This window comes from Streptomyces sp. NPDC055749, from assembly GCF_053617235.1.
In genome coordinates this window covers 57,672-109,410 of sequence record NZ_JBSHFH010000025.1, presented here as the reverse complement: position 1 = coordinate 109,410, position 51,739 = coordinate 57,672, and the positions used below count along the sequence as shown (strand labels likewise).

The window sequence follows — 51,739 nt, the reverse complement described above, 5'->3', positions numbered from 1 at the left end:
CCCAAAACCACTAACCGGCTGCCCAATATCATCTTTCAACCTCCCCCACGGGGGGGCATTATGCGTACCCCCCGGTTACACAACCCGCGGGGGGGCCGCGGCCGCCGTTGGGGGGGGCGCCCGCGGCCGTTGTGCGGCCCGGTCAGGGTCAGCTGACGACGAACGGGCCCGGCGCCTGCGAGGTGACCGCGTCGCACGAGACGGTCGTACCGAAGATCAGGAGCGTGAGCGCCGTACCGCCGAAGTACGAGTCGAGCGTGTCACCTGGAGCGAAAGCGGTGGCGCTGGTCAGCGGCCCGCTGCGGTAGACGCTGAACGCCGCCATGGCGGGGTTGCTGCTGCCCGTGAAGGTGACCGTCGCCGGACCACCGTTACGGGTCAGCTTGAGCGTGGTGGTCGCGGCGCCCGCACCGACGGGGATGGGCGTGACGACCGAGGTGCTGACGGAGATGGTGATGCTGCTGCCCGACTGCACGGCACGGAGGTTGGCGTCGCCACCGCCGAAGCTCCCGCAGTCGTAGTCCGCCGTGGCGTCCGCCGGCGTCACCGCCGCGGCGGCCGGCGCGAGCGCCAGTCCGCTCACGGCGAGGGCGCCCGCGGCAAGCGCCGCACCGATGCCGATTCTGCTGCGTCTCATTCGGTTCCCCTTCCCTGTTCAGGGAGTTGTCGTCTGCCGCACGAGGGCGCACGGTTCCGCGCAGCGGGGTCCCACCGGGCCCGCGGTCCGGTCCTAGGACATGCGGGCACGGCTCTGCAGGGGCTGCGTGGAGGGTGCGCGGACCGTCCGCGGGCGGGGGGCGCGCCGCACGGAAGGCTGGACGGCCGAAGCGGTACGGGGCTGCGGCTCGCGCCCCGGACCCGGCCGTCCGTGAAATCTGACGGTCCGTCGGATGAGCTGCTGTTCATTGATGCGCAGCGGGGCAGCGATTACAAGGGGAAGTCCCTTGATTCTTCAGGGACTTGAGAAGGTTTGACTACTGTCCGGGTGCTCCTGCACGCTCACGGCGGCACGCAGGAGCGCCCGGCGGGGGTCAGCCGGCCGGGGTGGTGAGCCGCAGCGCGCCGTCGGGACCCGCGAGCAGGACGGGAGTCTCCGGCCCGCCCAGGTCGCTCACCGCCGCGCGGTCGGCCTCCGAAGGGGTCTCGGACTCGGTGACCACCGCGGCGGCCTCCAGCGACTTCGCACCGCTCGCCACCGCCATCGCGACAGCGGTCTGCAGGGCGCTGAGCTTCAGCGAGCTGAGGTCGACGGTGCCCGCGACGTACGTACGTCCCGTCTCGTCGCGGACGGCGGCACCCTCAGGCACTCCGTTGCGCGCCCTCGTGGAGCGGGCCAGCGTGATGATCTTGCGGTCCTCGGCGGCGAGTCCGGTGCTCTGGGGGTCGGTGCTCTCGGTCATGGCCCGAGCATAGGCCAGGGCCTGACGACAGGCCCTGGGGGCCATGACCGCGGACCGGCCGGTCAGGGGCGGTCGAGTCGGAGCCGCTCCGCCTTCGGCAGGCCCGCCACCACCAGGTCGCAGGAGTCCTCGATCAGCTCGCGGACCATCCGGTCCGGGAGCCCGGAGACCGTCACGGTGTTCCAGTGGCGCTTGTTCATGTGCCAGCCCGGGACGATCGCGGCGTGGTCCTCACGGAGCCGGATCGCGTCGTCCGGATCGCACTTCAGATTCACCGTCAGCGGGCGCGCGTCCAGCACACTGAGCGCGAACATCTTGCCGAGCACCTTGAAGACCGATGCCTCGGGCCCGAACGGGAACTCCTCCACGCTCGCGTTGAATTCCAGGCAGAACGCCCTGAGCTCCTGCGGTGTCATCCGGACTCCGTCCCCTCCGGTTCCGCGAGCACCGTGACGATCTTGTTCCGGCGGCCCGCCGGGGACTCGGCGGTCAGCCGGAGCCTGCGGCCGTCGGGAAGGTCCACCACCGAGGAGGCGCCCGCGATCGGGACCCGGCCGAGCGCCTTGGCGAGCAGACCGCCGACCGTCTCGACGTCCTCGTCGTCGTACTCGTCGAGGCCGAACAGCTCCCCGAGGTCGCCGATGTCGAGCCTGGCCGTCACCCGGAAGCTGCCGTTCTCCAGCGGCTGGACCGGCGGCAGTTCGCGGTCGTACTCGTCGGTGATCTCGCCGACGATCTCCTCCAGGATGTCCTCGATGGTGACGATGCCCGCCGTGCCGCCGTACTCGTCGATGACGACCGCGACGTGGCTGCGGTCCTGCTGCATCTCGCGCAGCAGATCACCCGCGTTCTTCGTGTCCGGCACGAAGGCGGCCGGCCGCATCGCCGTGGAGACCGGATCGGCCTCCGACTCCCGGTTGATATGCGTCTTGCGGACCAGGTCCTTCAGATACACGATGCCGACGACGTCGTCCTCGTTCTCCCCGGTCACCGGGATGCGCGAGAAGCCCGAGCGCAGGGCCAGCGTCAGCGCCTGGCGGATCGTCTTGTAGCGCTCGATGGCGACCAGGTCCGTGCGCGGCACCATCACCTCGCGTACGAGCGTGTCGCCGAGCTCGAAGACCGAGTGCACCATGCGGCGTTCGTCGTCCTCGATCAGCGACTCCTGCTCGGCCAGGTCGACCATGGCGCGCAGTTCCGCCTCGCTGGCGAACGGCCCCTTGCGGAAGCCCTTGCCGGGCGTCAGCGCGTTGCCGAGGAGGATCAGCAGCTGCGGGATCGGCCCCATGATCCTGGCCAGCGGCAGCAGGACGTACGCCGCGGCGGTCGCCGTGTTCAGCGGGTGCTGGCGTCCGATGGTGCGCGGGGAGACCCCGATGGCGACGTACGAGACGAGGACCATGACGCCCATCGCGACGGCCAGCGCCTCCCAGGTCTCCGGGAACTCCTGCAGGCAGGCGTACGTGACGAGCACCCCGGCCGACATCTCGCAGGCGACCCGCACCAGCAGGGCGACATTCAGATAGCGGGTCGGGTCGGCCGCGACCTGCTCCAGCTTGGCGCTGCCGCGCCGCCCCGCCCGGACCGCCTCGGCGGCCCGGAAGCTGGACGTACGGGCGATGCCCGCCTCGGCGCAGGCCGCGAGCCAGCCGCCGACGACGAGCAGGACGACTCCGGAGAGGAGAGGAACGCTCACGAGACGGTGGGGGCCGGGGAGGGGCCCGTCAGCCCGCGCTCACCGCGCCAGCCGTCGACGATCGCCGCCTGGAGGCCGAACATCTCGGCCTTCTCGTTCGGCTCCTCGTGGTCGTAGCCCAGGAGATGCAGCACACCGTGGACGGTGAGGAGCTGAAGCTCCTCGTCCATGGAGTGCCCGGTCTCCGCCTCCTCGCCCTGCCGCTTCGCGACCTCCGGGCAGAGCACGATGTCACCGAGGAGCCCCTGCGGGGGCTCCTCGTCGTCCTTGACCGGCGGACGCAGTTCGTCCATCGGGAAGGACATGACATCCGTCGGACCCGGGAGGTCCATCCACTGGATGTGGAGCTGCTCCATGGCGTCGCTGTCCACCACGATCACCGAGAGCTCGGAGAGCGCGTGGATCCGCATCCGTGCCAGTGCGTAGCGGGCGATGTCGAGGATCGCCTGCTCGTCGACCTCGGTTCCGGACTCGTTGTTGACGTCGATCGACATGGTGCGCTGTGACTACTTCCCGTTGGGGCTTTCTCGGCTGTCGTACTTCTCGTACGCGTCGACGATACGGCCGACCAGCTTGTGCCGGACCACATCCTCGGAGGTGAGCCGGGAGAAGTGGACATCCTTGACGCCGTCCAGGATGTCCTGGACCTGACGCAGACCGCTCTTGGTGCCGCTCGGCAGGTCGACCTGGGTGACGTCACCGGTGACGACGATCTTCGAGTCGAAGCCGAGCCGGGTCAGGAACATCTTCATCTGCTCGGCGCTGGTGTTCTGCGCCTCGTCGAGAATGATGAACGCGTCATTCAGAGTTCTTCCACGCATGTATGCCAGCGGCGCCACCTCGATCGTCCCCGCCGCCATCAGCCGCGGGATCGAGTCGGGGTCGAGCATGTCGTGCAGTGCGTCGTAGAGCGGGCGCAGATACGGGTCGATCTTGTCGAAGAGCGTGCCGGGCAGGAAGCCGAGCCGCTCTCCCGCCTCGACGGCGGGCCGGGTCAGGATGATCCGGCTGACCTGCTTGGACTGGAGCGCCTGGACCGCCTTCGCCATGGCGAGATAGGTCTTGCCGGTGCCCGCGGGACCGATGCCGAAAACGATCGTGTGCTTGTCGATCGCGTCGACGTACCGCTTCTGGTTGAGGGTCTTGGGGCGGATGGTGCGGCCGCGGCTGGAAAGGATGTTCTGGGTGAGTACGTCGGCGGGGGTCTCGGAGCCGTCCCCGTCGCCGTTACCGCTCGCCCTGAGCATGGCGATCGAGCGTTCCACTGCGTCCTCCGTCATCGGCAGACCGGTGCGGAGCACCAGCACCATCTCGTCGAACAGGCGCTGGATCAGGGCGACTTCCGTCGCGTCCCCGGTAGCGCTGATTTCGTTGCCCCGGACGTGGATGTCGACTGCCGGGAATGCCGTTTCGATCACGCGCAGCAGCGAGTCACCCGATCCCAGGAGCATCACCATGGGGTGTGCGGCCGGAATCCTGATCTGGGCACGCGCCTGCGGCTGTGTGGGTGTCTGAGTCATGGGCCGGCCCTCGGGCCTGCACATACCTCCCGTTGCAGGGTTCTCGCTGCTCGACAACCTCTGGATCACCAAGCCTACGACTCCGCACCGACAACGCAGAAGGATTTTCGAAGCCCGTGCTATTGCCCGTCTACTGGCGGAAGCCGATCGTGGGCACGGCCCGGCGCAGCGGCCATGCGCGGGTCGCGGCGGGCAGCAGGGCCTCCAGGAACGCGTACCGCTCCAGGGCCGCCGGATCCTGGTCGGCGAAGGTGCGCACCCGCTGCCACCAGGCGGCGACCTCCGCCCAGCCGGGGGCGGACAGGGAGCCGCCGAACTCCTGCACGGAGAGGGCGGCGGTCAGCCCGGCGAAGGCCAGGCGGTCGTCGAGCGGCCAGCCCGCGAGGGTGCCGGTGACGAAGCCGGCGACGAAGACGTCGCCCGCGCCGGTCGGGTCGAGGGCCTCGACCTCGATGGCGGGCACCTCGGCGGTGGTTCCGGTCGTCCCGTCGACGGCGTAGGCGCCTTCCGCACCGAGGGTGACGACGGCGAGCGGTACGCGTTCGGCCAGGGCGTGGGCCGCCGCGCGCGGGCAGTCGGTCCCGGTGTAGCGCATCGCCTCCTCCGCGTTGGGCAGGAAGGCCGCGCAGTGTTCGAGGTCGGGCAGGGCGTCCAGGTCCCAGCGGCCGGTCTCGTCCCAGCCGACGTCGGCGAAGATCAGGGCCCCGTTGCGTGCGGCGGTGGCCACCCAGGGCTCACTGCGGCCGGGGACCAGGGAGGCGACGGCGGCGCGGGCGCGCGGCGGGCAGTGCGGGAACGTCCGGCCCGGGACCGTGTCCGTCGCGGGGGCAGGCGCCTCGTGGCCGTGCGAGACCATGGTCCGCTCGCCCTCGTACGCCATGGAGACGGTGACGGGCGAGTGCCAGCCGGGCACGGTGTACGACATGGAGAGGTCGATGCCCTCGCCCTGTTCGAGCGCGTCCCGGCAGTACTCCCCGTAGTGGTCGTCGCCGAAGGCCGCGGCCATCGAGGTACGCAGGCCGAGCCGGGCGAGCGCGGTGGCCATGTTGGCGACGCCGCCGGGGCTGGAGCCCATGCCGCGCGCCCAGGACTCCGTACCGCGCACGGGGGCGCTGTCCAGGCCGGTGAAGACGATGTCGAGGAAGACCGTGCCCGTCAGGAAGACGTCGCACGCCGGGTCCTGCGGGACGCGCAGCCCCACGAGCGGGTCGATGCCTGTGTTGCCTGTGCTCACCGTGCGCTCCCGGTCGTGCCAGATCTGAACAGTGCGAGATCCGGCCAGTGTGCCCGATGCAACTCCGCATCCGGGTAGTGCGCGCCGCACTTCCTTGCCCTGACCTGCGCAAACATGCGCAGCTACCCGCCCCTCACGACAGTAAACGCAAGTGTGACCCAGATCACACCTTCGCGACTTTCGGTCGGGTCTGCGCACTTGATACAAATTGGCCCGCGAGCACCGTTGGGGACAGTTACCGACGAGTGCCCAGATTCCCGCTTTTTCTGCCACACCCTCCCCTGCCTTCTTCTGCCTCTTCTGGCATGTCTTCAGGAACGCCCATGTCCCCGCGCCCGCGCGCCGCGTGGCCCTTGGTTGCCGTGTTCACCGCCGGTTACCTCGCCGCCTATCTGCTCCCCACCATCGTCGGCCGGCTCAGCACCTATCTGGGCCTCGGTTCGGCCCAGGCCGGTCTGGTCGGAAGTGCCCTCCTGCTGAGCTCGGCCTCCGCCGGCTTCACACTGGCGGGCCGCGTCGAGCGGTACGGGGCACAGAGACCGGCGCGTATCGGACTGGTGCTGGCCATCGTGGGGTACGGCTGCGCCGCGTCGGCGGCCTCCGTACCGCTGGTGGTCCTGGGCGCGGTCATCGGCGGCCTCGGCTCCGGTACGGCGACCGCCGTGGCCGCTTCGGGCATCGCGGCGCAGAGCGACCCGCACCGGACCTCGTCCCTGGGCCTGCTCAGCGTGTCCGCGACCGCGGGCGCCCTCTATCTGACGATCCCGCACCTCGGCGGCGGTCACCGGCTGCCATTCGCCGCGATCGCGCTGGTCGCGCTGCTCGTCTGGCCTGCCACCTCGCGGCTCGGCGCCCCCGGGCCCGCGGATTCCGCCGTCCCGGCGTCCGGGCGGCTTCCGCACCGGCGTTCCGGTCTGGTGCTGGCGGGCGGCATGCTCGTCTGGTCCATGGCGCAGAACGCTCTGTGGGGTGTCAGCAGCCGGATCGGTGTCGTACAGGTGGGCCTCTCCGAGGTCACCATCGGTGCGGTGTTCGCCGCCGCGCTGGGCGCGGGGCTGCTCGGTGTGATGGGCGCGGGGCTGCTCGGGGCCCGGCTCGGCCGGGCCGTGCCGATCGGTCTCGGCACGATGATCATCGCCGCCAGCATCGTGCTCAGCTCCTCGGCGGAGAGCCTCGGTTCGTTCGCGACCGGGGAGATCATGTGGAACGCCTTCTACCCGGTGGTCCTGTCGTATCTGATCGGCCTGGCCGCGTCCCTCGACGTACGGGGCCGCTGGGCGGTCCTGGCGGGCTCCGCCTCGTCCGTCGGCGTGGCCTGCGGCCCCGTGCTCGGCAGCGTGCTGTCCGAGGCGGCCGGCTACGCGGTGATGGGCCTGATCCTGGGGGCCGTCACGCTGCTGGTCGCGGCGCCCGTGACCGCGGTCGCCCTGCACACCGGTGGCCGCCCGCTGGTGCCGGGATCGGTACGCCGCAGGGGTGGCGCACCGGCCGCCCTGCTCGCCGCAACCACCGGTTCCCTCCAGGGCGCCGTGCCCAAGCTGGGCTCCCCGGAGCAGGCCGTCACGGAACTCGCCGTTCCCGCGCTGCGCCGCAGGCGCCTGGGCAGGAACGCGTTCCGGACGGCCGGTCCGGCGGGCGGGTCCGGTCAGTCGAACGCGTACGCCTCGACCTCGGAGAGGTAGCGCGCCCTGCGCTCCTCGTCGTGGTCGAGGAAGGCCGCCTCGAAGGAGTTGCGGGCGAGCGTGCGCAGCTGTTCGTTGTCCAGGCCGAGCGCCTCGTGGACGGCGTGGAAGGTGTCTCCGACGTAGCCGCCGAAGTAGGCCGGGTCGTCGGAGTTCACCGTGCAGAGCAGCCCGGCGTCCATCATGGCCCGCAGGGGGTGCTCCTCCAGGATGTCGATGGCGCGCAGCCGTACGTTGGACAGCGGGCAGAGCGTGAGCGGTACGCGGTCCGCGACCAGCCTCTTCACCAGTTCCGCGTCCTCCATGCAGCGCAGTCCGTGGTCGATGCGCTCGACGCCGAGGACGTCCAGGGCCTCCAGGATGTACGCGGGAGGGCCCTCCTCGCCGGCGTGTGCGACCTTGCGCAGCCCGAGCGCGCCGGCCGCCTCGTACACCTCGCGGAACTTCGACGGCGGGTGGCCGACCTCGGCGGAGTCGAGTCCGACGGCGCTGATCCGGTGCAGGTACGGCTTCGCCGCCTCCAGGGTCTCCAGCGCCGAATCGGCCGACTGGTCGCGCAGGAAGCACATGATCAGCTGGGTGGAGATGCCGTGCTTCTCCTCGCTGCGGTCCAGGGCCCTGCCGAGTCCTTCGACGACGGTGCCGATCGGGACTCCGCGTGCGGTGTGCGCCTGCGGGTCGAAGAAGATCTCCGCGTGGCGGACGCCCTGGGCGGCGGCGCGGGTGAGGTAGGCGTCGGCGAGGTCCTCGAAGTCCTGCTCGGTACGCAGCACGGCCATCAGCGCGTAGTAGAGGTCGAGGAAGGTCTGCAGATCGTCGAAGAGATAGGCGGTGCGCAGCTCTTCGGTGTCGGCGAAGGGGAGCTTCACCCCGTTGCGTCCGGCGAGCGCGAAGGCCAGCTCGGGTTCGAGGGTGCCTTCGATGTGGAGGTGGAGTTCTGCCTTGGGGAGGTGCACGTTGTCTCGCTCACGAAGCTCACGAAGCTCACGAATGGGGGTGTTGATGTGTTTCAGGGTGTTTCAGGGGTGCCTGGTGGGCAGGGGGACCCGCATCAGGTCCTGGGCGACGGTCAGTTCGCCCTCGAAGCCCGCAGCGCGGGCCTGGGTCTCGAAGAGGCCCGGGTCGTTGTACCGCTGTGAGAAGTGGGTCAGCACCAGGTGCCGTACGCCGGCTTCCGCGGCGACCCGGGCGGCCTGTCCGGCGGTCAGATGGCCGTGGTCGGTGGCGAGCCGTTCGTCCTCGTCGAGGAAGGTCGACTCGATGACCAGCATGTCGCAGCCCTCGGCGAGCGCGTACACGCCGTCGCACAGTCTCGTGTCCATGACGAACGCGAACCGCTGCCCCCGTCTGCGTTCGGAGACGGCGTCGAGCGGGATCCCGCCGAGGGAGCCCTCGCGCTGGATGCGGCCGACGTCCGGTCCCTTGATGCCGTGCTCGGCGAGTTTCGCGGGCAGCATGCGGCGCCCGTCGGGCTCGGTCAGCCGGTAGCCGTAGGACTCGACGGGGTGTGAGAGCCGGTGGCTGTCCAGGGTGTACGCGTCCGTGGTGGCGAGGACTCCGTCGGCTGCGACCGGCGCCTCGGTCAGCCGCACGGACTCGCGGTAGGCCGTCGCGTACCGCAGCCGCTCGAAGAAGTGCTGTCCGCTCGCGGGGTAGTGCGCGGTGACCGGGTGCGGGACCTGGTCGAGGTTGATGCGCTGGATCACCCCGGCGAGTCCCAGCGAGTGGTCGCCGTGGAAGTGGGTCACGCAGATCCGGTTGATGTCGTGCGCGGCGACACCGGCCCGCAGCATCTGGCGCTGCGTGCCCTCCCCCGGGTCGAAGAGGATGCCCTCGCCGTCCCAGCGCAGCAGGTAACCGTTGTGGTTACGGTGCCGGGTGGGAACCTGACTCGCGGTGCCGAGGACGACCAGTTCGCGTACGGACATCGGTGGGTCCGCCCGTTATCCGGGGGGCCACTGGAGTCCGCGTCCGCCCAGGACGTGGGCGTGCGCGTGGAACACGGTCTGCCCAGCGCCCGATCCGGTGTTGAGGACGATGCGGTATCCGCTGTCGGTGACCTTCTCGTCGGCGGCGACGAGACCGGCCTCGCGCAGCACGTCGGCGGCGATCTGCGGCTCGGCGGCGGCGAGCGAGGCGGCGTCCCTGTAGTGCACCTTCGGGATGACCAGGACGTGCGTCGGGGCATGCGGGTTGATGTCGCGGAAGGCGACGGTGGTGTCGCTCTCGCGGACGATGGTCGCCGGGATGTCTCCCGTGACGATCTTGCAGAACAGGCAGTCGGGCTGCGGCTCTCCCGCCATGGCACGGCCTCCTCGGTCGCTGGTGATCAGTACGGGGGCATGCTATCCGGGACGGTGGGCTTCAAGCCGTGGCCCCGGCCATGATCCGCCGGGCAGGCCCTAGCCCCAGCGCCCCGTGCGGCCGAGCAGGAGTGCCGTCGCCGCCGTGCCCGCCGTGGAGGTGCGGAGCACGCTCGACCCGAGCCGGTAGGCCGGGGCGCCGGCCTGTGCGAAGGCCGCGAGTTCGTCCGGGGAGACGCCGCCCTCCGGGCCTACGACCAGCACGATCCCGCCCTCGCCGGGCAGTACGGCGGTGGCGAGCGCCGCACTGTCGTGCGCGCGGTCCTCGTGCAGGACACCCGCGAAGTCGGCGGCGGCCAGCAGCGCGGCCACCTGCTTGGTCGACATCACGTCGGTGACCTCGGGGAAGCGCACCCGGCGGGACTGCTTCCCCGCCTCCCGGGCCGTACTGCGCCACTTGGCCAGCGACTTGAGACCGCGGTCGCCCTTCCACTGCGTGATGCAGCGCGAGGCCTGCCACGGCACGATCATGTCGACGCCCGTCTCCGTCATCGTCTCGACGGCCACCTCGCCCCGGTCGCCCTTGGGCAGCGCCTGGACGACGGTGATACGGGGGCTGGGCACCGGTTCCTCGTACACCGGTTCCAGGTCCGTCACGAGGAGCCGGTCCTTGCCCTCGGCGGCCCGTACGACGCCTTCCGCCCAGCGGCCACGCCCGTCGGTGAGGACGACCTCCTCGCCCGCGTGCAGCCGCTTCACGGAGACGGCGTGCCGCCCCTCGGGACCGTCGAGGACGAACTCGGGCCCGCCGGGGAGCTGTTCGACGACGAAGACCGGTGCCGTCACTGGGCACTCCTCACACTCAGGGCCGCACGCGCGGCTTCCAGTTCGGCGGCGAGCAGTTCGATGAGTTCCCCGGCGGGCAGCTCGCGTGCCATCCGGTGCCCCTGGCCCGCCCACAGCGCCATGCCCTGTGCGTCCCCGGCCTTTGCGGCTGCCTTGCGCAGGCCGCTCGTCAGATGGTGCACCTGCGGGTAGGCGGCCGGGGCGTACGGGCCGTGCTCGGTCACGAAGCGGTTGACCAGGCCGCGCGCGGGGCGCCCGGAGAACGCCCGGGTCAGGGCGGTCCGTACGAACAGCGGGTTGGTCAGTGCCTGTTTGTGCAGCAGATGCGCCCCGGACTCGGGGGTGGCCAGGAAGGCGGTGCCGAGCTGAGCGGCGTCGGCGCCCGCCGCGAGCACGGCGGCGATCTGGGAGCCGCGCATCAGCCCGCCGGTCGCGATGAGCGGCACCTGCACGCTCTCGCGGACCTGGGCGACGAGGGACAGCAGCCCGATGCCGGTGTTGTCGGCCTGCGGGTCGTCGCGGTGCGTGGACTGGTGGCCGCCGGCCTCCACGCCCTGGACGCAGACGGCGTCGGCGCCCGCCCACTGCGCGGCCTGGGCCTCCTCGACGGATGTGACCGTCACGACGGTGTACGTACCCGCCTGGGCGAACGCGTCGAGTGCCTCGCGGGAGGGGCAGCCGAAGGTGAAGGAGACGACCGGTACCGGGTCCTCCAGGAGTATCGCGATCTTGGCCTCGTAGCCGTCGTCCGCGCAGGAGTCCACCTCGCCGAGCGGGGTCTCGTACCAGACGGCCTCACCCGCGAGCTGGTGCCGGTACACCTCGACCTCGCTCGGGTCGGCGTGTCCCGTCTGCGGCATGAAGAGGTTCACGCCGAAGGGCTGGCCGGTCAGTCCGCGTACCCGCTTGATCTCGTTGTACATGCCGTCCGCCGTCTTGTACCCGGCGGCGAGGAAACCGAGCCCGCCGGCCTCGGCGACAGCGCCGACGAGCTGGGGGCCGGACACTCCGCCCGCCATCGGGGCCTGCACGATCGGATACCGGCAGAGATCGGTCAACGCGGATGACATGACCGCATCGTGCCACGTCCGGTGCACCGGGCCGAATCAGCCATGAGACGGGGCGAACGGTATACCGCCGCACGCCGCACCGCCCGCCGGTACGAGACCGACGGGCGGTGCGGTGAAGGAGAGAACCGGCGTTCAGCGACCGTTGAAGGCGTCCTTCAACCGGGAGAAGAGCCCCTGCTGTCCTGGCTGGAACTGCCCGAGGGGCCGCTCCTCGCCACGCAGCTGCGCGAGCTCGCGCAGGACACGCTCCTGCTCCGCGTCCAGCTTCGACGGGGTCATGACCTCGACGTGCACGATCAGGTCGCCGCGCCCGCCGCCCCGCAGATGCGTGACACCGCGGCCGTGCAGCGGAACCGACTGACCGGACTGCGTGCCCGGCCTGATGTCGATCTCCTCCAGACCGTCCAGCGTCTCCAGCGGCACCTGGGTGCCGAGGGCCGCCGCCGTCATCGGGATGGTGACCGTGCAGTGCAGGTCGTCCCCGCGCCGCTGGAACACCGCGTGCGGCAGCTCGTGGATCTCGACGTACAGATCGCCGGCCGGGCCGCCGCCGGGGCCGACCTCGCCCTCGCCCGCGAGCTGGATACGGGTGCCGTTGTCGACACCCGCCGGGATCTTCACCGTGAGCGTGCGCCGCGAGCGGATGCGGCCGTCGCCCGCGCACTCCGGGCAGGGGGTCGGCACGACCGTGCCGAAGCCCTGGCACTGCGGGCAGGGCCGCGAGGTCATGACCTGGCCGAGGAACGACCGGGTGACCTGGGAGACCTCGCCACGGCCGCGGCACATATCGCAGGTCTGGGCGGAGGTGCCGGGTGCGGCGCCCTCACCGCTGCAGGTCGTACAGACGACCGCCGTGTCGACCTGGATGTCCTTGGTCGTACCGAAGGCCGCCTCGGAGAGGTCGATCTCCAGCCGGATCATGGCGTCCTGGCCGCGACGGGTCCGCGAACGGGGTCCGCGCTGGGACGCCGTACCGAAGAACGCGTCCATGATGTCGGAGAAGTTGCCGAAGCCGCCCTGTCCGAATCCGCCCGCGCCACCGCCTCCGGAGGCGGACAGCGGGTCGCCGCCGAGGTCGTAGACCTGCTTCTTCTGCGGGTCCGACAACACCTCGTAAGCGGCGTTGATCTCCTTGAACCGCTCCTGGGTCTTCGGGTCAGGGTTGACATCCGGGTGCAGCTCGCGTGCGAGCCTGCGGAATGCCTTCTTGATCTCGTCCTGAGATGCGTCGCGGCGCACGCCGAGTACGGCGTAGTAGTCCGTGGCCACTTACGACTCCGCCAGGATCTGTCCGACGTAACGTGCCACTGCGCGTACCGCTCCCATCGTTCCGGGGTAGTCCATGCGGGTCGGTCCGACCACGCCGAGTTTGGCGACTGCCTCGTCGCCCGAACCGTAGCCGACCGCGACCACGGACGTGGAGTTGAGGCCCTCGTGGGCGTTCTCGTGACCGATACGTACGGTCATGCCCGAGTCCTTGGCCTCACCGAGCAGCTTCAGCAGCACGACCTGCTCCTCCAATGCCTCCAGCACCGGCCGGATCATCACAGGGAAGTCGTGCCCGAAGCGGGTGAGGTTGGAGGTGCCGCCGATCATCAGCCGCTCCTCCGTCTCCTCCACCAGAGTTTCGAGAAGGATCGAGAGCACCGTGGAAACGGTTCCCCTGTCCTCGCCCTCGAAGGATTCCGGCAAGTCCTGCACCAGTTGCGGGACATCCGCGAAACGGCGTCCTACGACACGGCTGTTGAGCCGCGCCCGAAGATCCGCCAGAGATGTCTCACCGAACGGCGCAGGACAGTCGATCATACGCTGTTCGACGCGGCCGGTATCCGTGATCAGTACGAGCATCAGCCGGGCGGGAGCCAGGAGGAGCAGCTCCACGTGCCGCACCGTCGAACGGGTCAGCGAGGGGTACTGCACGACGGCGACCTGCCGGGTCAGCTGCGCGAGCAGCCGCACCGTCCGGCCCACGACGTCGTCGAGGTCGACCGCGCCGTCGAGGAAGTTCTGAATGGCCCTGCGCTCCGGCGACGACAGCGGCTTGACGCCCGCGAGCCGGTCGACGAAGAGCCGGTAGCCCTTGTCCGTCGGGATACGCCCCGCGCTGGTGTGGGGCTGGGCGATGAAGCCCTCGTCCTCCAGCACCGCCATGTCGTTGCGGACCGTGGCCGGGGAGACCCCGAGGTTGTGCCGCTCGGTCAGCGCCTTGGAGCCGACGGGCTCCTCGGTGCCGACATAGTCCTGGACGATGGCGCGCAGCACTTCGAGTCTGCGTTCGCTGAGCATCGCGCACACCTCCAGCTGTGGTTCTCGGTCTCCGCCTGGCACTCTGTGCGTTCGAGTGCCAGCATTCCCCCCGGTCAGTGTACGGGGGTGGGGTGGGCCCCGGGCAAGGGCGACCGGCCACGCTACCGCGAGACTGCGCAGGTCGTTGCCGATAGCGTCGTTGTATGGACGTCTCTTGGGAAGAGCTGGGCTGGGAGCGGTTGGGCAACGGTGTGGGCCGGCGACGGCTTCCCGTGTGGGATGCGACGGTCGCACTGGTGGCGGGAGCGGACCGTGTCCTGCTCTACGACACCGGGTCGTCGCTCCGTGAGGGCGCCGAATTGCGTTCCCAGGCGGAGCGTCTGCTGGGCCGGAGGGTGACGCATATCGCACTGAGTCACCCGCACTTCGATCATGTTCTGGGCACCGCGGCGTTCGCCGGGGCAGAGGTGTACGGGGCGGTCGGCATCGCCGATCTGCTCCGGAACGGGGCGGACGAGCTGCACAGCTCGGCCGCGCACCACGGGGTGCCCGAGCACGACGCCGCCGAGTCGGTGGACGTCCTGGTCGCCCCGCACCACGAGGTGTGCGGGGAGTGGACGCTCGATCTGGGCGGCGGGCTCCAGGTGCTCCTGGCCAATGTCGGGCCGGGGCACAGCGGCCACGACCTGGCCGTACTGGTGCCCGGCTCGCCCGCCGTGGTGCTCTGCGGCGATCTGGTCGAGCAGTCCGGCGAGCCGCAGGCCGGCAGCGACGCGATCCCGTCCCGCTGGCCGGCCGCGCTGGACCGGCTGCTGGCGCTGGGCGGCGAGGACGCGGTGTACGTGCCGGGGCACGGGGCGGTGGTGGACGCGGCGTTCGTACGGATGCAACGTGATCAACTGGCGGCGCACTTCGGCGTGTCGTGACCGTCCGCCGCCGTATCGTCGTCCGATGCGCAGCTACCAGCCGGACCTGACCCCGCCGTGGAAGAAGTCCGTACCGGCCCCCGAGGTCCCCGCCGAGCCCGATCTGGTCGTCGAGGAGGCCGCCACCGGCTTCTGCGGGGCGGTGATCCGCTGCGAGAAGACGGCCCAGGGCCCGACGGTGACCCTGGAGGACCGCTTCGGCAAGCACCGGGTGTTCCCGATGGAACCGCGCGGCTTCCTGCTGGAGGGCCGCGTGGTCACTCTGGTACGCCCCACGGGCTCCGCCCCCGCCCGCCCCGCCCGCACGGCCTCCGGTTCGCTGGCGGTCCCCGGGGCGCGTGCGCGGGTGGCGCGGGCGGGCCGGATCTATGTGGAGGGCCGCCACGACGCGGAACTGGTGGAGCGGGTCTGGGGCGACGACCTCCGTATCGAGGGAGTGGTCGTCGAGTACCTGGAGGGCATCGACGACCTCCCGGCGATCGTCCGCGACTTCTCCCCCGGCCCGGACGCGAGACTGGGCGTCCTGGTCGACCACCTGGTCCCCGGCTCGAAGGAGTCCCGTATCGCCGCCCAGGTCTCCGACAGCAACGTGCTGGTGGTGGGCCACCCCTACATCGACGTCTGGGAGGCGGTGAAACCGTCCTCGGTGGGCATCACGTCCTGGCCGAGGATCCCGCACGGCCAGGACTGGAAGACGGGCGTGTGCCGGGCCCTGTCGTGGCCGGAGAACACGGGCGCGGCGTGGCAGCGCATCCTCGCCACGGTGACGTCGTACCGGGATCTGGAACCGGAGCTGCTGGGCCGGGTCGAAGAACTGATCGACTTCGTCACGGCCCCCTCCGACTCCTCCGGCGTTTGAGGAGCGGCGCTCAGTCCACCAGGTCCCGGACCACCGCATCGGCCAGCAGCCGCCCCCGCAAGGTCAGGACCGCCCGCCCCTCCGCAAACGCCCCGGCCTCCAGCAACCCGTCCTCCACCGCACGCCCCGCCGCCGCCAGCCCCGCCGGGGCCAGCAACGACAGCGGGCAGCCCTCCACCAGCCGCAGCTCCAGCAGGATCCGCTCCACCCGCCGGTCCTCCGCCGAGAGGATCTCCCGCCCGGCCCCGGGCGAGCGCCCCTCCGCGAGCGCCTGTGCGTACGCCCCCGGATGCTTGACGTTCCACCACCGCACACCGCCCACATGGCTGTGCGCACCGGGCCCGGCACCCCACCAGTCGGCCCCGCGCCAGTACAGCTCGTTGTGCAGGCAGCGCCCCTCCGGCGTACGGGACCAGTTCGACACCTCGTACCAGGAGAAGCCCGCCGCGGCCATCGCCTCGTCCGCGATCAGATAGCGGTCCGCGTGCGCGTCGTCGTCGGTCATCGGGATCTCCCCGCGCCGGATGCGCCGGGCCAGCTGGGTGCCCTCCTCGACGATCAGCGCGTACGCGGACACATGGTCGGGCCCGGCACCGATCGCCGCGTCCAGGGAGGCCCGCCAGTCGTCGTCCGACTCTCCCGGCGTGCCGTAGATCAGGTCGAGGTTGACGTGCTCGAAGCCCGCTTCCCGCGCCTCGGCGACGCACGCCTCGGGTCTGCCGGGCGTATGCGTACGGTCGAGGATCTTCAGCACGTGCTGCCGTGCGCTCTGCATCCCGAAGGAGACCCGGTTGAAGCCGCCTTCCCGCAGCGCCGCCAGATACGCCGGATCGACGGACTCCGGATTGGCCTCCGTCGTGACCTCGGCGTCGTCCGCGAGCCCGAACTCGTCACGGATCGCCCCCAGCATCCGTACGAGATCGGCGGCGGGCAGCAGGGTCGGCGTGCCGCCCCCGACGAAGACGGTGCGCACCGGCCGCGGATCGTCGCCGAGCACCTTGCGGGCCTGGCGGACCTCTTCGATCAGGTGGGCCGCGTAGTTGTCCCGGGAGGCCAGCGCACCGCCGGAGCCACGCAGCTCGGTGGCGGTGTAGGTGTTGAAGTCGCAGTACCCGCAGCGCGTCGCGCAGTACGGGACGTGCAGGTAGAAGCCGAGCGGTCGGTCGGCGGAGCCGTCCAGGGCGTGGCTGGGCAGCGCCCCGTCGTCGGGCACGGGCTCACCATCGGGCAGTACGGAAGGCATACCGTCCATTGTCACTCGCCGCCGGAGCTGCCCCGCCCACCCGCGTCTCAGTCGGCCCGGAGCACCAGCAGGGCGAGATCGTCGTCGGGCGGACGCTCGGCGAAGTCGTGGACGGCCCGCTTGATGCGGTCCGCGATCCCCGCGGCGGGCAGCCCCGCGCAGCCGGCCAGGGCACGGGCAAGGCCGTCCCCGTCGTCGAACATGGCCGGTCCGGAACGCCGCTCCGTCACCCCGTCGGTGACACAGAGCAGGCTCTCGCCCGGCGCCAGGACGAAGCTCTGGCTCTCGTACGCGACGTCCTCGACGACTCCGAGCAGGACCTGCGGCTCGGCGGCGGGACGTACGGAACCGTCCGGGCTCAGCAGCAGGGGCAGCGGGTGTCCGGCGCTGGCGACCGTGCAGCGCGCCCCGCCGCCGGGGAGCGGCACCATCTCCCCGTACAGGAGGGAGAGGAAGCGGGACTGCGAGCCGTCCAGGATCTGCTGGCCGCCCGCCGCGGCGACCATCAGCGCGGCGGCCTCGGCCGCTTCCATCGCGTCGTCGAGGAGGAGCCGGTTGAGCCGGTCCAGGACCTTGCCGACGCCGAAGCCCTCCCGGGACAGGAGCCGCAGCCAGGGGCGGGCGAGACCGGTGACGACGGCGGCTTCGGGGCCGCTGCCCTGGACGTCGCCGAGTACGAAGCACCAGCGGTCGCCGGGGCACGCGAAGATGTCGTAGAAGTCACCGCCGACGACTCCGTCGTCCCCCGGTTCGTATACCAGGGCGCTGGTGACGCCGGGGATCGCGGCGACCTTGCTGGGCAGCAGGCCGCGCTGGAGGATCCGGCTGATGGTGGCCTGCCGGGTGTAGGCGCGGGCGGCTCCGACGGCGAGACCGACGCGGCGTACGAAGTCCTCGATCAGCGAGGCCACGTCGTCGGGCACCCGGGGGACGCCCTCACGGCCGACGAGCACGGTGCCGAGCGTGCGTCCGCCGGCGGTGATGCGGTACGCGAGCGCGGCCCCGTCACGGCCTCCGGGCAGCGGGTCGGCACCGTCCCCGGGGCCGTCCCCCTCACCGTCGCCGGGCCACGGCACGGGTACCGGCCCCGTACCGATGCTGCCGGGCAGCCGGAGCGGTTCCTTCTCCAGGACCGTGCGCAGCTGCTCGGTCCCGGTCTCGTCGCTGTGCCAGACGCGGGCCAGCCGTGGGTCCGCCCCGGGCCCCGCGCCCTCGCTCTCCAGCCAGATCGCGCACCAGTCGGCGAGCCTCGGTACGAGCAGTTGTCCCGCTATGGCGGCCACCAGGTCCTCGTCGAGCTGGCCGGCCAGCAGATCGGACGCTTCGGCGAGGAAGGAGAGCGCGGCCCGGCTGTCCCAGTCCGCGTCGTCGCGTTCACCGCGCTCGACGCGCCGCGACGCGGGGGCGAGGATCTCGGCCGCGCGCAGCCCGTGCTGCACCGCGGCCTCCTCGGACGGGCCGGACGCCCCGCTCCAGTCGTCGACGGCGAGGCGGGCCCAGACGGTCTTGAGGCCGGTGCGGTAGGTGATGCCCCAGGACTCGGCGAGGGTGGCGACGAGCTGTAACCCGCGGCCGTACTCCGCGGGGTCCGGGCGGGGCTCGGGGCCCGCCCCGGACGCGGTCCCCTCGCCGCGCACCGCTCGGGCGGGATGGTGGTCGGTGACTTCCAGCACCAGGGCCGCTGTCTCGCTCTCGGAGGCGTCTTCGAGGCGGAGGAGCAGTTCGACCGTCGTCCCGGCGTGCACGACCGCGTTGGTGACCAGTTCGTTCGCGACGGTGACCGCGTCGTCGGCGAGCCGGTCGCTGAAGCCCACGGCCGCCGGCACTCCGAGGCCGGTCCAGTCGGCGAGCGCGGCACGGACGAATCCGCGGGCCGCGGAGGGTGTGAGCGGGATTCCGGGCAGGCTCGTACGGGCCACCGGACGCGGATCGTTCTGGTGCCCGGCGACGAAGGGACGGTGAACGCTGTCCCGCTGCAAGGGAATTGGCCCCACGGTGCGGCTCCTGCCAAGTCTCACGAGATGCGGCCGACGACACACGACAGAGTGACAGACCGACCGCGCACATAAGCACCGAGTTACCGAAGTGGGAGGGAAGCGGGCGGAGAAGAACGGACGATGAGCTCGCGGAAACGCGGAGGGGGCCGGTGGGTGATCAGCCCCCACCGGCCCCTCCCCGCGTGCGTCTCGCTCACACGCGGCCCTGCCCGGCCGTCAGGCCGTCGGTCGCGACGTCACGACCTCACGACGTCACGCCTCGCGGGATCCCGCGTACATCTCCTCGATGAGGTGCTTGTACTCGCGCTCGACGACCGGCCTCTTCAGCTTCAGGCTCGGGGTCAGCTCGCCGTGCTCGATGTCGAGGTCACGCGGCAGCAGCCGGAACTGCTTGATGGTCTGCCAGCGCTGCAGGCCCTCGTTGAGGCTCTTCACATAGCCCTCGATGAGCTCCACCGTCTGCGGGGACGCCACGACCTCGGCGTACGACTTGCCGCCCAGGCCGTTCTCGGCCGCCCAGGCGAGGAGGGTCGGCTCGTCGAGGGCGATCAGGGCGGTGCAGAAGTTACGGTCCGCGCCGTGCACCAGGATGTTGGAGACGAACGGGCACACCGCCTTGAACTGGCCCTCGACCTCCGCCGGGGCGATGTACTTGCCGCCCGACGTCTTGATCAGGTCCTTCTTGCGGTCGGTGATCCGCAGGTAACCGTCCACGGAGAGCTCGCCGATGTCGCCCGTGTGGAACCAGCCGTCGGACTCCAGCACCTCGGCGGTCTTCTCGGGCAGCCGGTGGTAGCCCTCCATCAGGCCGGGGCCGCGCAGCATGATCTCGCCGTCGTCCGCGATCCGGACCTCGGTGCCGGGGAGCGGCTTGCCGACCGTGCCGGTGCGGTAGGCCTCGGCCGGGTTGACGAAGGAGGCGGCGCTGCTCTCGGTGAGGCCGTAGCCCTCCAGGATGTGGATGCCCGCGCCCGCGAAGAAGAAGCCGATGTCGGGGGCGAGCGCCGCGGAGCCGGAGACGCAGGCGCGGAGCCGGCCGCCGAAGGCCTCGCGGATCTTGGAGTAGACGAGGGCGTCGGCGACCTTGTGCTTGGCGCCGAGCGCGAACGGTACGGAGGCCGTGCCGGTGCGGCGGAAGTTGTCCTGCGACACCTTCGCGTACTCCCGGGCGACCCCGGCGGCCCACAGGAAGATCTTGTACTTGGCGCCGCCACCGGCCCGCGCCTTGGAGGCGACCCCGTTGTAGACCTTCTCGAAGATCCGGGGGACGGCTGCCATGTACGTCGGCTGGACCACCGGAAGGTTCTCGATGATCTTCTCGACCCGGCCGTCGAGGGCGGTGACGTGGCCGACCTCGATCTGGCCGGAGGTGAGGACCTTGCCGAAGACGTGCGCGAGGGGCAGCCAGAGGTACTGGACGTCGTCCGTGGTGAGCTCGACGGCGGTGACGGTGGCCTTGGCCATGTACGACCAGTTGTCGTGCGGCAGGCGCACACCCTTGGGGCGGCCGGTGGTACCCGAGGTGTAGATCAGGGTCGCCAGCTGGTCGGCGGTGATCGCCGAGACCCGGTCCGTGACCGCGCCCGGGTTCTTCTCCAGGTACTCGGCGCCCTTGGCCTCCAGATCGGCCAGCGAGAGGATCCAGCCCTCGGGGTCGCCCTCGGCGGGCTCGACACCTGCCGGGTCGATGACGACGACATGGGCCAGGTCCGTCAGCTCGGAACGGCGCTCCCGTGCCTTCGCCAGCTGAGCGGCGTCCTCGGCGATGAGGAAGCGGCTCTCGGAGTCGGTCAGGATGAAAGCGGACTCTTCGGCGTTCGTGGACGGGTAGATCGTGGTGGTGGCGGCGCCCGCACACATGACCCCGAGGTCGGCGAGGACCCACTCGACCCGGGTGGAGGAGGCGAGCGCGACCCGCTCCTCCGGCTGGACGCCCAGCGCGATCAGGCCCGCCGCGATGGCGTAGACCCGTTCGGCGGCCTGCGCCCAGGTCAGCGACTTCCAGTCGTCGGGGCCCTGGCCGGAGGCGGGGGCCACCGGATAGCGGTAGGCCTCTCCGTCCGGCGTGGCGGCCACGCGCTCGATGAAGAGATTCGCCACGGAGGGCGGTCGGTTATCGATCAAGGTCTTTGTGTCGCTCACGACGTCCTCCGGGCCTGCGGCATTGCTACGACCGGCTACTTGATGCTGCTGCTTCGGATACCTGCTTCTGCCCTGCTCTGTTACTGCTGCGTTCCTGCCCGGTCTCGCTTGTTTAACTGGCGAGTAACCAACGAGCTGGTGATCAGGGTAGAGCGCACACGTCCCCCGCGTAAGAGGCAACAGGCCGTGGCTTTCATAACGAACGGGCCCCTGTCTCGCAGGGTGCTGCGAGACAGGGGCCCGTTCGGCTACTCATCGGTACGCGAGGGTTACTTCTTGGCCTTGCTCTCGCCGGCCGACTCGTCCGTCGACAGCACGGAGATGAAGGCGTCCTGCGGAACCTCCACGTTGCCGACCATCTTCATCCGCTTCTTGCCTTCCTTCTGCTTCTCCAGCAGCTTCCGCTTACGGGAGATGTCACCGCCGTAACACTTGGCGAGAACGTCCTTGCGGATGGCGCGGACGGTCTCACGGGCGATGACCCGGGAGCCGATGGCCGCCTGGATCGGCACCTCGAAGTTCTGCCGCGGGATGAGCTTCTGCAGCTTGGCGACGAGCCGGACGCCGTACGCGTACGCCTTGTCCTTGTGCGTGACCGCGGAGAACGCGTCGACCTTGTCGCCGTGCAGCAGGATGTCGACCTTGACGAGCTGGGCGGACTGCTCACCGGTGGGCTCGTAGTCGAGGGAGGCGTAACCCCGGGTCTTGGACTTCAGCTGGTCGAAGAAGTCGAAGACGATCTCGGCGAGCGGCAGGGTGTAGCGGATCTCGACCCGGTCCTCGGAGAGGTAGTCCATGCCGAGCAGGGTTCCGCGGCGCTGCTGGCAGAGCTCCATGATCGCGCCGATGAACTCGCTGGGCGCCAGGACCGTGGCGCGTACGACGGGCTCGTGCACCGCGTCGATCTTGCCCTCGGGGAACTCGCTCGGGTTGGTGACGATGTGCTCGGTGCCGTCCTCCATCTCGACGCGGTAGACCACGTTCGGGGCGGTGGCGATGAGTTCGAGACCGAATTCGCGCTCCAGGCGCTCACGGACCACGTCGAGGTGGAGCAGCCCGAGGAAGCCGACACGGAAGCCGAAGCCGAGTGCGGCGGAGGTCTCCGGCTCGTACACCAGGGCGGCGTCGTTGAGCTGGAGCTTGTCGAGGGCCTCGCGCAGGTCGGGGTAGTCCGAGCCGTCCAGCGGATAGAGACCGGAGAACACCATCGGCTTGGGGTCCTTGTAGCCGCCCAGCGCCTCGGTCGCCCCGTTGTGCAGGGAGGTGATGGTGTCACCGACCTTGGACTGCCGGACGTCCTTCACACCGGTGATGATGTAGCCGACCTCACCCACACCGATGCCGTCGCTCGGGGTCATCTCCGGGGAGGAGACACCGATCTCCAGCAGCTCGTGGGTGGCGCCCGTGGACATCATCCGGATGCGCTCGCGCTTGTTGAGCTGGCCGTCGATGACACGTACGTAGGTGACGACACCGCGGTAGGGGTCGTAGACCGAGTCGAAGATCATCGCGCGGGCCGCTTCGTCCGCCTGGCCGACAGGGGCAGGGACATCCCTGACCACCCGGTTGAGCAGAGCGTCCACACCGACACCGGTCTTGGCGGAGACCTTGAGTACGTCCTCCGGCTGACAGCCGATGAGATTGGCCAGCTCCTCGGAGAACTTCTCGGGCTGCGCGGCCGGCAGGTCGATCTTGTTGAGCACCGGGACGATGGTGAGGTCGTTCTCCATCGCGAGGTAGAGGTTGGCGAGCGTCTGGGCCTCGATGCCCTGCGCCGCGTCGACCAGCAGAACCGTGCCCTCGCAGGCGGCGAGCGAACGGGAGACCTCGTACGTGAAGTCCACGTGGCCCGGGGTGTCGATCATGTTGAGGATGTGGGTGGCGCCCTGGTCCTCACCCACGGTCGGCGCCCACGGCAGACGTACTGCCTGGGACTTGATGGTGATGCCGCGCTCGCGCTCGATATCCATCCGGTCGAGGTACTGAGCACGCATCTGCCGCACGTCGACCACGCCGGTCAGCTGAAGCATCCGGTCGGCAAGCGTCGACTTGCCGTGGTCGATGTGGGCGATGATGCAGAAATTGCGGATCAGCGCCGGGTCGGTACGGCTCGGCTCGGGCACGTTGGTAGGAGTCGCGGGCACGCAGGGTCCTGATTCTTGAGACGCCGAACGCCGTGTCTCGGGTCGATGTCGGGTCGGTCGGATCGATACGTAAGCTCTATCGTCCCACGCCTGCGGGGCAGGGACCGGTTTGGGCCGGTCGGAGGGTCACTGGTACCGTGGGCAGCTGTGCCTCGTGGCCCTCAGAAGCGGCGTGGCGCACACAGAAGATCCAACGAACCTGAAAAGGCTCTATCTCGTGGCGAACATCAAGTCCCAGATCAAGCGGAACAAGACGAACGAGAAGGCGCGCCTGCGCAACAAGGCCGTCAAGTCCTCGCTCAAGACCTCGATCCGCAAGGCCCGTGAGGCTGCCGCTTCCGGCGACGTCGAGAAGGCCACTGTGGCCGTCCGTGAGGCCTCGCGTCAGCTCGACAAGGCTGTCTCGAAGAACGTCATCCACAAGAACGCTGCCGCCAACAAGAAGTCGGCGCTCGCGCTCAAGGTTGCCGCCCTTCAGGGCTGAACTACTGATGTGATCGCCGGAACGGACTCAGCGGGCCCTCTCTCCCGCTCCTGACCGGCACCCCGCGCCGCACACCGAACCTGCGTTCGCCACGCGGGTGCGGCGCACAAAAGCGTGAAACCGAAGCCCCGGCAAACGCCCTCCCCAGGGCGAGACCCGGGGCTTTCGGTATGTCACGCCCGGTGCCTCTCCCCCGCTCGTGCTCTACCGCCCCGCTCGCGCCGCGCGGGCAACGGCGACCACGGCCTTCTCCAGGGCGTACTCCGGGTCGTCCCCGCCGCCCTTCACCCCCGCGTCCGCCGCAGCCACCGCACGCAGCGCGGCCGACACCCCGTCCGGCGTCCAGCCACGCATCTGCTGACGCACCCGGTCGATCTTCCACGGCGGCATACCGAGCTCACGGGCGAGGTCCGCGGGCCGCCCGCCCCGGGCCGATGAGAGCTTCCCGATCGCCCGGACCCCCTGCGCGAGCGCGCTGGTGATCAGGACGGGAGCGACCCCGGTCGACAGCGACCAGCGCAGTGCTTCCAGCGCCTCCGCCGCCCGGCCCTCGACCGCGCGGTCGGCGACGGCGAACGAGGAGGCTTCGGCGCGCCCCGTGTAGTACCGCCCGACGACCGCCTCGTCGATGGTGCCCTCGACGTCGGCCACCAGCTGCGAGACCGCGCTCGCCAGCTCCCGCAGATCGCTGCCGATGGAGTCCACGAGGGCCTGGCACGCCTCGGGTGTCGCCGAGCGCCCCAGCGCCCGGAACTCCGACCGTACGAAGGAGAGCCGCTCGGCCGGCTTGGTGGTCTTGGGGCAGGCGACCTCGCGCGCACCTGCCTTCCGGACCGCGTCCAGCAGGCCCTTGCCCTTGGCCCCGCCCGCGTGCAGCAGGACGAGGGTGATCTCCTCGGCCGGAGCGGTCGCGTACGCCTTGACGTCCTTGACCGTGTCGGCGGAGAGATCGTGTGCGTTGCGCACGATCACCACCTTGCGCTCGGCGAAGAGCGAGGGGCTGGTCAGCTCGGCGAGGGTGCCCGGCTGCAGCTGGTCGGAGGTGAGATCGCGGACGTCCGTGTCGGCGTCGGAAGCACGGGCAGCCGCCACCACCTGCTGCACGGCACGGTCGAGGAGGAGGTCCTCCTGGCCCACGGCGAGCGTGATGGGAGCGAGCAGGTCGTCGGTGGAATTACTTCTGGTGGCCATCGCGCTCCAGCATCCCACGGCCCACCGACAACGGGCCCTGCGGTCGGATCCGGCCCCGCATGTACCCGAGAATGGGCCATGTGAGCGACGTGAGACATGTACTGGTGCTGCCCGACCGCGATACGGCGGAGGAGGTGGCAGGGGAGCTCGCCGACCGTTTCGGCGTCACCGAGGAGCCCCAGCTCGTACGCGACGCCCTGGCCGGCGAGGACGATGCCGAGGACGCCCAGTGGCTGGTCGTCGTGGAGGACTCCGCCGGGCGCCTCGATTCCGCGGCACTGGACGCGTTCGCCGCGGAGTACGAGGGATGGCTGGAGCGGCCGTAGCGCGTGTCCGGTCTGTGTGTCCGGGGCAGCGCGTCCGGGTCTGTGTGTCCGGGTCAGCCCTTGGGGACGATCTGGATGTCCATGTCGATGGAGATGCTGGGGCCCACGACAGCGATCCCGCGGGCCAGCATCGTCTGCCAGGTGAGGGTGAAGTCCTCGCGGTGCAGTTCGGTGCCGGCACGGCAGGCGGCGCGTGTCTCGCCCTCGATGCCGCTGCCCTGGCCCAGGTACTGGGTGTCCAGCGTCACCGAACGGCTCACGCCGTGCAGGGTGAGCGCACCGTGCACACTCCAGCGGCTGCCACCGCGGTGCACGAAGCGGTCGCTGTAGAACTCCAGCGTGGGATAGCGCCCCACGTCGAGGAAGTCGGCGGAGCGCAGGTGGTCGTCGCGCATCTTGACGTTGGTGTCGATCGACGCGGCGTCGATGATCACGTGCATGGCGGAGTCCTCCATGCGATCGGCGATCCGGACGGCCCCCGCGAAGGTGTTGAACCTGCCGTGGATGCGGGCCATCCCGATGTGCCGTGCGGTGAAGCCGATCTGTGTGTGGCTCGGCTCGATCTCCCAGTCGCCCGGATCGGGCAGCTGCGGCGGAGTCGCGACCTGGAGGATCACGTCGCCGATGCCCGCGTGGCCGCTTTCGGACACCACGGCCGCCCCGTGGAAGGGCGTGAAGCCCTCGGCGGTGACCCCGAGCCGGTAGTCGCCGGCCGGGACGGTGGCGAGGACGTGCCCGTACGGGTCGGTCTCACCGCCGAAGACCTTGCGGCCCGAGCTGTCGGTGACGACGAACTCCGCCTGCCGTACCGGTTCGTTGACAGGGTCCAGGACCCGGCAACTCAGCACGCCCGCGTGGGGAGGCACCGCAAGCCCGGCGAAAGCTCCGCCTCGCGCGGTGCCGGACGTTCCCTTGTTGCCTGTGCTGCCTATGTTGCCTAGCCAACGGCCGAACATTCGCGCGTACTCCCATGGGCATGACTCACCTCGGGCCCGCTGCCGGCTGAACTTCGTTGTCTGAGCAGCATCCCGCCGACGAGCATGCATTCGATCACTGATGCGGCGTTCGAGGCAAACAGGGGCGCTCGGAAGGGGTTGCGTGGAGGTGCTACCGAAGGTCCGAATTAGCCGTTCCGCTTGTTTAGCCGTTCCGCTTGTGAGGCAGCCGTTCGAGGATCAGCCCGAAGTGCTCGCGGTAGGCGGCGAGCACCTCCGCATCGGTGGCGAGGGGCGTCTCGTGCCGTACGCCCCGCACAGTGGTGATCAGCTTCCGGCCGCTGAGCGTGACCCGGCCGTCGTCCGTGAGCCGTGAGCAGACGAGGGACCGGCTGAAGTGGGAGTCGGGCGAGGTGCGGTGGTACCAGGCTCCCACCCGGAATTCGGCGAGCGACCTGGGCCGCGGATCGAGCCGGAACTGCCGCGAGCCGTCCTGCAGCAGATCCACATCGCCCTGCGGGGCCTCCCTGAACCGGAACACACCGCGCGGGTCCTCCTGCTCGGTCCGGTCGTCGAGCGCGAGTGGATGGTGGGCGTGGTCACCGAAACCGACATCGGCCAGCCACGGGCCCGTGCCGTCGTCGGTCTCGACGCGCAGGGCCATGTGGTCGTACGGGATACCGAGCCGTCCACCGTCTCCGAAGACCCGCGCCTGGAGCATCGTGACGCGGAAGCCGAGGGCGCGCAGCAGAAAGGCGAAGGCACCGTTCAGCTCGTAACAGAAGCCTCCGCGGCGGGCGGCCACCACCTTGTCGAGGAGCGCGCCCTCCTCCAGGACGATGTCCTCGCCGAGGTGGATCGAGAGGTTCTCGAAGGGCACCGATTTCAGGTGCCGGAGCTGCAACTCGCGCAGCGCCTCCGCATCGGCACGCGCCGGGCGGGCGGCGCCGATGCGCTCCAGGTAGGCCCCGACCCGGGCGTCCGCGGGGGTGGCGGAGTGCGAGGAAGTGCTGATCATCTGCGGGGCGTCCGGATTCATGACACGAGTCTGTCCCGCCTGCCCACCCCCGCGCCAGTGCCAGTGCCAGCAACGGTCCCACGCCCGCCGGTCGCCGCCCGCTCATGAACTGCCCACCGCGGTCAGTGCCGCGCCCGCCCCCGTGACGGCGATCGCACCGTCCTCGTCCGTACGCAGCACTCTCGCTCCCCCGCGGGTCAGCGCCTCGACCGTACGGGCCGACGGATGCCCGTACGGGTTGTCCGTACCGCAGGAGATAAGGGCGAACCTCGGCCGCGCGCCACGCAGCAAAGCGGCGTCCTGGTAGGCGGAACCGTGGTGCGCCACCTTGAGTACGTCCACCTGCGGCAGCACCGGGTGGCTGCGCAACAGCCCTCTCTGGGCCGGAGGTTCGAGATCGCCGAGAAGCAGCAGCGTCAGTTCTCCCGACCTGACTAGGAGGGTGACGCTGGAGTCGTTCGGCTCCTCGCCCGTCCCCTCTCCCTGCGGCCACAGGATCCGCCAGTCGAGCGGGCCGATCCTGCGGCGCTCCCCCGGCGCCGTCCGCACCAAGGGCACCCGGGCCGCGGACGCCGTCCTCCGTACGAACTCCGCCTGTTCGCGCGGCTCGTCGAGGCTCGTCGTCTGGATCGCCCCCACCGCTCGGCCGCGCAACACCCCGGGAAGGCCCCTGACATGGTCCGCGTGGAAGTGGGTGAGGAGCAGCAACGGCACGCGGGTGACGCCGAGATCGCGCAGGCACCGGTCGACGAGCCGGGGTTCGGGCCCCGTGTCGACGACCACCCCCGTACCGTCGCCCGCCGCGAGAACCATGGCGTCTCCCTGCCCCACATCGCACAGGGCGAAGGCCCAGTGGGGCGGCGGCCATCCGGTCATGATCCGGGTGAGCGGCACCGGCCGCAGCACCGCGAGGACCAGGAGCAGGGCGGCGGCCGAACAGACCCAGGGCCGCTGGGTCAGCCGCCGGGCGAGGAGCACGAGCAGAACGGTGAGGGCGGCCAGCAGAGCCGCGCCCCGCCAGCCACCGGGCCAGTCGGTCTCCGCCCCGGGAAGCGCCGCCCCGGTCCTTGCCACGGAGGCGATCCACCCGACCGGCCATCCGGCGACCCGGGCCAGCAGTTCGGCCACGGGCAGGGCGACCGGGGCGACGGCGAGCGCCGCGAACCCGAGCACCGTCGCGGGCGCCACCGCGAACTCGGCGAGCAGATTGCACGGAATCGCCACCAGACTCACCCGCGAGGCGAGGACGACCACGACAGGCGCGCACACCGCCTGGGCGGCAGCCGCCGCTGCGAGCACTTCGGCGATCCGGGGCGGAACCCGGCGCCTGCGCAGAGCGGCGCTCCATCGGGGCGCGAGAGTGAGGAGCGCCCCGGTGGCCAGGACGGAGAGCAGGAATCCATAACTGCGGGCCAGCCACGGGTCGTACAGCACCAGCAGCAGAACGGCGGCGGCCAGCGCCGGAATCAGCGATCTGCGACGGCCCGTTCCGATGGCGAGCAGGGTGATCAGTCCGCAGGCCGCCGCGCGGAGAACACTCGGTTCGGGACGGCAGACCACGATGAAGGCGAGCGTCAGCCCACCGCCGATGAGCGCGGTCGTCCGGAGCGAGATCCCCAACCGGGGTGCCAGTCCACGGCGTTCGGTTCGCGTGGCCGTGCCGGGTGGTCCGATGAGCAGGAAGAGAAGGATCGAGAGGTTCGCACCGGACACGGAGAGCAGGTGTGTGAGGTCGGTGGCCAGGAAAGCGTCCTGCAACTCGGGGGTGACCCGCGAGGTGTCGCCGACCACGAGCCCCGGCAGCAGCGCCCGCGTGTCAGCGTCCAGTCCGTCGCTCGCCTCCCGCAGACCGGCCCGCAGCTCCCCCGCCGTGCGTTGGAGGAGGGTGGGCCGGCCGGTGATCCGCGGTGGGTCGTCCGCGTCGGTGCGCAGGACGGCGGCGATGCGCTCCGTGTCGCGTTGCGGGGGCGCGAGGCTGCCGGCCAGGCGGATGCGGGTGGAGGGCAGCAGCCGTTGCCAGTGCGCCGCCGCCTCACCGGGCGCGACCATGACGAGCACCGGCGTACGGAGCCGGGTCACGGCTCCGTCGGCCGCGGTCAGCCGCTCGACGTCGGCCTCCAGGAGCAGGGAGACCGGTGTGCTGTGATCACCCCGGACGCGTGGCCGCGTCTGCCGGGGGTCCGAGGTGACCGTGGCCTCCACCACGACCCGCGTGTAGGTGTCCGCCAGACCGGGGAGCGGCCCCTGCCTGGCGTCGGCGCCGTGCAGCCCGCCCGCCGCAGCGCCTGCCGCCGCCGACAGCAGCACGGCAGCGGCGGCGGTGGCCCGCACCCGCCGGCCCGGCGGTCCGGACCGCCGCCCGTGAGCCCCGGCCGCCGCTGCCCGCGCCGAGGCCAGGAACCCCGCGGCCACGCAGACACAGGCCGCCACTCCCACAGCCACCCACCGTCCCGGTGCCCCGAGCGCGAGTGCCGCGGCGGCCCACACCGCCAGCGCGGGAGGGACCAGTCGTAGATCGGCAGGTCCTTCCTGCCGTGGGTCGGACGCGCCCAGCCTCCCGCCCGATGCCGTATGGACGTCGGGGGCGCTCATGGCCGGACCAGCGGCTGGAGGTCCTCGAACCGGCGGTCGCCGATCCCGTTGACCTCGCGGAGTTCGTCGACGGACCGGTAACCACCGTGCTCGGCGCGGTAGTCGACGATGTGCTGGGCGAGCACCGGTCCGACACCGGGCAGGGTCTCAAGCTGTTCGACCGTCGCCGTGCTGAGGCTCAACGGCGTCACAGGGCCCGCCGCACCGGCCACCCCTGTTCCCGGCCCACCACCTCCCGCGCCACCGGTGGACCAGGGACCGGCGGGCGCACCCACCACTACCTGCTCCCCGTCCGTCAGGACCCTCGCCCGGTTGAGACCCGTGACATCCGTACCGTCACGCACCCCACCGGCGGCCCGCAGCGCGTCCGCGACCCTCGACCCGGGCGGCAGATGCTGAATGCCCGGCCGCCGCACCTTGCCGCTCACATCGACGACGATCCGCCCGCCCGGCGCGACGGCGGGCGAACCGGGTGACGGCTGCGGCTGCGGCCCGGAGTCCTCGGGGCGCGGGATCCCCGGAATCCCCTGGGCGGAGGCACCGTCCTTCACCGGTTCGGGAGCGCTGACGGCCTGCGGACGGCCCGACCAGAAGTGCACCGCCGCCAGAACCGCGGCTGCGACCATCACCACAGCGAGCGCCGCGAGGGTCCTCGGCTCCAGCCCACAGCGCAGTTGCAGCCACAACGGCAGCCGCTCCCGCAACGCGGGAACCACCCGGTCCCGCCAGCCAGGCCGCTGCAAGCCAGCAGGGGGCGCGGAGACGGAGGCAGGCGCAGAAAGGGAGGGCCCCTCGGCAGCGCCTCCGTACGCCCCCGCCATCAGCTCGTCCGCCCGGCGCCGGGAGGCCGCCGCGACAGCCGCCGCACGCCCACGGGCCGACCTCCGCCGCCCGTGACGAGCGCTGTGGCGCGCACCAGGTCCGACGCCCGCGCCGGCCCCACCGCGACCGGGCCCACGCCCCGCACGGCCACGCGAGCCAGGACGTACATCCACACGCGTGTCAGAAAGCGGGGACGAGCCCGGAGTCGGATCCTGAAGAAGATCGGGAGCCGGGTCGGGAGACAGAGAATCGGGAGACAGAGAACCGGAACGGTCTGCGTGGAGCGATCGGAGGGCCATGCCTCACGACGTTAGGCATATCCGGCCGAACCTGCCGAGCACCCTCAATTCCGGTGGAAAACCAAGCAGTTGTGGATAACTCCCTCACCCTCCCGAGTGAGTTCAGCGCGGCGAGATCACCGCTCCGAGCAGCCCGGGCCCGGTGTGCGCCCCGATCACCGCACCCACCTCGCTGACATGCAGATCCACCAGGCCCGGCACCCGCTCCCGCAGCCGCTCGGCCAGGCGCTCGGCCCGGTCGGGAGCGGTCAGATGGTGCACGGCGATGTCCACGGCCCCCGCACCGGCCCGCTCCACGACAAGCTCTTCCAGCCGGGCGATCGCCTTCGAAGCCGTCCGCACCTTCTCCAGCAGCTCGATCCGGCCGCCGTCCAGCTGAAGCAGCGGCTTCACCGCGAGCGCGGAACCCAGCAGCGCCTGCGCGGCGCCGATTCGACCGCCACGCCGCAGATAATCCAGTGTGTCGACATAGAAATAAGCGGATGTGGCCGCTGCCCGCTTCTCGGCGGCGACCACCGCCTCGTCCAGGCTGCCGCCCGCCTCGGCGGTCTCCGCCGCCGCCAGCGCGCAGAACCCCAGGGCCATGGCGACCATGCCGGTGTCCACCACACGTACCGGCACCGGCGCGTCCTTGGACGCGAGCAGCGCGGAGTCGTACGTCCCCGAGATCTCGGCGGACAGATGCAGGGAGACGATGGCCGTCGCCCCGGCCTCTGCCGCCGCCCGGTACGCGGCGGCGAAAACCTCGGGGCTGGGCCGGGACGTCGTCACGGAACGGCGCTTCTGCAGGGCGGCGGCCAGCGAGCGGGCCGAGATCTCCGTGCCCTCCTCCAGAGCCTGATCACCCAGGACGACGGTCAACGGCACCGTGGTGATGCCGTGCCGTTCCATCGTCTCGGGCGGCAGGTAGGCCGTTGAATCGGTGACGATCGCGACATGGCGGGACATGAGCCGGAGGTTACCTTCCGGGCCGGGGGTACAGCAGCCCGACCCCGATCGACTGATCGATTCCGATCGTTTCAGATCGGATACTGCCACGCCCGACCACGGAGCCTCGCAGCGCCCGGCGGCCCCGGGCGGCACGGCTGAGCTGGGCCGACCCGTTCAGTTGGTCGTTTCCGGCCTTGCCGACTTCTGCCACGGGTAGCCGGCCGCGCGCCTCGGGTCGGCGGCCGTGATCGCCTGCGGTGAGTCCGTGTCGCCCGGTCCCGACGGATCGGGACGGGCCCCCTCACCGTCCTGCGCGGCCCCCTGCGCCCGCGTCGAGGTCTGCGGCTCCTCCACCGTCCAGTGGCGCAGCGCCCCGGCCTCCATATCGATCTGTGCGTTCAGCGCGTCCAGGTCGTCATCGGCGAACTGACGGGCCCGGTCCCGAGCCGCCCAGCGCAGCGACTCCGCCGAGTGCGTGATCCGCTGGGTGCGTTCCTTCAGGCCGGGCAGCAGCGAAGCCACCGTCGCCCGGTCCGGTTCGCGCTCCAGCCGCTTCAGTTCGTCGTCGAGCTCACGGCCGTGCACACTCAGTCGCTCGAACAGCCCCAGCGACTCCGAGAGGGACGCGTCCTCCGCCACTCCGGCGTGCAGCGCGTCCTGGGTGGCCCTCATCGACGTACGCAGCGCGAGCCGCAGTTGTGCCAGCTCGCCCGGCACGCCCGTCTGCCCGTAGCTCTTCGCCCGGAGCGTGGTCTCCTCCACGGTGCGGCGCGCCTGCGTGATCGTGCGGTCCACGCCGCGCCGCGCCGCGCCGACGACCTTGACGCCCGCGTACACGCCCAACGCCACGAACGTGGCGAAGAGCAACGCCAGAATCGTGATCACGACGTCCATGAGCGCCCCTCGGTATCCGGTTCGGCTGCCGGTGTGCCGGTCGCCGCTTCTACCGTAAACGGAACAGGCAGGCCAGGGGTTCCAACGGAACCCCCAACCTGCCCGTAGGGGAAAGCCCCGACCGTCACGCAGGGACGATGTTGACCAGCTTCGGTGCGCGCACGATCACCTTGCGGATGCCGGCCCCGCCCAGCGCGGCGACGACGCCTTCGTCGGCCAGCGCCAGCGCTTCCAGCTCCTCGTCCGTGATCGACGGCGAGATCTCCAGGCGCGCCCTGACCTTGCCCTTGATCTGCACCACACAGGTCACGGTCTCGTCCACGACGTACGCCGGGTCGGCGACCGGGAAGTCCTGGTGGACGACGGACCGCGTGTGGCCCAGACGGCGCCACAGCTCCTCCGCCACGTGCGGCGCCAGCGGCGCCACCAGCAGCACCAGCGACTCGGCGACGGAACGCGACAGCGGACCGCCGGCCTTGGTCAGGTGGTTGTTCAGCTCGGTGACCTTGGCGATGGCGGTGTTGAACCGCATGCCCGCCATGTCCTGGCCGACCCCGTCGATGGCCTTGTGCAGGGCCCGCAGCGTGTCCTCGCCGGGCTCCGTGTCCACGACGGTGACCTCGCCGGTCTCCTCGTCCACGATGTTGCGCCACAGCCGCTGCAGCAGGCGGTACTGGCCGACCACGGCACGCGTGTCCCACGGTCGCGAGACGTCCAGGGGACCCATCGCCATCTCGTACAGACGCAGCGTGTCCGCCCCGTACTCGCCGCAGATCTCGTCGGGCGTCACGGCGTTCTTCAGGGACTTGCCCATCTTGCCCAGGACGCGGCTGACCTTCTCGCCCTCGTAGTAGAACGCCCCGTCACGCTCCTCGACCTCGGCGGCCGGGATCGCGATCCCGCGGCTGTCGCGGTAGACGAACGCCTGGATCATGCCCTGGTTGTACAGCTTGTGGAACGGCTCGGCGGACGAGATGTGCCCCAGGTCGTGCAGCACCTTGGACCAGAAACGGGCGTACAGCAGGTGCAGCACGGCGTGCTCGGCACCGCCGACGTACAGGTCGACGCCACCGGTCGGCTGGCCCTCGCGCGGGCCCATCCAGTACTGCTCGATCGCCGGGTCGACCAGCTTCTGGCCGTTGTTCGGGTCCAGGTAGCGCAGCTCGTACCAGCAGGAGCCCGCCCAGTTGGGCATGGTGTTGGTCTCGCGGCGGTACTTCCGCGGGCCGTTGCCGTCGCCCAGGTCCAGGGTGACGTTGACCCAGTCGGCGTTGCGGGACAGCGGGGTCTCGGGCTGGGTGTCGGCGTCCTCCGGGTCGAAGGTGCGCGGCGAGTAGTCCTCGACCTCCGGCAGCTCCAGGGGCAGCATCGACTCGGGCAGCGGGTGGGCGATGCCCTCCTCGTCGTACACGATCGGGAAGGGCTCGCCCCAGTAGCGCTGGCGGCTGAACAGCCAGTCGCGCAGCCGGAAGTTAACGGTGCCCTCGCCGACGCCGTGCTCCTTCAGCCACTCGGTGATCTTCGCCTTGGCGTCGACCACACCCAGGCCGTCCAGCGAGATCTCGTCGTTCGCCGAGTTGACCAGCTTCGCCTCGTACGAACCGAAGGCGTCGTCCCAGGTGGAGGCGTCCGTGCCGCGGTCGTCCGAGGGCTCGACGACACAGCGCATCGGCAGCTCGAAGGCGCGCGCGAAGGCGAAGTCGCGCGCGTCGTGCGCCGGGACGGCCATGATCGCGCCGGTGCCGTAGCCCATCAGGACGTAGTCGGCGATGAAGACGGGCACCTTTTCGCCGCTGACCGGGTTGGTCGCGTACGCGCCGGTGAAGACACCGGTCTTGTCCTTGGCCTCGGCCTGGCGCTCCACGTCCGACTTGGCGGCGGCCTGCTTGCGGTACGCGGTGACGGCCTGGGCCGGGCTCGCGTGGCCGCCGGTCCACACTGGGTGCGTGCCCTCGGGCCACGCGGCCGGGATGATCCGCTCGATCAGCTCGTGCTCGGGCGCCAGCACCATGTAGGTCGCGCCGAACAGGGTGTCCTGGCGGGTGGTGAACACGGTGACGGCACCGGCGCCGTCGACCGGGAAGTCGACGCGCGCACCCTCGGAGCGGCCGATCCAGTTGCGCTGCTGCAGCTTGATGGCCTCGGGCCAGTCCAGCCCGTCCAGGTCGTCCAGCAGCCGGTCCGCGTAGGCGGTGATGCGCATGTTCCACTGGCGCAGCTTGGCCTTGAAGACCGGGAAGTTGCCGCGCTCGGAGCGGCCGTCGGCCGTCACCTCTTCGTTGGCCAGCACGGTGCCCAGGCCCGGGGACCAGTTGACGGGCGCGTCCGATGCGTACGCCAGGCGGTAGTCGCCCAGGACGTCGGCACGCTCGGCGGCGCTCAGCGCACTCCAGTCACGGCCGTCCGGGGTGGCGCGCGAACCGCTCTCGAACTGCTCGACCAGCTCGGCGATCGGGCGGGCCCTGCCGGCCCCGGTGTCGTACCAGGAGTTGAAGATCTGCAGGAAGATCCACTGCGTCCACTTGTAGTACTCCGCCTCGATCGTCGCGAACGAACGGCGGTTGTCGTGCCCCAGGCCCAGTCGTCGCAGCTGGACCTTCATGTTCTCCATGTTGGCCTCGGTGGAGGCGCGCGGGTGCGTACCGGTCTGCACGGCGTACTGCTCCGCGGGCAGGCCGAAGGCGTCGAAGCCCAGGGTGTGCAGGACGTTGTGCCCGGTCATGCGCTGGTGGCGGGCGTACACATCGGTGGCGATGTAACCCAGCGGGTGGCCGACGTGCAGACCCGCACCCGAGGGGTACGGGAACATGTCCATGATGAACTTCTTCGGCTTGGCGACCAGTGCCGGATCGCCCGCCAGATCACCGGTGGGGTTCGGTGCCTCGTACGTCCCCTCGGCGTCCCAGAAGTCCTGCCAGCGTGCCTCGATGTCGGCGGCCATCGCCGCCGTGTAGCGGTGCGGCGCAGCCGTCTCGGCTGCGGTATTCGTCTCGCTCATGATCCTCAAAGCTCCATCGATCGTCATCTGCCGGCGCCCACGTCTACGGACACACGTCTACGGAAACGAAAAATCCCCTCGCACAGGAGGGGACGCCGCGCCGAGTCCGACCAGGCATTCTCACCGGTCGGGAGTGATCAGCGCGGCTCGCTAAGCAGAAGGCGTACGGCACGCATGGCGTCAGGGTACCGCACGGGGCCGGAGCCCGGCCGGGGACCGCCGGTCCTTGGACGGCCGGCCCGGACGGAACGTCCGGGAAGCGGGGGTTACTCCGCGTACCGACCTCTATCAGGGCAACCGCGCAAACCCCGTACTGGCCGGTATGGAGCGACTTAGCATGCCGCAACGGGACCGCATTGCCGAACCATTCGGAGTCGCCCCAATGAACCCTCATCGCAAGAACCGCTCATCCCCCACAATGAGCCCCGGAATGAGCCGTCCCATGCAAGGCGGAATGACCGTCGCCCTGCTCGTCCTCATCCCGCTGCTCGCCGTCGCAGGGAGCGACGACTTGCGCGCCGCGCTCGACTTCACCAGCGGCGTCCTTTCCCTGGTGTCGCTCACCGCGACTGTCGCCTGGGGACTGCTGGCCACCGACCGGCTGTTCCTCTCCACCCGTCAGCGGCTGGTCGCCCAGGGCATCCACCGGGCCACCGCCGTGGCCTCGCTCGGCTTTCTCCTGCTCCACGTCACCGTGAAGGTCGCCCTCGGGCATGTGGCGCTCATCGGCGCCCTCATACCCTTCGGTCTCGGTGTACGCGGCACGGCCGGCCTCATCGGATTCGGTTCGCTCGCCGGACTGCTGATGATCGTCACCGCCGCGACGGGCGCCCTGCGCAGCGCCTTCGCCCATCCGTCCCCCTCCACCACCCTGCTGGGGAGCTCGCTTCGCTCCCCCCTGAAGGCCGGCCGGTTCGCGGGCCGCTGGCGCGCCCTGCACGGGCTCGCCTACCCCGCCTGGTGCTCGGCACTGATCCATGGCCTGTACGCGGGCCGGGCCGCCGCGGCCTGGGTCGTCGTGATGTACGGGCTGTGCCTGCTCGCGGTGGCGGCCGCGCTCTGCCTGCGGCTCCTCCCGCAGCCCAAGAAGCGCCGGATCGCCGCCCTGATCACTGCGCTGATCAGCCCCGATACGCTGCCGGCCGAGCCGGACCCGGACCTGCGCGAAGCCCCGCTGCCCGGCACGGGGCGCGCACCGGACCACGACGTTCCCGGACGGTTCGAGGCTCCGGGACGGTTCGAGCCGGGGTGGCACGATCCCGACCGGGAGGTACGGGGCACTCCCGTCCGCCCCCGGACCCTCGCTCCCCCCTCCCCTCCCCTGTACGAGGCCCCGCCCCTGTACGAGTCACCTCCCTTGTACGAGGCCCCGCCGCTGTACGAGGCCCCGCCGCGCAGCTCCGAGCGGCTCGGCGGCCCGGCTCCCGGCACGCCGCCAAGGGGGCCCGGGATCGACGCCGCGTACCGGGCCGTCTCCCTCTCCCCCGACCCGCCCCCGGCCCAGCCGGACAGCCGCTGGCCCACACCGTCACCCGCGCCCCCCGCGCAGGCGGTCCGGCCCCCGCAGGCCCCCGAGCACTCCTATGCCACCCCGCAGGACCCCGGGCACACCTACGCGGCCCCGCAGGAAGGCCCGTACAACACCGGGCCCCTGCCCGGGCCGCTCTATCCGCCACCCGCCGGAGAACCCTGGCACGCACCCGCTGGAGACCGAACGTGAACGTCCCCCTCCCCGATGTTCCCGAGGTACGCGTCGTCGGCCTGCCCCAGCTGACCAGCGGCTTCGACCTGGTGGAGCGACTCGACCTCAGCATGCATCTGAAGGTGCACGGACCGCTCGAACCGATGACGGGCGAGCGCCTCGCCGAGCTGGCCGAAGCCATCTCCCTGTGTGGAAGGGGCGGTGCCGGCTTCCCGTTCGGGAGGAAGCTGCGCGCGGTCGCCAAGGCGTCCATCCGGCGCGGGGTCCGGCCGGTCGTCGTGATCAACGGAAGCGAGGGCGAGCCCGCGTGCCGCAAGGACACCGTGCTGCTCAACCGCGCCCCGCACCTCATCCTGGACGGCGCTCTGCTGGCCGCCGAGGCCCTCGGCGCGCGCACCCTGGTCGTCGCGGTCACACGTAACTCCACGGAGATATCCGTCCGGGCGGCCCTGGCCGAGCGCGGCCTGTCCGACAAGCGCGGCCAGCAGTTGCGGGCCCGGGTGGTGCGCACCCCGGAACGGATGGTCTCGGGCGAGGCATCGGCGGTCATCCGGGCGGCGAGCGGCGGCCCCGCCCTGCCGCCGGGCCGCCGGGAGCGGGCCGCGGAGTCGGGCGTCGGCGGCGCCCCGACGCTGCTGTCGAACGCGGAGACCTACGCCCAGCTCGCCGTCGCCGCCCGGATAGGCTCCCGCCGCTACGGGCACACCGGGCTGCCCGACGAGCCCGGCACGGTCCTGCTCACCGTCTCCGGCTCCGTATCGCGCCCGATGGTCATCGAGGTGCCGACGGGTGTGCCCCTGCGTTACGTGCTCCAGCTGGCCGGTGCGCCTCCGCTGCCCCAGGGCGTGCTGACCGGCGGATATCACGGGAACTGGATCGACTCGACAGCCGCGCACGACGCCGTCGTCTCCGTCAGGTCCCTGGCCGCGGTGGGCGGCGCACTCGGGGCGGGTGCAATCCTGCCGATCGCGCCCGGGACCTGTCCGCTCGGGGAGTCGCTGCGCATCGCGAACTGGCTGGCCGCCGAGACCGCGGGCCAGTGCGGGCCGTGCAAGCTCGGGCTCCCCGCCGCCGCCGGCGGCCTCTCCGATGTGCTGAACGGCGGCGGACCCGCGGCGCTGGAGGCTCTGCGCGAGGTGACCCAGGCGGTGAAGGGCCGGGGTGCGTGCAAACACCCGGACGGCTCGGCACGCTTCCTGTCCTCGACGCTGTCCGCGTTCACCGACGACCTCGCCGCGCACGTCCTGGACGGCGGCTGCGGCCGGGACACCCTCGGGGTGCTGCCGCTGCCCGCAACCGGCTACCAGGATCTGGAGGAGTCCATTCCGAGCGGCGGGAAGCTGGCGGTCGACTGGACGCTCTGTCAGGGCCACGGCCTGTGCGCCGACATCGTTCCCGAACTGATCAGACTGGGCCCCGACGGATATCCGGCCCTCGCGGACGCCTCCGTTCCGATGCATCTGCAAGGGCGCGCCCAGCGGGCCGTCCGGCGCTGCCCGGCACTGGCGCTCCGTATCGAGCAGGCATCGGTGGAGCGCCCCGCCCTGCCGAGCGCCGGCCGCAAGGCCCTGGGCAGCGGACGCGGTTGAACGACAAAGAGCGGGTCATCCGATCCGAATGACCCGCTCTTTCACTGTGGAGCTAAGGAGAATTGAACTCCTGACCTCCTGCATGCCATGCAGGCGCTCTACCAACTGAGCTATAGCCCCTCGCTGTTTGCCGCCCGGTTCCCCCTGGCGACATCGAGAACATTACACGGTCCCCCCGGTCCTCCACCAAATCGTTTCCCGTCTGGGCCGTTTTGCCCGATTCCGGGTCAGGCGGTGGCGAACGAGTAGAACCGCTTGAGGGTGCAGTGCTCCTCCAGGAGCCTCCCGTAGATCGGCTCCCCCTCCAGCTCACGGTAGGTCTCGATGGGGTCGCCTTTTATGATCAGCGCCCGCGCGCACTCCTCGCACCAGTACTGGTACTCCGCGTTGACCGGATCCATGTCCCGGACGATGGGCGTACCACTTCCGCACCAGTCGCACTTACGCCTGTGTGCACCCATCAGTCAGCTCCAGCTGTGGCCGCAGGCCGTGCACACGTAGGAAACCCCGCCGTTGTCACCCAGGACCTGGGCCACTTGGGACGAACCGCAGGACGGACAGCCGAGATGGACCTGGTCCTCGGGAGCAGGGACCCGTTCGCGACTCGCAGGCATCGCGCTCCCTCCCGATCGGTCCTTCGCCCCCTCCGGCGGTCCGATTCTGCCATGGCCCCGCAAGGGGGTCAGCCCGCCGAGGCGCCGGCCTTCCGGGCAACAAGAAGATCCCGCCCCCAACCGGGGACGGGATCTTGATTGTGGAGCTAAGGAGAATTGAACTCCTGACCTCCTGCATGCCATGCAGGCGCTCTACCAACTGAGCTATAGCCCCGCTGTTCGCTTTGTTTCCCGCGTTTCCGCGCTGCGAACAAGAAGAACTTTAGCGTGCGACCAGCCAGAAAGTGAAATCCGGCCGACGTCGCCCGGAGACGGCCTCCGGGCAGCCGTCAATCGTCGTCGCCCAGCACCGGTTCCGGCAGTGTTCCGGCATTGTGTTCGAGCAGACGCCAGCCGCGCGCGCCCTCACCGAGGACGGACCAGCAGCAGTTGGACAGGCCGCCGAGTCCTTCCCAGTGGTGCGCCTCCAGGCCGAGCAGACGGCCGATGGTCGTCCGGATCGTGCCTCCGTGGCTGACCACGACGAGCGTGCCGTCGTCGGGCAGCTTGTCTGCGTGCCCCAGCACCACCGGGGCGGCACGGTCGGCGACCTCGGTCTCCAGCTCGCCCCCGCCCCGGCGCACGGGCTCGCCACGCTTCCACGCGGCGTACTGCTCCCCGTACTGCCCGATGATCTCCTCGTGCGTGAGCCCCTGCCAGGCGCCCGCGTACGTCTCGCGCAGCGCGGAGTCGTGCGCGACTCCGAGACCGGTGACCGCGGCGAGCTCAGCGGCTGTGGCCGATGCCCTCCGCAGGTCCGATGCGACGATCGCGTCCGGCTTCAGCGAGGCGAGCAGCCGGGCGGCCCGACGGGCCTGCCCGATGCCGGCTTCGGTGAGCTCGATGTCCGTGGAGCCCTGAAAACGGCGCTCCAGATTCCACGCCGTCTGACCATGACGCCAGAGGACGATCCTGCGGCCCCTGCCGCTGCTGCTGCCGTTCAGAGCTGCTCACCTTCCGGGAGCCCGTTGAGCTGGGCGTGCTCCTCGGCCTTGCCGCGGGTCTTGACCGCGTCCTCGGGGAGGCTGATCTCGGGGCAGTCCTTCCACAGGCGCTCGAGCGCGTAGAACACACGCTCCTCGCTGTGCTGGACGTGGATCACGATGTCGACGTAGTCGAGGAGGATCCAGCGGGCGTCGCGGTCGCCCTCGCGGCGAACCGGCTTGACGCCGAGCTCCTTCTGCAGCCGCTCCTCGATCTCGTCGACGATCGACTTGACCTGGCGGTCATTGGGAGCCGAGGCCAGCAGGAAGGCGTCGGTGATCGACAGCACGTCGCTGACGTCGTAGGCGATGATGTCGTGCGCGAGCCGGTCGGCGGCCGCCTGAGCGGCAGCGTTGATGAGCTCGATGGAGCGGTCCGTGGCGGTCACATGCAGGCTTTCGTCGGCGGTCAGATCAACCTCTAGGGTCTCACGGACCGCCGACAGCCCCTACGACGATCGTTCGATCGCGCCGTTTCGCTATTTGATCTTGTAGTTCTGGCCCAGCACGACGGAGACATCCGCGTTCGCGGCGGGCTTGCCCTTCTGTACCGAGCTCGTCGGCAGTCCCAGCGTCTTGGCGACCTCGGTCGCCTTCGCCTTGTCCTCGGGTGTCCTGTAGAGGACCGTGGACGAGGCCGCCGGGTCGCTCTTCCCTCCGTCCACGAAGGCGTAGCCGCCGTTGACCAGCTGCACCCGGGCCTTCTCCGGAGCGTCCGTGTTCCCCGTGGCGTTCTTGATGCCCACGCGGACGGCCGCGTCGTTGTCCGGAGCCTTCACCGCCCCGCCCAGCACGTCCTTGACCACGCTGTCCGTGGCCTTCTCGGTGAGCGTGCCGTCGGGCTGGACCGGCAGCAGAGCCGTCTTGTAGTCGCCGACCTTGGCGTGCCCGGCGAGCTTGGCGAGGGACGCGCCGAGATCCTTCTCGGGCAGCGACGGGTCGAGGATCTGGCCCAGCGTCTGCACGGTGACGGTCGCGGCCTTGGGGTCCTCCGACAGCTTCCGCAGGACGGCCCGCATGACCTGGCCGAACCGCAGCAGCTGCTTCGCCTCGGGCTCGTCCGGGCCGCGGTAGGTGGCGTACGCGACGGCCATCTGGCCGCTCAGCGTCTGCTGCTCCCCCTTGTTGACGAGGGGCGAGTCGCCCTTCTTGGCGTCGGGCACATCGGTGTCGGTGTCGACCTCGATGTTGCCGACCAGCTCGACCAGATTCTCCAGGTACGGGGTGTCGAGCCGCCATGTGCCACTGATGCTGGTGCCCAGCAGGGTGCCGATCGACTCGCTCGTCGCGCTGGACCCGTCTTCGTCGACGGACCTGCCGAGCGTGGTGGTCGAACCGTCGTCGTTGGCGACGGCGAGGGAGTTGGGCAGGAGGACGGTGGTGCCCTGCTCGGTCGTGACGTTGTCGACGAGCAGCGCCGTGGAGGTGCCGCCCTTCTTGGTGTTGTGGAGGTGGACCACGATGACGTCGCGCTTCTGCGCACCTGCCTCGGTGGCCTTCGGGTCCTCCGACCCGGAGAGACCGGGGATCTTGTCGGTGGCCCAGAGATAACCCGCGCCGCCGATCACCACGAGCACCGCGACGACGATCAGGGCGACGATCCGGTTGCGCCCCTTGCGCCGTGCTTCCTCGCGCCGCTCGCTGCGGCTCTCGGTGAACTTCAGCCAGTCGATGACGTCTTCGGAGTCCTCGTCGGGCTCCTCGATGAACGAGAACTGCTCGGTGCGGTAGTCGGGAGCGGCGCGGCGCTGTCCGGGTACGACCGGTTCGGGGTCTGGTTCGAACGGACGCTCAGGCTCCGGCGGGGCCACCACCGGTGCGCTGCCCTGCTGCGGCATGCTCCACTGCTGGGTGGAGTCGGCCGCCGCGGGCTGCTGCCGCCCCTGGTCGTAGCCGTAGTCCCCGTAGCCGGTGTCGTAGCCCTGCCCCTGCCCCTGCCCCTGCCCCTGCGGCTGCGGGGGCTGCCCGGGGTGGTGCTGCGGCGCGGGCTGCTGCTGCGCGTAGGGGTCGTACTGCTGGGGCTGCTGCGGCAGCTGGGCGTACGGGTCGTATCCGTAACCCTGGTCGCCGCCCTGACCCTGCTGGGGCTGCTGGGGCTGGGGCTGCTGGTTCTGAGCTGCGTACGGGTCGTACGGCTGCTGCCCCTGCTGCGTGCCCTGCTGCTGTCCCGGCTGCTGGTACACCGGCTGCCCGTACTCGTCGTAGCCGACGATCTGAGGCTGCTGGTAGTACGGGTCGTACGGGTTCTGTCGGTCGTTCACCGGTGCCCCTCTCCGTGGCTCATTCGCCGCGGTACAGCTGGCGCTTGTCGATGTACCGGACCACTCCGTCCGGCACCAAATACCAGACCGGATCCCCCTGCCCGACTCTCGCACGGCAGTCCGTGGACGAGATGGCCAGAGCCGGAACCTCCACGAGGGAGACACCGCCCTCGGGCAGTCCGTCGTCCGTGAGCACATGCCCAGGGCGGGTCACGCCGATGAAATGGGAGAGCGAGAACAGCTCCTCCGCATCCCGCCAGGTGAGGATCTGGGACAGCGCGTCGGCGCCGGTGATGAAGAAGAGGTCCGCGTCACCGTGGATCGCGCGCAGGTCCCGCAGCGTATCGATGGTGTACGTCGGTCCGCCACGGTCTATCTCGAGGCGGCTCACGGAGAACTGCGGGTTCGAGGCCGTGGCGATGACCGTCATCAGATAGCGGTCCTCGGCCGGGGAGACCTGCTTGTGGCTCTTCTGCCACGGCTGCCCGGTCGGGACGAAGATGACCTCGTCGAGGTGGAACTGGGCGGCCACTTCACTGGCCGCCACCAGGTGTCCATGATGAATCGGGTCAAATGTCCCGCCCATCACGCCGAGTCGGCGTTTGCCGCGGCCGGTAGGCACTTCCTGCTCTCCCATGCGTGCAGACCCTACTGGCACGGCCCTACGCCTCTGCCTCAGCGGTCGCGGTTGAAGCGGGTGGTGATCCACAGCAGGAGCAGCAGCGCGACGAGCGCGCCACCGCCGGTGAGGTAAGGGTTGAGGCTTTCGTGGTTACCGCCGGACTCGCCGCCCTCGGAGGCGAGAGTGACCAGCTGGTGCGCGGTGCTCGTGAGGCTCATCTTCGGCGGGACCTTTTCGTCGGGAGTCGGAAGGAAGACGTCGCCGACATCGTATGCGTGCGCCTCGGGCACGCTCACGCCGACTCAGTCGTTGTTGTCGTCGTTGGCGTATCCGCGCAACAGGAACCAGGCGAGCAGGACGGCTCCGACGATCGAGACGATCAGCACGATCCGAAGCGTTTCGCCCGGCCCCTGGTCCTCGGACGCGGCAGCGAGCAGTGCGACGGTGTGCGGCATTTCGGGCGCTCCTCAAAGTTATCCACAGCCCCCCGCACACCGTAGCCCCAGCGCATACGCTGGGAATTGCCAGGGGGACGAGCGACGTCTCGTACGAACAGGGGGCCTTCCATGACCGACAGCAGCCACGAGAACGTGCCGAGCAGGCAGCGCAGGCGATTCCCGGGTATTTCCTCCCGGGCGTACGAGCACCCGGCGGACCGCTCGGCCCTGGTGGCACTGCGCAAGCTGACCGGGTTCGACACCATCTTCAAGGCGCTCAGCGGGCTTCTTCCCGAGCGCAGTCTGCGGCTGCTCTACCTCTCGGACTCCGTCCGGGTGAGCGACGCCCAGTTCGCCCACCTCAACGCCATGCTGCGGGACGCGTGTTACATCCTGGACCTGGAGAAGGTCCCCCCGATGTACGTCAGTCAGAACCCTCAGCCGAACGCGATGTGCATCGGTCTCGACGAGCCGATCATCGTGGTGACGACGGGTCTGGTCGAGCTGCTGGACGAGGAGGAGATGCGGGCCGTCGTGGGCCACGAGGTGGGCCACGCGCTCTCCGGCCACTCGGTGTACCGCACGATATTGCTCTTCCTCACGAACCTGGCCCTCAAGGTGGCCTGGATCCCCCTCGGCAACGTCGCGATCATGGCGATCGTGACGGCGCTGCGCGAGTGGTTCCGCAAGTCCGAGCTGTCCGCGGACCGGGCGGGGCTGCTGGTCGGCCAGGACCTCCAGGCGTCGATGCGCGGCCTGATGAAGATCGCCGGCGGCAACCACCTGCACGAGATGAACGTGGACGCGTTCCTCGCCCAGGCGGACGAGTACGAGAAGGCCGGTGACCTGCGCGACTCCGTGCTGAAGATCCTCAATGTGCTGCCCCGGTCACACCCGTTCACCACGGTGCGGGCAGCCGAGCTGAAGAAGTGGTCGGAGACCCGCGACTACCAGCGGATCATGGACGGCCACTACCCCCGGCGCGACGAGGACAAGGACACCTCGGTGACGGACTCCTTCCGGGAGTCGGCCTCGCACTACGCGGACACGGTCCGCACCAGCAAGGACCCGCTGATGAAGCTCGTGGGCGACATCGCGGGCGGCGCGAACGATCTGGGCGGCAAGCTCCGCGACAGGTTCACGGGCGCGGGCACGGGCGGGGCCGGTGGCGCGGCCACCGGTGCTACGGACGGGGGCGGGAGCTCTCGGCCGAAGGACCCCCAGGACCCGGGGGAGGGTTCTGGTCCTGACCGGAGCTGACCGCCAGCGTTCCGCACAGCGCCACCGTGCGCCGGCCCGTGGCGTACGGGTCGGTGCCGGCCGGTCCCCTGGTGTCCGCCCGCTCCCCCGCGAGCAGCGGTACCAGCGCACCCGCGGCGTCCGCAGAGCACGCCTGGGGTCCGGCCTGCACATGGGCGGTCCGGACCTCCAGCTGGTGGAGGCGCAGGTCCTCCCGGTCGAACTGGAAGTGCAGCTCCCGCCGTACGGTGAACAGCGAGGCGCCGCCCTCCTTCTGCGGGCCGGACGCGACGGGGCGGACCGCGTACGTGAACGTGTGGTCCGACACCACCTCCAGGGTGTCGGCCCCCACCTCCGCGTAGGCAAGCGTGCCGCGGACCCTGATGTTCGGGTCGGCGAGCTCCACGTCGTCCGGGTCGAACCGCACGAGCCAGCCGGTGGCGGAGTGCCCGCCGTCGTTCGCGGGTGAGTTCATGCTCCGGTCGAACTGGGCCGTCTGGTCGGGGTCGAGCAGACGCCCGACCGGCCGTGTGGACGCGCCCGTGAGCACATCGGGATCGAGCGAGGACCCCACCAGATAGTCCTTGGCCGTGGTCAGGGCGGCCGTCACCTGGCTGTCGGAGAAGCTGTGCGTGCGCCGGACGGCGGGCAGCGTGATTCCCTCGGCGCCGGTCCGGAATTCCGCTGCCGGGCTCGCCGCGTACAGCGCGGCGGGGGTACCGCCCGGCACGGCTCCCTGGGGGGTGAGGGGCACCACGGTCGTCCTGAGCGGCTCGGCCCTTCTGACGGTGGGCTGAGGGTAGGGATTGCGGAAGCCGATGTACACGGCGGTGGCGAAGGCCAGGGCGATCAGCACGACGAGGGCGATGGCCGCCTTGGAGCCGTTGCGGGCGGCGCGGCCGGGCAGAGAGCGGACAGCGAGGGCGTGGTCGCCCATCCGTTCCTGCGCCGAGAACTCCTGGAGCCGGGCAGCGCGGACGAACGATTCGTCGAAGACGAGCGAGCGGTACTCGTCCTCACCACCCGCGGGGTTCTCGGGCGGGCCTTCTGGCGGATCTCTGCGGCCGGTCATGACTTCTCCCGATCTCCACGTCACCGGCGGGGGGCCGGGAGCGCGACGGTCTGCTTCGGCCGGGAGGCGTCGGCAGGTCCGGTCCGGCGCGTACGCGGGCGCACGTCCGGACAAGTGAGAAGCCCCCTCCGGAAGAGAAGAGGGGTCACATCTTCAGGGTAGGTCGATTACGGGGAACGTAAACGCGGGGGACGCCAGAAGAAGGAGGGCGGTCCGCGGGACGGCCTCTGTCAGGGGGTGCGGGGGACGGCGGAGACCGCCGGCCGTGAAGGGTCCGCCGGGCCCGAGGGTGCCGCGCCGGGCTTGTCCACGCCGCTCGTCACCGGCTGCGGAATCTGGTCCTGACGGTTTCCGGCGGCGCCGCGGTACACGGCGGAGAAGGCCAGCGCGACCATGCCGATGCCCATCAGCAGGGCGAGCAGCCAGGCCACGGGCCGGTGCCAGCGGGCCGTGCCGCGGTAGGGGCGCAGGGCGCCGCCGTGCCGCCCGTACGGACCGTTGTAGTCGTCCTCGTCCCCGTCGGGGTCGGCGGAGTCCCCGAAGGGCCGCCTGCGGCCGTAAACGCCGTCCGGGCCGTACCCGTCGTCGTAGAGGTCGTCGTCGAGGGGGCCGCCGCCGGAGCGCGCCCGGGCCGCCTCGGCCTCGGCGCGCGCCTGCGCTGCGGAGAGCAGTCGCTCCACCGCGGTGGGTTCATGGACCTCGGCGGCCCGTACGAAGTCCTCGTCGAACACCACGGAGGCGAAGTCCTCGTCCGCGCCCCCGCGGTCGTCGTCGGGCTCCCAGCCGTCCTGGAACGGCCTGCCTCCCACGTCGTCCGGCACGGTTTCAGCGTAGCCGCGACGGGTCGTTTTGGGCAGGGAGCGCACAAACTCGGCCCACCGGCCGCTACCGGATGTGGCCGTCGCCGGTCACGATGTACTTCGTGGACGTCAGCTCCGGAAGGCCCATGGGGCCCCTGGCGTGCAGCTTCTGCGTCGAGATACCGATCTCGGCGCCGAACCCGAACTGACCGCCGTCCGTGAAGCGCGTGGAGGCGTTCACCGCGACCGTCGTGGAATCGACCAGCTGGGTGAAGCGGCGGGCCGCGGCCTGCGACGTGGTCACGATCGCCTCGGTGTGACCCGAGGACCAGAGCCGGATGTGGGCGACAGCCGCGTCCAGTGATTCGACGACGGCGGCGGCGATGTCGTACGAGAGGTACTCGGTCTCCCAGTCCTCCGGCGTCGCCTCCACCACGGTGGCCTTCGACCCTTCGGCGTACTCCATGACCCGCTCGTCGCCGTGGACCGTAACCCCGGCCTCGGCCAGGGCTTCGAGCGCCCTGGGGAGGAACTGTGCGGCGACGTCCTTGTGGACGAGCAGGGTCTCGGCGGCGTTGCACACGCTGGGGCGCTGCGCCTTGGAGTTGATCAAGATGTCGACGGCCATGTCGAGGTCGGTCTGCGCGTCCACGTACACATGGCAGTTTCCGGTGCCCGTCTCGATGACGGGGACCGTGGACTCCTCCACGACCGTGCGGATCAGTGAGGCGCCGCCGCGCGGGATCAGTACGTCGACCAGGCCGCGGGCCCGCATCAGCTCCCGTACCGAGTCGCGGCTCTCCCCCGGCACCAGCTGCACCGCGTCGGCGGGGAGCCCGGAGCCTCCGACGGCGTCCCGCAGCACCCGTACGAGGGCCACGTTCGACGCGTACGCGGACGAGGAGCCCCGCAGGAGTACGGCGTTGCCCGACTTGAGGCAGAGGGCGGCGGCGTCCACCGTCACATTGGGCCTGGCCTCGTAGATGATCCCGACCACGCCGAGCGGCACCCGGACCTGGCGCAGGTCGATGCCGTTGGGCAGGGTCGAGCCGCGCACCACTTCGCCGACCGGGTCGGGCAGCGCCGCAACGTCGCGGACGTCGGCGGCGATGGCGCGGATGCGCTCGGGGGTGAGGGTGAGCCGGTCGACGATCGACTCGCTGGTCCCGGCCTCGCGGGCCCGGGCGACGTCCTCGGCGTTCGCCGTGACGATCTCGCCGGTACGCACTTCGAGCGCGTCCACGATCGCCAGCAGCGCGTCGTCCTTCGTCGAACGAGGGAGTGGCGCGATGTCTGCGGCGGCGGCGCGTGCCCGGTAGGCGGCCTGGGCGACCGGGGACATGTTGTCGTACGGCGAAAGCGTGGTCATGCCCGCAGAGTAGTGCGCACGCTGCGGGCATCCGTCACGTATCCCGTGATGCGAGACGGCCGTCCGGAAAGGACCGCCGACTCGCTCAGTACGGGTGCACCCCGACCGGGGCAGCGGGCGGTGGGCCGTACCCCTCGGCGATGCGCAGGTGGTACGTCTCCCTGTCGATGACCTCCAGGCCGACGATCTCCCAGGGCGGGAGCTTGGCGCTGGAGCGGTGCTCTCCCCACAGCCGCAGCGCGACCGCCGCGGCGTCGTGGAGGTCGCGGGCCTCTTCCCAGTAGCGGATCTCCGCGTGGTCGTTGGCGTACCGGCTGGTGAGCAGGAAGGGGTGGTCGTGCGCCAGCTGTTCGAGGCCGCGTCTGACCTCCTTCAGCGGGATCTCCGTACCGGAGACGCTGAGGGTGATGTGCCAGAGCTTCGACTGGGTGCGCTCCTCGCGCGCCGCCATCGGTTCCTGTTCGGTGGCGCGGTCCGTCGTGCGGTCTGCGGGCAGCCCCGCGCCGAAGTCGGAGCCCGCTCCGACGCTGGTCAGGGCGCGGCTTCCCGTCCCTCGGGGCGGCGCCCCCGGGCGCGCTCGTCTCACCGGCGGCCTCCTGTGAATGCGTTGCTGTGCTGTACGCCTTGCGTCCCCGCTACAAAGTTGACCAGCCCGAGGGCGGGCGTGGGGCGCTTTTGGTGAAGGTCTCTGCCAAATGTCTGGACTTTCAGCCGATTCGGGGGGTGAGCCGCGGCGCGAGGATGACCAGATCGTCTCTGTGTACGACCTCGCGTTCGTAGGCGGGGCCGAGCTCCCGTGCCAGGTCGCGGGTGGAGCGGCCGAGCAGCTGGGGGATCTCCTTGGCGTCGAAGTTGACGAGGCCGCGGGCGACGGCCCGGCCGGAGAGGTCGCGCAGCTCCACCGGGTCGCCCGCGGTGAACTCGCCCTCGACCGCGGAGATTCCGGCGGGCAGCAGCGAGGTGCGGCGGTCCACCACGGCCCGTACGGCACCGTCGTCGAGGGTCAGGGCGCCCTGCGGGGTCGACGCGTGGGCGAGCCAGAGCAGCCGGTCCGCGGAGCGGCGTCCCGTCGGGTGGAAGTACGTGCCGGTGTCGCGGCCCGCGAGCGCGTCGGCGGCCCGGCTGGCGGAGGTGAGGACGACGGGGATGCCGGCCGCGCTGGCGATCCGGGCGGCTTCGACCTTGGTCACCATTCCGCCGGTGCCGACGCCCGCCTTCCCCGCGCTGCCGATCGTGACACCTTCCAGGTCCGCGGGTCCGTTGACCTCCGCGACGCGTGCGGCGCCCGGGGTCCGGGGGTCACCGTCGTAGAGACCGTCGACGTCGGAGAGGAGGACCAGGAGATCGGCGTGGACGAGGTGGGCGACGAGCGCGGCGAGCCGGTCGTTGTCGCCGAACCGGATCTCGTCGGTGGCCACGGTGTCGTTCTCGTTGACGACGGGCAGCGCGCCCATGTCGAGGAGCTGGTCGAGCGTGCGGTACGCGTTGCGGTAGTGGGCGCGCCTGCTGGTGTCGTCGGAGGTGAGGAGCACCTGTCCGACGCGTACGCCGTAGCGCGCGAACGAGGCGGTGTAGCGGGCGACCAGGAGTCCCTGGCCGACGCTGGCCGCGGCCTGCTGACGGGCCAGGTCCTTGGGTCTGCGGATCAGTCCGAGCGGGGCGAGTCCGGCGGCGATCGCACCGCTGGAGACGAGGACGATCTCCTTCTCCCCGCCGCTCCTGACGTTGGCCAGCACATCGACGAGGGCGTCGACGCGGTCGGCGTCGAGGCCGCCCGCGGCCGTCGTGAGTGAGGAGGAACCGATCTTGACCACGATCCTGCGGGCGCCGGTCACGCCCGGCCTGGCAGCTGACACGTACTTCCTCACTCTGGCTGGCCCGGCGCTCGGCTGCCGGGCTTCCGGGGGCCGTCCCCGGGCAGCACAGTACGCGAACGGCCGCGCCCGGCGCCTTCCCGTTCCGCTCGATGGACGTCCTCGGTGGACAGCGGTCGGGAGGGGCCGGACGCGGCCGGTCGGGACGGGGTCAGCCCTTGTCGACCGTCAGCATCCGGTCGACCACCCGCGCCGCGGCGAGGCCGTCGGAGGGCTCGCAGAAGTCGACCCTGAACTGGGCGTACTTCTCCTTGTACTCCTCGGTCACGGCCTCGATGTTGCGGATCGCGTCGACGAGTTCGGTGGACGTCTTGATCAGCGGTCCCGGGGCGCGCGACGTGAAGTCGAAGTAGAAGCCGCGCAGGGTGTCGCGGTAGTGCTCCAGGTCGTACGTGAAGAACAGCATCGGACGGCCGGAGTGCGCGAAGTCGAACAGCACCGAGGAGTAGTCCGTGATCAGCACGTCGGCGATCAGGTAGAGGTCGGCGATGTCCGGGTAGTACGTGACGTCCCAGACGAAGCCCTGGCCCGCGCCGGGGATGCTGTCGAGGACCTTGTGGTGCTTGCGGTAGAGCAGCACGTGGTCGTCACCGAGCTGTTCCTGGGCGGCATTGACGTCGATCTGGTTGTCGAGCTTGAAGCGCCGGCCGCCGTACCGCTGGTCGTCGCGCCAGGTCGGCGCGTACAGGACGACCTTCTTGCCGGCGGGGATGCCGAGCTTCTCCCGTACGGCCGCCGCGCGCTTCACCCGGTCCGGGGCGTGGAAGACGTCGTTGCGCGGGTAACCGGCCTCCAGGACCTCGCACTGGAGGCGGAAGGAGTTGGTCATGATCGGCGTCGTGAAGGCGTTCGGCGTGATGAAGAGGCTGTACTGGCGCGAACGCTGGGGCAGGCTGGAGATGTAGGCGAGGTTGGCCTGCGGGGTGCCGAGCAGGTCGGCGCCGATGCGCTTGAGTGGCGTGCCGTGCCAGGTCTGGACGACGACCTGGCCCTCACGGCGGACGAACCACTCGCGGATGCCGCCGTTGGTGACGATGTAGCGGCTGCGGGCCAGCGCCTCGTACCACTCCTTGCTGCCCCACAGCACTCCGCGGACACCCGGCGGCAGCACGACCTGCTCGTCGTGGACCATCGCGATGTGCTCGACCTCGGTGCCGCGGCGCTTGAGCTCCTCGTAGACGGCGCGGGGCGAGTCGGAGAACTGCTTGCCGCCGAAGCTGTTGTAGAGCACGGCTTCGCGCAGCGGCAGCTTGCGCTGCTCGGGGGTGTACACGTCGCGCATGAGCCGCTGGCGGTACGCGCCGCGCAGCTCGGGCTCCAGGACCGGTCCCGACTCCAGG

47 protein-coding genes and 2 tRNA genes (1 of these 49 running past the window's edge) are annotated in these 51,739 nt (G+C 70.6%); 8 read left to right on the top strand and 41 right to left on the bottom strand.

Going from position 1 to position 51,739, the window contains the following annotated elements; translation table 11 throughout:
• Positions 1-148: 148 nt before the first annotated feature.
• The 7 genes from ACWGO0_RS20360 to ACWGO0_RS20330 all read right to left on the bottom strand — a co-directional run bounded on the left by ACWGO0_RS20360 (position 149) and on the right by ACWGO0_RS20330 (position 5,850).
• Positions 149-637 (bottom strand): hypothetical protein, encoded by a 489-nt coding sequence (locus tag ACWGO0_RS20360; RefSeq protein ID WP_453536521.1) that lies wholly within the window; start codon positions 635-637, stop codon positions 149-151.
• A gap of 394 nt (positions 638-1,031) precedes the next feature.
• A complete protein-coding gene (locus tag ACWGO0_RS20355; protein ID WP_453536518.1) occupies positions 1,032-1,400 on the bottom strand; it encodes a cytidine deaminase in 369 nt (122 codons plus the stop codon).
• A gap of 62 nt (positions 1,401-1,462) precedes the next feature.
• The gene (locus ACWGO0_RS20350) at positions 1,463-1,816 is read right to left on the bottom strand and encodes an MmcQ/YjbR family DNA-binding protein (RefSeq protein WP_453536515.1); all 354 of its coding nucleotides are present in this window, start codon (positions 1,814-1,816) and stop codon (positions 1,463-1,465) included.
• A complete protein-coding gene (locus tag ACWGO0_RS20345) occupies positions 1,813-3,096 on the bottom strand; it encodes a hemolysin family protein (RefSeq protein ID WP_453536512.1) in 1,284 nt (427 codons plus the stop codon). The genes ACWGO0_RS20350 and ACWGO0_RS20345 overlap by 4 nt, the downstream gene beginning before the upstream one ends.
• Positions 3,093-3,590, bottom strand: coding sequence for an rRNA maturation RNase YbeY (gene ybeY, locus ACWGO0_RS20340; RefSeq protein ID WP_328910086.1), 498 nt, complete (start codon positions 3,588-3,590; stop codon positions 3,093-3,095). The genes ACWGO0_RS20345 and ybeY overlap by 4 nt, the downstream gene beginning before the upstream one ends.
• Before the next feature lie 12 nt (positions 3,591-3,602).
• Positions 3,603-4,616, bottom strand: a complete 1,014-nt coding sequence (locus ACWGO0_RS20335) for a PhoH family protein (RefSeq protein WP_453536508.1) — start codon at positions 4,614-4,616, stop codon at positions 3,603-3,605.
• Between the two features lie 130 nt (positions 4,617-4,746).
• Positions 4,747-5,850, bottom strand: a complete 1,104-nt coding sequence (locus ACWGO0_RS20330; protein WP_453536505.1) for a carbohydrate kinase family protein — start codon at positions 5,848-5,850, stop codon at positions 4,747-4,749.
• A 323-nt stretch (positions 5,851-6,173) separates the two neighbouring features.
• Here ACWGO0_RS20330 and ACWGO0_RS20325 point away from each other — a divergent pair, with 323 nt between their 5' ends.
• The gene (locus ACWGO0_RS20325) at positions 6,174-7,532 is read left to right on the top strand and encodes an MFS transporter (RefSeq protein ID WP_453536502.1); all 1,359 of its coding nucleotides are present in this window, start codon (positions 6,174-6,176) and stop codon (positions 7,530-7,532) included.
• Here the strand turns inward: ACWGO0_RS20325 and ACWGO0_RS20320 are convergent.
• The 7 genes from ACWGO0_RS20320 to hrcA all read right to left on the bottom strand — a co-directional run bounded on the left by ACWGO0_RS20320 (position 7,496) and on the right by hrcA (position 14,037).
• Complete coding sequence (locus tag ACWGO0_RS20320) at positions 7,496-8,488, bottom strand: adenosine deaminase (RefSeq protein WP_453536499.1); 993 nt, start codon at positions 8,486-8,488, stop codon at positions 7,496-7,498. The genes ACWGO0_RS20325 and ACWGO0_RS20320 overlap by 37 nt on opposite strands.
• 63 nt (positions 8,489-8,551) lie before the next feature.
• A complete protein-coding gene (locus tag ACWGO0_RS20315; protein WP_453536496.1) occupies positions 8,552-9,460 on the bottom strand; it encodes a ribonuclease Z in 909 nt (302 codons plus the stop codon).
• A 15-nt stretch (positions 9,461-9,475) separates the two neighbouring features.
• Positions 9,476-9,835: a histidine triad nucleotide-binding protein gene (locus ACWGO0_RS20310; protein WP_453536493.1), complete on the bottom strand. Its 360-nt coding sequence runs from the start codon at positions 9,833-9,835 to the stop codon at positions 9,476-9,478.
• A 99-nt stretch (positions 9,836-9,934) separates the two neighbouring features.
• Positions 9,935-10,681 (bottom strand): 16S rRNA (uracil(1498)-N(3))-methyltransferase, encoded by a 747-nt coding sequence (locus ACWGO0_RS20305; RefSeq protein WP_453536490.1) that lies wholly within the window; start codon positions 10,679-10,681, stop codon positions 9,935-9,937.
• Positions 10,678-11,751 carry a nitronate monooxygenase gene (locus ACWGO0_RS20300; protein ID WP_453536487.1) on the bottom strand — a complete coding sequence of 358 codons (1,074 nt, stop codon included), beginning with the start codon at positions 11,749-11,751 and terminating at the stop codon, positions 10,678-10,680. The genes ACWGO0_RS20305 and ACWGO0_RS20300 overlap by 4 nt, the downstream gene beginning before the upstream one ends.
• Positions 11,752-11,883: 132 nt before the next feature.
• A complete protein-coding gene (gene dnaJ, locus ACWGO0_RS20295; protein ID WP_453536484.1) occupies positions 11,884-13,020 on the bottom strand; it encodes a molecular chaperone DnaJ in 1,137 nt (378 codons plus the stop codon).
• Complete coding sequence (hrcA, locus tag ACWGO0_RS20290) at positions 13,021-14,037, bottom strand: heat-inducible transcriptional repressor HrcA (RefSeq protein ID WP_173313218.1); 1,017 nt, start codon at positions 14,035-14,037, stop codon at positions 13,021-13,023.
• Positions 14,038-14,201: 164 nt separating this feature from the next.
• On the opposite strand from hrcA, the gene ACWGO0_RS20285 reads away from it, so the two are divergent.
• Positions 14,202-14,924 (top strand): MBL fold metallo-hydrolase, encoded by a 723-nt coding sequence (locus ACWGO0_RS20285; RefSeq protein ID WP_453536480.1) that lies wholly within the window; start codon positions 14,202-14,204, stop codon positions 14,922-14,924.
• Positions 14,925-14,949: 25 nt separating this feature from the next.
• Complete coding sequence (locus ACWGO0_RS20280) at positions 14,950-15,783, top strand: DUF3097 domain-containing protein (RefSeq protein ID WP_453536477.1); 834 nt, start codon at positions 14,950-14,952, stop codon at positions 15,781-15,783.
• 10 nt (positions 15,784-15,793) lie between these two features.
• Here ACWGO0_RS20280 and hemW read toward each other — a convergent pair whose 3' ends face one another.
• The 4 genes from hemW to lepA form a co-directional block, all read right to left on the bottom strand.
• Positions 15,794-17,035, bottom strand: a complete 1,242-nt coding sequence (hemW, locus tag ACWGO0_RS20275; protein WP_453536474.1) for a radical SAM family heme chaperone HemW — start codon at positions 17,033-17,035, stop codon at positions 15,794-15,796.
• Between the two features lie 38 nt (positions 17,036-17,073).
• Positions 17,074-19,020 (bottom strand): SpoIIE family protein phosphatase, encoded by a 1,947-nt coding sequence (locus tag ACWGO0_RS20270; protein WP_453536471.1) that lies wholly within the window; start codon positions 19,018-19,020, stop codon positions 17,074-17,076.
• A gap of 255 nt (positions 19,021-19,275) precedes the next feature.
• Positions 19,276-21,165, bottom strand: a complete 1,890-nt coding sequence (locus ACWGO0_RS20265; RefSeq protein ID WP_453536468.1) for an AMP-dependent synthetase/ligase — start codon at positions 21,163-21,165, stop codon at positions 19,276-19,278.
• Positions 21,166-21,434: 269 nt separating this feature from the next.
• Positions 21,435-23,309, bottom strand: a complete 1,875-nt coding sequence (gene lepA, locus ACWGO0_RS20260; RefSeq protein WP_453536465.1) for a translation elongation factor 4 — start codon at positions 23,307-23,309, stop codon at positions 21,435-21,437.
• A gap of 217 nt (positions 23,310-23,526) precedes the next feature.
• Between lepA and rpsT the strand changes: the two genes are divergently transcribed.
• Positions 23,527-23,793 carry a 30S ribosomal protein S20 gene (rpsT, locus tag ACWGO0_RS20255; RefSeq protein WP_173313224.1) on the top strand — a complete coding sequence of 89 codons (267 nt, stop codon included), beginning with the start codon at positions 23,527-23,529 and terminating at the stop codon, positions 23,791-23,793.
• A gap of 204 nt (positions 23,794-23,997) precedes the next feature.
• On the opposite strand, the gene holA is transcribed toward rpsT, so the two are convergent.
• Positions 23,998-24,984, bottom strand: coding sequence for a DNA polymerase III subunit delta (gene holA / locus ACWGO0_RS20250; protein WP_453536461.1), 987 nt, complete (start codon positions 24,982-24,984; stop codon positions 23,998-24,000).
• Between the two features lie 71 nt (positions 24,985-25,055).
• Here holA and ACWGO0_RS20245 point away from each other — a divergent pair, with 71 nt between their 5' ends.
• On the top strand, positions 25,056-25,310 hold the full coding sequence (locus ACWGO0_RS20245) for a hypothetical protein (RefSeq protein ID WP_453536458.1): 255 nt from the start codon (positions 25,056-25,058) through the stop codon (positions 25,308-25,310).
• A gap of 53 nt (positions 25,311-25,363) precedes the next feature.
• On the opposite strand, the gene ACWGO0_RS20240 is transcribed toward ACWGO0_RS20245, so the two are convergent.
• The 7 genes from ACWGO0_RS20240 to leuS form a co-directional block, all read right to left on the bottom strand.
• On the bottom strand, positions 25,364-26,266 hold the full coding sequence (locus ACWGO0_RS20240; protein WP_453536455.1) for a YceI family protein: 903 nt from the start codon (positions 26,264-26,266) through the stop codon (positions 25,364-25,366).
• Positions 26,267-26,450: 184 nt separating this feature from the next.
• A complete protein-coding gene (locus tag ACWGO0_RS20235; protein WP_453536452.1) occupies positions 26,451-27,284 on the bottom strand; it encodes an arylamine N-acetyltransferase family protein in 834 nt (277 codons plus the stop codon).
• A gap of 81 nt (positions 27,285-27,365) precedes the next feature.
• Entirely contained in the window at positions 27,366-29,855 is a 2,490-nt protein-coding gene (locus ACWGO0_RS20230; RefSeq protein WP_453536449.1) for a ComEC/Rec2 family competence protein, read from the bottom strand.
• The gene (locus tag ACWGO0_RS20225; RefSeq protein WP_453536446.1) at positions 29,852-30,598 is read right to left on the bottom strand and encodes a helix-hairpin-helix domain-containing protein; all 747 of its coding nucleotides are present in this window, start codon (positions 30,596-30,598) and stop codon (positions 29,852-29,854) included. Before ACWGO0_RS20225 ends, ACWGO0_RS20230 begins: the two co-directional genes overlap by 4 nt.
• A 480-nt stretch (positions 30,599-31,078) precedes the next feature.
• A complete protein-coding gene (locus ACWGO0_RS20220) occupies positions 31,079-31,924 on the bottom strand; it encodes a DegV family protein (protein ID WP_453536443.1) in 846 nt (281 codons plus the stop codon).
• Positions 31,925-32,080: 156 nt separating this feature from the next.
• Positions 32,081-32,800, bottom strand: a complete 720-nt coding sequence (locus tag ACWGO0_RS20215; RefSeq protein WP_453536440.1) for a hypothetical protein — start codon at positions 32,798-32,800, stop codon at positions 32,081-32,083.
• Between the two features lie 124 nt (positions 32,801-32,924).
• Positions 32,925-35,798 carry a leucine--tRNA ligase gene (gene leuS, locus ACWGO0_RS20210; protein WP_453536438.1) on the bottom strand — a complete coding sequence of 958 codons (2,874 nt, stop codon included), beginning with the start codon at positions 35,796-35,798 and terminating at the stop codon, positions 32,925-32,927.
• A 430-nt stretch (positions 35,799-36,228) separates the two neighbouring features.
• Between leuS and ACWGO0_RS20205 the strand changes: the two genes are divergently transcribed.
• Both ACWGO0_RS20205 and ACWGO0_RS20200 read left to right on the top strand, forming a co-directional pair.
• Entirely contained in the window at positions 36,229-37,518 is a 1,290-nt protein-coding gene (locus ACWGO0_RS20205; RefSeq protein WP_453536436.1) for a hypothetical protein, read from the top strand.
• Entirely contained in the window at positions 37,515-39,089 is a 1,575-nt protein-coding gene (locus tag ACWGO0_RS20200) for an NADH-ubiquinone oxidoreductase-F iron-sulfur binding region domain-containing protein (protein WP_453536433.1), read from the top strand. The genes ACWGO0_RS20205 and ACWGO0_RS20200 overlap by 4 nt, the downstream gene beginning before the upstream one ends.
• Positions 39,090-39,136: 47 nt before the next feature.
• On the opposite strand, the gene ACWGO0_RS20195 is transcribed toward ACWGO0_RS20200, so the two are convergent.
• From ACWGO0_RS20195 to ACWGO0_RS20155, 9 genes are all read right to left on the bottom strand, one after another.
• Positions 39,137-39,209 (bottom strand) — tRNA-Ala (locus ACWGO0_RS20195).
• Between the two features lie 107 nt (positions 39,210-39,316).
• Positions 39,317-39,550 (bottom strand): hypothetical protein, encoded by a 234-nt coding sequence (locus ACWGO0_RS20190; RefSeq protein WP_003969224.1) that lies wholly within the window; start codon positions 39,548-39,550, stop codon positions 39,317-39,319.
• 294 nt (positions 39,551-39,844) lie between these two features.
• Positions 39,845-39,917 (bottom strand) — tRNA-Ala (locus ACWGO0_RS20185).
• 115 nt (positions 39,918-40,032) lie between these two features.
• Positions 40,033-40,686 (bottom strand): histidine phosphatase family protein, encoded by a 654-nt coding sequence (locus ACWGO0_RS20180; protein WP_453536536.1) that lies wholly within the window; start codon positions 40,684-40,686, stop codon positions 40,033-40,035.
• Positions 40,683-41,114, bottom strand: coding sequence for a ribosome silencing factor (gene rsfS / locus ACWGO0_RS20175; protein ID WP_453536428.1), 432 nt, complete (start codon positions 41,112-41,114; stop codon positions 40,683-40,685). The genes ACWGO0_RS20180 and rsfS overlap by 4 nt, the downstream gene beginning before the upstream one ends.
• A gap of 90 nt (positions 41,115-41,204) precedes the next feature.
• Positions 41,205-42,986 carry an LCP family protein gene (locus ACWGO0_RS20170; RefSeq protein WP_453536425.1) on the bottom strand — a complete coding sequence of 594 codons (1,782 nt, stop codon included), beginning with the start codon at positions 42,984-42,986 and terminating at the stop codon, positions 41,205-41,207.
• Positions 42,987-43,005: 19 nt separating this feature from the next.
• Positions 43,006-43,623: a nicotinate-nucleotide adenylyltransferase gene (gene nadD, locus ACWGO0_RS20165; protein WP_453536422.1), complete on the bottom strand. Its 618-nt coding sequence runs from the start codon at positions 43,621-43,623 to the stop codon at positions 43,006-43,008.
• 38 nt (positions 43,624-43,661) lie between these two features.
• On the bottom strand, positions 43,662-43,826 hold the full coding sequence (locus tag ACWGO0_RS20160; protein WP_453536419.1) for a hypothetical protein: 165 nt from the start codon (positions 43,824-43,826) through the stop codon (positions 43,662-43,664).
• 84 nt (positions 43,827-43,910) lie between these two features.
• Positions 43,911-44,063 (bottom strand): hypothetical protein, encoded by a 153-nt coding sequence (locus ACWGO0_RS20155; RefSeq protein ID WP_453536416.1) that lies wholly within the window; start codon positions 44,061-44,063, stop codon positions 43,911-43,913.
• Positions 44,064-44,174: 111 nt separating this feature from the next.
• Here ACWGO0_RS20155 and ACWGO0_RS20150 point away from each other — a divergent pair, with 111 nt between their 5' ends.
• Complete coding sequence (locus ACWGO0_RS20150; protein WP_453536413.1) at positions 44,175-45,305, top strand: M48 family metallopeptidase; 1,131 nt, start codon at positions 44,175-44,177, stop codon at positions 45,303-45,305.
• Here ACWGO0_RS20150 and ACWGO0_RS20145 read toward each other — a convergent pair.
• From ACWGO0_RS20145 to ACWGO0_RS20120, 6 genes are all read right to left on the bottom strand, one after another.
• Positions 45,229-46,356 carry an SCO2583 family membrane protein gene (locus ACWGO0_RS20145; protein ID WP_453536410.1) on the bottom strand — a complete coding sequence of 376 codons (1,128 nt, stop codon included), beginning with the start codon at positions 46,354-46,356 and terminating at the stop codon, positions 45,229-45,231. The genes ACWGO0_RS20150 and ACWGO0_RS20145 overlap by 77 nt on opposite strands.
• A gap of 230 nt (positions 46,357-46,586) precedes the next feature.
• Complete coding sequence (locus ACWGO0_RS20140) at positions 46,587-47,177, bottom strand: SCO2584 family spore wall biosynthesis protein (RefSeq protein WP_453536407.1); 591 nt, start codon at positions 47,175-47,177, stop codon at positions 46,587-46,589.
• Positions 47,178-47,241: 64 nt separating this feature from the next.
• Complete coding sequence (locus tag ACWGO0_RS20135) at positions 47,242-48,525, bottom strand: glutamate-5-semialdehyde dehydrogenase (protein ID WP_453536404.1); 1,284 nt, start codon at positions 48,523-48,525, stop codon at positions 47,242-47,244.
• Between the two features lie 85 nt (positions 48,526-48,610).
• The gene (locus ACWGO0_RS20130) at positions 48,611-49,111 is read right to left on the bottom strand and encodes a hypothetical protein (protein WP_453536401.1); all 501 of its coding nucleotides are present in this window, start codon (positions 49,109-49,111) and stop codon (positions 48,611-48,613) included.
• A 121-nt stretch (positions 49,112-49,232) separates the two neighbouring features.
• Positions 49,233-50,360, bottom strand: a complete 1,128-nt coding sequence (proB, locus tag ACWGO0_RS20125) for a glutamate 5-kinase (protein WP_453536533.1) — start codon at positions 50,358-50,360, stop codon at positions 49,233-49,235.
• A 190-nt stretch (positions 50,361-50,550) separates the two neighbouring features.
• A protein-coding gene (locus ACWGO0_RS20120; protein ID WP_453536530.1) for a CDP-glycerol glycerophosphotransferase family protein crosses the window boundary here: on the bottom strand, positions 50,551-51,739 show its end. The gene runs 1,529 nt beyond the window's last position; only the last 1,189 of its 2,718 coding nucleotides appear in the window; the start codon falls outside the window, past its right edge; it ends in the stop codon at positions 50,551-50,553.

Excerpts from the sequence above, each read along its gene's own strand:
- ACWGO0_RS20360 (WP_453536521.1), bottom strand. The coding sequence starts at position 637 with ATGAGACGCAGCAGAATCGGCATCGGTGCGGCGCTTGCCGCGGGCGCC.
- nadD (WP_453536422.1), bottom strand. The coding sequence starts at position 43,623 with ATGGGAGAGCAGGAAGTGCCTACCGGCCGCGGCAAACGCCGACTCGGC.
- ACWGO0_RS20160 (WP_453536419.1), bottom strand. The coding sequence starts at position 43,826 with ATGAGCCTCACGAGCACCGCGCACCAGCTGGTCACTCTCGCCTCCGAG.
- ybeY (WP_328910086.1), bottom strand. The coding sequence starts at position 3,590 with ATGTCGATCGACGTCAACAACGAGTCCGGAACCGAGGTCGACGAGCAG.
- ACWGO0_RS20335 (WP_453536508.1), bottom strand. The coding sequence starts at position 4,616 with ATGACTCAGACACCCACACAGCCGCAGGCGCGTGCCCAGATCAGGATT.
- hemW (WP_453536474.1), bottom strand. The coding sequence starts at position 17,035 with ATGGACGGTATGCCTTCCGTACTGCCCGATGGTGAGCCCGTGCCCGAC.
- ACWGO0_RS20205 (WP_453536436.1), top strand. The coding sequence starts at position 36,229 with ATGAGCCGTCCCATGCAAGGCGGAATGACCGTCGCCCTGCTCGTCCTC.
- ACWGO0_RS20135 (WP_453536404.1), bottom strand. The coding sequence starts at position 48,525 with ATGACCACGCTTTCGCCGTACGACAACATGTCCCCGGTCGCCCAGGCC.
- hrcA (WP_173313218.1), bottom strand. The coding sequence starts at position 14,037 with ATGCTCAGCGAACGCAGACTCGAAGTGCTGCGCGCCATCGTCCAGGAC.
- ACWGO0_RS20155 (WP_453536416.1), bottom strand. The coding sequence starts at position 44,063 with ATGCCGCACACCGTCGCACTGCTCGCTGCCGCGTCCGAGGACCAGGGG.
- ACWGO0_RS20245 (WP_453536458.1), top strand. The coding sequence starts at position 25,056 with ATGGGCCATGTGAGCGACGTGAGACATGTACTGGTGCTGCCCGACCGC.
- ACWGO0_RS20145 (WP_453536410.1), bottom strand. The coding sequence starts at position 46,356 with ATGACCGGCCGCAGAGATCCGCCAGAAGGCCCGCCCGAGAACCCCGCG.
- ACWGO0_RS20355 (WP_453536518.1), bottom strand. The coding sequence starts at position 1,400 with ATGACCGAGAGCACCGACCCCCAGAGCACCGGACTCGCCGCCGAGGAC.
- ACWGO0_RS20235 (WP_453536452.1), bottom strand. The coding sequence starts at position 27,284 with ATGAATCCGGACGCCCCGCAGATGATCAGCACTTCCTCGCACTCCGCC.
- ACWGO0_RS20150 (WP_453536413.1), top strand. The coding sequence starts at position 44,175 with ATGACCGACAGCAGCCACGAGAACGTGCCGAGCAGGCAGCGCAGGCGA.
- ACWGO0_RS20230 (WP_453536449.1), bottom strand. The coding sequence starts at position 29,855 with ATGAGCGCCCCCGACGTCCATACGGCATCGGGCGGGAGGCTGGGCGCG.
- ACWGO0_RS20220 (WP_453536443.1), bottom strand. The coding sequence starts at position 31,924 with ATGTCCCGCCATGTCGCGATCGTCACCGATTCAACGGCCTACCTGCCG.
- ACWGO0_RS20325 (WP_453536502.1), top strand. The coding sequence starts at position 6,174 with ATGTCCCCGCGCCCGCGCGCCGCGTGGCCCTTGGTTGCCGTGTTCACC.
- ACWGO0_RS20315 (WP_453536496.1), bottom strand. The coding sequence starts at position 9,460 with ATGTCCGTACGCGAACTGGTCGTCCTCGGCACCGCGAGTCAGGTTCCC.
- ACWGO0_RS20280 (WP_453536477.1), top strand. The coding sequence starts at position 14,950 with ATGCGCAGCTACCAGCCGGACCTGACCCCGCCGTGGAAGAAGTCCGTA.
- leuS (WP_453536438.1), bottom strand. The coding sequence starts at position 35,798 with ATGAGCGAGACGAATACCGCAGCCGAGACGGCTGCGCCGCACCGCTAC.
- ACWGO0_RS20215 (WP_453536440.1), bottom strand. The coding sequence starts at position 32,800 with ATGGACGTCGTGATCACGATTCTGGCGTTGCTCTTCGCCACGTTCGTG.
- ACWGO0_RS20310 (WP_453536493.1), bottom strand. The coding sequence starts at position 9,835 with ATGGCGGGAGAGCCGCAGCCCGACTGCCTGTTCTGCAAGATCGTCACG.
- ACWGO0_RS20285 (WP_453536480.1), top strand. The coding sequence starts at position 14,202 with ATGGACGTCTCTTGGGAAGAGCTGGGCTGGGAGCGGTTGGGCAACGGT.
- ACWGO0_RS20350 (WP_453536515.1), bottom strand. The coding sequence starts at position 1,816 with ATGACACCGCAGGAGCTCAGGGCGTTCTGCCTGGAATTCAACGCGAGC.
- ACWGO0_RS20190 (WP_003969224.1), bottom strand. The coding sequence starts at position 39,550 with ATGGGTGCACACAGGCGTAAGTGCGACTGGTGCGGAAGTGGTACGCCC.
- holA (WP_453536461.1), bottom strand. The coding sequence starts at position 24,984 with ATGGCCACCAGAAGTAATTCCACCGACGACCTGCTCGCTCCCATCACG.
- ACWGO0_RS20300 (WP_453536487.1), bottom strand. The coding sequence starts at position 11,751 with ATGTCATCCGCGTTGACCGATCTCTGCCGGTATCCGATCGTGCAGGCC.
- ACWGO0_RS20240 (WP_453536455.1), bottom strand. The coding sequence starts at position 26,266 with ATGTTCGGCCGTTGGCTAGGCAACATAGGCAGCACAGGCAACAAGGGA.